Raw genomic sequence first — 53,442 nt, 5'->3', positions numbered from 1 at the left:
TTGAACATCATGAATTATCTCTGTTACTACTTAGAGCAATTTGTCCGTACCGCAGACAAATTTAATAATAGCACAATATTTGTACAGCGCAAGTGTGTTGGTTTTAACAGTATTGGTTTTTTAGCCGCCGCGGAGGGATGGGCCGCTCTCTTTCGACGCCTCCGTTGCTTTTCTTTTGGCCTCAAAAATTGGCTGAAATAAACGAGGTGTTTTGGATGGTAGTCTATCTTCGATTTCAGTTGTAACAGAGCTTCGTTTCGCCGATGTAGTTTGCGTGGATTTGGCCAAAACGTCTTCATCATCAGTTTCCTGGGGACAACCATCAAAAAGAATAGGTTTTCTTATCATAGCAGTGAAATATTCTGCATCCTTGGGTGAGCGACTCACTAACGAAAATGGTTCGTTGTATTCCGTCTCATCATCAACCCATTGATTGTTTTCGTTCATAGTACAAAGCCGTTTATCGCCATGTTTGCCGATTAACCCCAACGCATAACGCAGCAATTGTCCAAAATGAAGCTTTTGTAAGTCGCTCCTTCGAACTAATTGTTCATAATTGTCAAATGCTCGTATTACTTGATCACTATCATAGCACCTCAGCAAATCTAATTTATGCGCCATCGATAAAATATAATAAGAATACAAGGTCTGACGTATTGGCAGACTCTCTCTTGTATTTATTGTGGCGGAGTACTCAGGGTTTCCCATGTACTGAATAATTTCACCCATCCATGTCAATGATGCCGGCGGGCAACTTTCTGGAAATAATGCAGCATAATTTAAGAAGTTAACGCAAGAAATCCTTCTATATTCTTCATATTTCACAGGATCATCTTTAAAAGACACTTCGCTTTCTCGGCCACTCACACTAAATGCGGCAGAAATTTTTATCATTTGCGCCACTTCAGTGTTCCGAATAAACTGGCAATAAATTCGGAACTCCTCATTATCTGCATGCATTGCGAAATAATCGATCACCAAAGGGATATAACTCATTACGCGTTGGGTATGCGCCAAGCCATGGACCGGTCGATGAATCTCTGTTTCATCAAGCATAATGAAGTCTATTTCATCCTTATAGGGCCTGTTTAAATGATTTAAATACGCAAAACGCAGAGCATGCTGTGACCAATATTCATCGTGATCGTAATCAGGACTTGATATGATGCGAGCAACTAGACCTTGTTCTTCTTGTAAATACATCACTTGCAGACCTGCAGGTAAAATGACCTCATTTTCTTCTTCGTTATTTGAAAGTGAGCGTATGCTTGGGTATTGAGGAGAATTTTCATAAAAAATATATAGATTTTCTCCCTCTGAATAAAAAAATTCTGAAACAGGAATATGGCTGGTACTCGTTAGTGATGATAATTTTGTGACACCCATTGTTCGATAGGCGATAACATTCCCTTTTTTATTATCATCTTCATAATGTTCACCGCGATATAACGTAAACTTCTGATCAGTGAAAAGAGGAATTAATTCATAATAGTGATCAATCATCAGCTGATATTCCTTTTCAGAAATAATTTTTTTTAAGCGCCCTTGCCTTAACAGTGCTTCATAAGTCTGATAGTTTATCCTTTGCAAAGGAACATCCAACTGATTAAGCTTTTTAATAATCTTTTTTTCTCTTTTTAATACGCCTTCTTGATGAATAATAACAGGGAGCATATTTAATGCATAAGCCGCTAAAATCCCAACCAAAAAAGAAAGTTTCAGAGTGTCTTTCTCAAGGTTATGAGAGGCGTCTCCTGATAATTCATCACCCCTGAACAATCGATTAATATCAAGATAGTAACCCTCTGAATAAATCCAAATTGCTTTCTTAAAAATTTCAGGCAAGTGTTTTATGGCACCCTCGGGGGTTAAAGTTTCTGGAAGATTGATTTGATTTTTTTTGATTAGGTCATCAAGCAACGCACTTAACTTAACGAGCAAAGGATTAGCTTTTGCAGCAGAAGTCATTAACTGCGTCAAGTTTGCATTTTTCAATAAAAGGCTTAGATTAATTTCCTGTTTAATCTTTGAAGTAGTATCAAGCTCGGAAAGAATATATTCTTTTAATTGTTTATTGTACGTAAACTGAAATAACTGCGGATTTTCTGCAACGGCAACAATCAATTCCTCTAAGCGTCTTGTGGACTGGTTATATATCAATGGTCCGTTAGACATGAAGACCGATTGTTTATAGGTATGGATGCTATTTAGAAACAAAAGTTGGTTTAGGGAAGGGGTCACCTTAAGGCTGAACACTTCTGTAATTAATCGTTGCGTTGTGTGATTACCGAGACTTAATTCCGGGCGCTCACTTAATGCCCTTTGAACCTGCTTAGATAGAAGTTCTGAAAAAGTCGGTATTGAGGTAGAGGAACTTATTGTTACTCCATGTGCTTCAAGAAATTGAATATGGGTGTCTTCATTTAAATCAAAGCCATAGGAAAGGAACACATCAGGGTAATGCATTAAAAAAGCGAATAACTCGGGCGTTTTTTTCGATTGAAATGGAGAAAAGGCAGAGAGCATATCCAAGAATGACTCACGACGATACGCGTGATTGGTATCCAGTTCAAAAGCAACGGCGTATAATGTTTGATTTTCTTCAGAATAAGGAAAGCCTCTTGTGAGCAATTCTTTAAAAATTATTTTGTCATCATAGTTTTTAGTTTCTTCTATCAATACTGAATAAAAAAACGCATGGGTTTCTGGCGTATATTGGAAGCCTGATTCTGCTAAAGAAATAATATAATCCGTATTATCGTTCTGACCCAAAAGCTTATATATAGGCTTTGTTTCCTCTGAGTAAAAACACTGCATTTGATTCATGGCCTTAAGCAATGGCAGACTTTTACTAATCGAGCTAGATGCACCAGAAGAAATCACTGTATAACTAGTTTGAATCAGAACATTATAATATATTGAATGTTGTTCCTCACCATACAAACATCCTAATGCTCTAAGCTGCTTAAATATTGCCGGAGTATTCTCGGCTAAAATAAGTAACTGGGCGTAAAAATTATTTCTATCTGGAATAATTGGACCTATTTCTTTAATAATGCGCCATGATTTACCTAAATCATTAAGTGAAGCCTGGCTTTTCATTGCTGCAAAATATAAAAACTGATGTTCTGGCTGAGTAAAGGAAAACCCATGTTGATGAGCTTGTTTAAATATTTTGGAAAACTTACCTGCCTGCCTATGATGGCGTAAGCCATGAGAATAAAATAATTCATTAGTTGCATTATAAGGCATGATTTTTTTTAATATCCGTATCGTTTCCAAAACATTGAAAGAAGCAGATCCTCTAATATCAAACAGCGTTTTGTAAAAACTATGAGTTTCATCACTGTAAGTGAAACCCTCTTGGGAAAGCACTTCTAGATCCTCTGGAAGAGCAGGATAAAATCCAACGGTTAGGATTAAAAAAATCAACTTCCGACGCTGCTCTAGATTAAGACCCATTCCGTTTATTCGGTTGAATGTGTTATTTAAAATCTGACCCTCTGGCATCGGATGATAAATTGAGGAATAAATGGCTTTGACATATAAAGAATTGTTTAATGTAATGTGAGGAAACCCACACTCATTGAATAATGTAAATAACTCACTTAAGCAGTCAGAAGTATAACGTGTTGGAAATAGAAGTTTAACGATCTGCTCAAAGAACGCTTTTGTTTCTATTGAATAGACTATGCCTGCTTTTTTGAGAATATTAAGATTATGAACGGTTCCTAAATGTAAATGATTTAATAAACCCTGAACATAGAATGATTCAGTCTGTGCATTATAGGGCGCAGTCTCTCGTAAAGCACGTATTAATGACATTGTAGCGGGTAGATCAGGTTTAGTTAAAATAGTTTGAATCACCAGCTGATAAACAGGAAGCATTTCACGGGAAAGAGGGAATAGGTAAAAAAATTCTAATAAAAACGGCTTAAGCTTCCATGCCGCAACTTTAGGTAAAGCAGAATCTATGCCCATACAGAATTTTTGAGCCGACTCAAGATCCCTATAAATAAAATGATAAAGCTCGCTTTCACGAATCTGATTCGGCGATAGAGGCGCTTCAAAAGAGATTCCCAAGCGGGATAATATTTTTAACAAAGGCTCAATTCTTTTTATGTCTAAATTACTATTGATAGCCTGTTCATAAAAAGAAACACTCTCATTAGAATAGGGTACATATTGATTTAGACACGAAAGTAAATTTGACAAGCATTGCGCGTTCATTGAGGACATTAAAGCAGGATCATAGAGAGGTGTGACATTATGCTGCTGCGCGATAATGCTAAATTCCAAGGCGGCTATTATATCTATGATGCTAGAATTCTCATGGAAAGGCACAATTACTCCAAAAAATCTCTGGTCAATATAAAGAATGGGTAACGCTTATTTTTGCGATAAATAATGCGCAACATGGTTAATTTTTGAATTATATCGAATGCGAATATAAATTACCAGCACTGCATAGGCGTTATACCCGTGATCTTTCAAATCAGCTTGTTCTTAACGTTAAACGCCAGCCAGGTCAGGTCAGGTCTTGCCATGTTAATCATTAGTTAATTTTCTTCTTCTATAATAACACTTATAAATGAACGCTTACTGGTTTAACGTTATGAAAAATGGAACGACACCCTTACAATCACCTACTCAATTGTGGTTAGACTCTGAGGAACATACCTATCGACTAGATGGTCAACTCAGGATCTATGGTCATGAAGTGGATGGAACTCAGTGCATACCTAAAGACGGTTGGGAGCCAGAGCAAATTCAATGTATTCCTACTCAAGCTTGTGTTGAACAAGAAACTCACTATATCGACACTCACACTGCTGTCTATCATGCCACTCGTAAGGTTAATTACGCTTTGGATTTATTTTTCCGAGCGTTATCAGAAGAGAACGGTATCGCATGGATCAGAACTTCGAGTTCCTTTCCCAGGAAGCGCACGATTACGGATATCAAAAAAATACAGACCGCAGTCAGCAATTCTTATGATAACTCCCCCTATTTATCCTGGCATCTTCTCTCTTGTAACCCTACGCTTTGGCATAATACCGATTTTTCATCAGAAGAGTCCACGGTGGATTATTTTTTCGGTGATAGTTCTGTTTTGGAATTCGATTTTGACACTCTTTTGTATGATATGTTGGATCAAAAAGAGCTGTTAGTCGGGCAACCTGCGAAAAGAAAAGCATTGTATAAGCAATTTGAAGAAGTTGTAGCTGATCCGCTTTATGGCGAACAAGGAGTAATCTATCAATATGTCATTCCAAATACGTTGGTTAATGATATTGCGTATATTTCCAAAATGAATGGAAAAGTTGATGAACACAATCCTGATGCATTGTCCACATTGACCAGGCTAAAAACAAAAGATGATTTGCCCTTAAATTCTAATACTTTGCAAGTAAGACTCTTGGTTCCAAAATTGTTAGATCCTGAAATTGCTAGTCAATTGATTGTCCATAATCATGTCAACATGACCAGCGAGGTACATGATCAATTTATAAAGTCAATTCAAACCCTTGCAAAATTAACATTAGGCCAGAGCCTAGAAGCTCCGTTAAAAAAAGACATCCAACCAGCACGTGAAGAAGTTACCTCTGATCGTCTAAGCAATGCATTAGGAAGAAACAGTATGTTTTCCTTCAAACCGCGGCAAGAACAATCCTCTGAACCAGAACCGTCTAGTACTGAATTCAATTCAAATGGTTACAAAAAATAGACTTAACAGACAAGATCGTACCATCAAATATACCCGTAATCTTTCAAAATGCGTGTTTTTAGGCGCCTTTATTTTTTGTTCTGCCGCATTTTAAAAGGCGAGTAATGCCTCATTCCCTTGCGAGTTTTTTAAAATGCGGCAGGGCGAAAAAGAAAAAGCATAAATCACGCATTTTGAAAGATTACGGGTATATACTTAATAGCGTAAGTAGCTGTTCATTTTTTGACGCATAACACATTATTGACTCAGAGTATGATTTTTCCCTGATCAGAGTTGATAAAAACTCTTGGGGACAAACAGTGTTGGGAACAAATAGTTGACAAAAAATGCACATTATATACAATATGAGGCCTAAAAGAAGCTTAGAAGGTTTGCGTTATGCTCAGCAGTCAAATAAAATTTCAAGAAAACCCCTCAGAAATGTTGGTCTCCACCAATCCTCAAGCGACTTCGGCTTCAGAAATTAATCATTATGACGTATTAACTCACTCTCTACCAAAAGAGGAACATGATAAAATTATTGAAGAACTGAGCTACGAGAAAATTATTAAACTTGCTGAGCTATTATGCGAGCAACTGTCTCGTAATGAACAGGATGTATTAGATCAAGATAAATCAAGAGATTTATTTTTAGCTGCTTTAAAAAATTTGAAACTTAATAAAATAACAGCGGGACAATTGGCAACATTGCATGTATTAGATTCAGCTATCCATACTTTATATACGAACCCATTAGTATATTTAATCCACAAGTTTGTAGATGCCAACGGCGAAGTAGCTAGAACGACTAACATATTTGCAATAAACAATCCAAGAGGAATGCCTACTTCTGTTAAGAAACTTCGATACAACATGGTGTTACCAGAAGGTGTAACAGTTATTTCTGGCTTGCCAGTTCAAATGCAAAAACCATTAATGCAGCGATTTTTTAATTTCACTGACTCAGAATGGCGTATTTTTTGCCAAGAAATGGATGATGCTCCTGTTTCAGAACAATGGTTTAGCGTTCTAATCGCTCCCGATGAAGGTTGTTATTCCAGTATTATCACAAAGATACAAAAAGCGCTGAAATGCATGCGTGCTTTAGAATGGGTAGTTAATTCGAAAGATGGGTTTCAAACAGAAAACATTATGCTTGTTCCTAGCTTTAGCATGTTTCAGTCAGCACTTAAAGCTAAAGCATGGGCTTTAGGTCGAAAACCAATAAAGTTAATACCTACTTACGGTTATATTGAACCAAAACATTACGCAGACTTAAAAGCTTCTGGAAATATTGCATTTGCGATGTATATGCCAGAAACAGATCCTCTTCAAAGGTATAGAAATGATTCTGGAAGATTTAGGACAACAATTGATGGACACCCTTCAGAAACAGCTTTTGCAGGTGCTATCCATGATGTTTATCATGCGATGAGAGAAATATCAATGTCAGAAAATGTAGCAAGGGCTAGGTGGCGTTTAGTCTCGATTGCTAGAAACCATCCTCATAATCAACTTACCCCCTCTAGTCGACCAGTTGATGATATTTTAGTTGATGGTGAATTGATTTATTCCTTTCCTCCAGCAATTGATACTATGTTTGAACCTGATTTTCGTCCAAATTGTGCAGAATTATTTGGCGACATATTTTATAAAACGACCTTGAAACCTTTTTTGCATGAGGATTTAAAGCGCGCTTTTATAACGGATATGGTAGTCAATGAAGGGCTTTGGCAAAGCCAATTTAATATAGGGCGGCCTGATCTAAGAAAACAAGATCAAGATATCTTCGATGCAATAAAAATTGAGCAAAGTCAATCCAGCAATGTTATTAGCTTTAGTGCCGCACAAGCGATGAGGAAGATAGGCTTTTTAGCACATGATTCTTCAGCAGATTCTAGCTCATCGGTTGCAAATTTTTCACCAAATTCTACTGATGCATCTATCCTGCCTTGAGACATTCACTGCTTTCTTTATTTATAGCTGCCTCATTAAGAATGAAGCGGCTATGACCAATCAGTCAAATTTATAGATAGTTGATAAAAACTTGTCTTCTTTTGTGAAAATATAGTACAGTCGATTGGCAATACAATGACAACACAAGTCTGGAGACTGCATGAAGAAAGAGTTTTTAATCGCGATTGAGTTTTAGGGATCAAGTCTTTTGATAAGGGGGAATAGGGGGCTGGTGCTGCGACTCACAGACATCCAGGGTTTTTTTCAGTTTATTTAATGCCTCGTTGGCTGCCTGGGCAATACTGCGTTCCGTGGGCTTAGCAAAAAAATTCGATCGATAAGGGTTGTTTTTCATTCGCTGGATTAGTTGATTAATGGGTTGCAATAAGCGACGAATAAATTTAATAAAGGGGTTGGCAACCGCGTCTGTTAATTTCTTTAGACTATTTGGGGAAAGGTTGTTATTTATTGTATTTATCGATTGAGTAATAAAAGTGTTGATGTCTGTTTTTAACTGGAGATAAGGGGTTAACTGCTGCCTTAAGCCCGTTTGAATGTCGGAAAATATATAAAGACGTGGATCAGTTGGATTTTTTTTCTGGATAGATTGTTGTTCGACTTCGATTTTTTCAATCATCTTCTTAATTGCCTTAACCGCTTCAGAACCTGATCGCTCTTGAATATCTAGCTTCAGGCTTTCAGCAATCCCCTTCTTCTCTTTAAGAGCAGCAGTTATGCTTTCTAACTCTTCATTAATGCGATTGAATTCATCCAAAGGCTTGAAATTTTTTATAGTCTCAGTATCTATTGCGAGCAACTTATCTTCTATCACCTTAATTTCCTGAACGCTAAATCCATCTACGTCTTTAAGAGTCTTTTCTTCTTTTAACTGAATTATAAGGTTTTGAAGACGTATGATTTCCTTTAACAATACGTCCAATATGGGCTCCATTGCCAACTGTAGATTTTTTTCTTCAGTTTGTAGTCTTGTGATTGTGTTCATTGGCTTATCAATAGGCAATCGATTAATCGTTTCAAACATGGTTGTTATAATTGGTTTAGCTGTTTTTACAGCTGCTTTGAAATCAGGGTGAAGAGAATATTTTGTATGTAAACATTTAATTTGCTCCAAAGCCTGGATTACCTTTATATTGAGCATAGCTTTTGCTTCAGTGGCCTGGATTTTTCTTTTCTCAATAGCTTCTTTTCGTGCAGATGTTAGTGCTTCTAAACTAGTGACTAGTTGGTCTTCTATTGGTTTTAAAGTCTTTATCAGTTGTTGATTGATTGCTATTTGCCTGGCAATTCGTTCGGCTTGCTGTGGGATTAGCCGCAACCCATCGGTTGCGGTTTTTTGCGCGCTTAATAAGGGTGCTATTTTTGCAAATATTGCCTGGTGTTTGGTCAGTAATGGCTTAACAGCAGGGTCACTGTCTATTGGTAACGATTGTATTGAAAGATAGAACGTAGCATTTAAATCACTTATTTTATTATCAAGGTCGGTTTGTATTTTAGGATTATCCCGTTCGTTTTGTCGCTCTAATATTTGACTGGTTGCCTCGCTGATTACCGTTTCAAATGACATTAATTTTTCTAAATAGCCTTTATCGTACTCAATAACCTGCTGAATCATTTGTGGATAAAATTGTTTTTTTTGCAATTCAGCCCCTTTTATATTCAGTAAATCCAGGTGCTCTTGCGTTAATGCGTCCGGTTCAATGCCAGGCTTTAGAGCGCCGATAATGGTAAGCGCCAGAATTATCTGCTTCCGCTGCTTGGTATTTAATTGGTTAAGCGCGGAGCCAGCCCATTGAAACCGGCAGACGATACGCTTGGCATTTAATAATTTTCTTTCCCTTTTTAATTCCTCCAGCGTATTTATGCAGGCAATAATTGAGCTTCTATTTTTCGCAATCAATAGGTCTTGTTTGTCTTCATCAGACAGTGGAGTATGACATGCTTTATCATAAACTAACTTTAATTTGTCTTGTTGCGCCTTTACTTTATTCCTAAGTTGTTCGCTTTGTTTTTCAAGTTCCTCAAGAACCTCATCAAACGTTTTGATCTTAACCATGCGGGCCTTTCTTTTTTTTCGGACCGGGGCCTCTTCGGCGACTTCAGGGATATTGATCATTGCACGTGGCGTCGTGAGTTGCTGGTAAAAGCTATCATGATAACTGTTAAGTAGTGTGGTCATGATATCTATCGGAAGAAAAGCGTTAGGCTTGGATGATTCAAGTGCGGTTCGGTATTCTTTCATATCGATAGCAATCTGTTCAATGAATTTCTTATTCTTAAGATTGGTTATTTGTAAACCGCTATCAAGTTTAGAAATAAGCACAGAAAACATGCGTGATTCAATGGATTTTATTAATTGGCGAGTGTTTTTTCCTTGTTGTTTTATTGCTGTATCATCGAGCGCCAAGCTGTCTAAGTTTGCTTTGAGCCTTTCTATCTTGTTTAAAAATAGAGATGCTTCAGGGCCTGGTTCCATGCGTTGATAATTGCTTACAAGTGCTTCTATATCGTGCAAGTGTTTTTCTATGGTAGCTATATCCATCTTATATTCCACCGGTGTGCGATAGTTTATATCTACATTGTAGTTCTATTATAGAGCATCTCGCTTAAGATAGTATTAATGACGTCAGTGTTCGTGCAACTTATGAAAAAAATAGTCGCATCAAATGGCTGACTTTCAGCATGGAATCTTTTGGAAGCTTCTAGCGATATAATGGGATGGGATAAAAACTTGCTTTTTTTTGTACAAATATAGTACAATAACTTGGCAATACAATGACAACACAAGTCTGGAGACTGCATGAAGAAAGAGTTTTTAATCGCGATTGAGCCCTATCAAAGGAATGGTGAGAGGGTATATCATGATCGGAATGTTTATAAGTTATCCTACGGCAATCAATATCGTTATATTAAATCCTCTGAGCTGTCTTCCTTAAGTGATGCTGTAATAAATTATTTAAAAAATCTATCGATTAATATTACCGAATTTACTCCTAATAAGACGTTTTGCTTTCATTTGGATGATTTCGAACGTGAGCAAATCTCGAACTTATTAGAAGTGGGCCAGAAAAAAAAGATTCAGCTCAGCGATGAGCTGTCCTCATCAATTGAACATAATCATTTAGTCTATGCTTATCGCCCGCTTGATTCATATATTCGATACTGGGAAAATCCAAGCATTGATAGCGCTTCTTTATATGAGGAATTATCACAGGATTTAATTGAAACTCCTTATGCAGATGCACCGCTCGACTATGAGGAACGCCGCGGTCAGATTGCGTTTCATACTAATCATGGTACAACCCATGCTTTACGAAGCAATGTCCTAATATACTATTTTTATGCATTGACGAAACATTTTAATCAACCTCCAAGATCTCAATTAATTGATTTAACTTCTCAAGAATTAAGTGGCTTGGCATTGGCTGCTTTTTTATTTCGCTCAGGCCGTACCAACGAGCTAGGATGGACAGGCGATCCGAGTTATAGCCCAAGATCCGCTGCTATTTTTAGCCAGATCGCCCTCGAACTTGGTTATGAGGAAAATCTCGTAGATACCATCGCAAGAGCGTTCGATTTTCAAACAATTACAGGCGTTACGGAGTTGACTAAGCCGGTTTTTTACACAAAATTGTTTCACTTAGCACATACTTGCGACCTAATTCGATGCTGTTCTTCAAAAGAGTATTGCTTTAATCTAGTTGCCAAAGAGTTGGAATCCTTGTTGCCTGATGCGACTAGGGTTGCTGATCTCACAGAGAATGCCGTTCAGTTTGCAGAATCTTTGTGTCGCCTAACTGGTTCGCGGATTGATTATCAAATGAACTCCACGAAGGCCCCCTACTTTGGTAATCCTTATTTAGCTGTAAAATGTGCTAATCGCCCCGCAGAGACCTACAAGACTCTTCAAGCTACTTTAACTGAACAATTAGAGCAACTCACTAATCAACCTCTTACACCAGAAATAGAAGCCTCTACTAGTATCAGGAGTTTAGCACTTAGCCAGAATTAATTTATACCGTGATCTTGCAACGAATTATTTTTTATCAGGATGTCTCGTCATGGATGCACAAAGGAATTATCAGCAGCCTCTAGCTATTCTGCTCGAAGTTTGTTAATCTTCGCTCTTCGATTATGGTGGTTCTATTGGTCCCCTCGCGACGATAGATCGTGAACCCCGTCAGGCCCGGAAGGGAGCAGCGGTAGCGATTGATTCGGGCGCGAGGCAAGGCTTTTAGAGCCGCCGCCCTAACTAGTGAATGCCCTTATGAGCTATATTGCGTTAGCACGTAAATGGCGACCACGTAAGTTTTGTCAACTGGTTGGCCAAGAGCATGTCAACAAGGCACTGATCAAATCGCTGACTGCACAGCGCGTGCATCACGCATATCTTTTTACAGGAACACGGGGCGTAGGGAAAACGAGCGTTGCCCGTCTGCTTGCAAAATCCTTAAATTGTGAACAAGGCCCTACCGCAGACCCCTGTCTTAGCTGCGATGCCTGTCTTTCAATCGAGCAAGGCCGCTTTATAGACTTAATTGAAATTGATGGCGCATCGAAAACTCGCGTTGAAGATACGCGCGAGGTGCTTGAAAACGTACAATATTCACCAACGAACGGTCGCTATAAAATTTATCTTATTGACGAAGTGCACATGCTCTCCCAGCATAGCTTTAATGCGTTGCTGAAAACCCTAGAAGAGCCGCCTCTGCATGTGAAATTTTTATTAGCCACCACCGATCCTCAAAAGTTACCCATTACGGTTTTATCACGCTGCCTCCAGTTTCACCTTAAACCTATCCAAACTGAATTAATTGCCAAGCAGTTACGATACATATTAAATGAAGAGCAGCTCGCCTTTGATGAAGAAGCCATTGCAATATTGGCCAAAGCCGCACAAGGCAGCATGCGTGATGCATTAAGCCTTTTGGATCAGGTCATCGCCTGCAGCGATAAAGCCATTCAAGCCGATGATGTTAAAAGCATCTTAGGGTATACCCGACAAAACTACGCACTTCCTCTATTACAATCCTTAGCGGGTATGGATTTACCTCAAATTGTCACCATCAGTCAACAAATCTCTACTGAAGGCGGCAATTTTCATTATGTGCTTACCGAAATGATGGAAACGCTGCATCAAATCTCGATGACGCAACAATTGGCAAGCCATCATCCGTTACGTTCACCTAGCCAAGAACTTGTAGCGCTTAGTCAAACCATTTCGGCCGAAGATGCGCATTTGTTTTATCAAATTGCCTTAAAAGGACTCGAGGAAATTCATTTAGCCCCAACCCCCGCCATTGGCTTTGAGATGACTCTATTACGCATGCATGCTTTTCAGCCGGCTGTATCAGAGAAACGCCCCATGTTGGCTCATGAATCCAATCCAACGACCAAGTCCGCACCAGAGCAACCTAAGTCATCGAGTGAAGAATTCGAGCCTAAGCAAAGCAATCGGCTCCATGTCCCATCGAATGAAGAGACAGCATCAATGACCCCAGCTCCAAAGCCAAAGGATCAGGAGCCTAACCTTGTTTCTCATGCTGGTAATACGCCGGTTGCAAACGATCAACCTGTTGACGAGCCCATAAGTTGGTCATTTATCCTTGGTCAGCTGAAACTAACGGGTTTGGCGTTAAGCGCCGCCGAACACGCTGAATTTCTTAAAAAAGATGGTGGTCTTGTGGTGTTTAAAATCGCAAACGGGCATCTTTCTCTGTTTACCCCAACGGTCATCCGCCGAATCGAGAAAGGATTAAGCGAGTATTATAAAGAGCCTGTAAAATTAAAGCTAAACTCGGGCGATAATGTGGCCCAATCCCCTGCCCAGAAGAAAAAAATAGTGCAAGAAGAACAAAGAAATCATGCAGAACAAGCCTTACGCAATGACCCCTTTTTCCAAACCTTGCAGCAAGAATTTTCTGGAGAATTGGTTCAAGATTCTATTTCATCGTTAATAGATGACCTATAATACATAAATACACATCGCGTTCATGGGCATTATTTGGCCATGTAACGTAATGATGATAAGATGCTGAAATGTTTTTGAGTGCGGAAACGATGCATAAACGATTCAAATAAACCATACGAGGATCAACATGGATATTAACCAAAATTTAAACAACCTAATGAAAGAAGCGCAAAAAATGCAACAGCGCATGCAAGAAGCGCAACAACAATTAAGTCAATTAATTGTAACCGGCGAATCCGGTGGCGGAATGGTCAAGATTAAAATGAATGGCCGTCACGAGCCCGTGGAAGTCAAAATTAACCCCTCTATTTTAGAAGAAGTCGAAATGGTTGAAGATTTAGTCTTGGCGGCGTTTAATGATGCGGTTCGAAAAGTTGAAAAAGCCTCTAAGGAAAAAATTAGTCAATTAACGGCTGGGTTAAATATTCCAACAGATTTAATGCAAGGCGACAAAACCGGCGACAAAGAATAAGTGTCTATGGATGCATTATCTCGTCTGATTGAGGCGCTACGGTGCTTGCCGGGCGTCGGTCCAAAATCGGCTCAACGCATGGCATTTCATTTGTTGCAACACCACCGTCAGAAAGGGCGGCATTTGGCGATGTGCTTAGACGATGCTATGCAGAATATTAGAAATTGCATCCGTTGCAACAATTATACGGCTTCTGAGTTCTGCAGCCTTTGCCAGAACCTTAAGCGTGATTCATCAACGTTGTGCATTGTTGAAAGTCCAGCTGATGTCTCAGCCATTGAACAATGCTGTGTCTATAGCGGTTATTATTTTGTGTTGATGAATAAAATATCTCCGTTGGATGGCATTGGTCCGGAAGATATAGGGTTACCCAAGCTTGAGGCCTTAATTGTCAAAGAACCTATAAAAGAGGTGATATTGGCATTAAGCCCTTCGATAGAAGGGCAAACCACCGCCCATTTTATTCAGGAATTGCTTCGTCCTCATGCCGTGAATATCAGTCAGTTGGCCCACGGTATTCCGTCTGGCGGAGAACTTGAGTATTTAGACAGTAATACCATTGGTAGCGCCCTTCGTAACCGCGCGAAGCTAACCTGCCTAACGTGAGAAATACAGTGAATGTTAAACTTAAATTAAGTTTTCTAATTGGCTGTCTCTTAATAAGCCACGCGGCGATTGCTTCATTTAATAAAAATCTTTGGCCAAAATGGGAAATTACAAGCCCCATGTCAAACAACGTGATTTCTCATGAGGAATGGCAAACCTTTCTTAATCAGCATGTAATCACGAATAGCGAGGGTATTAATTTAATTGATTATCCTAATATGAATGAAGAAGATCGAATGCTTTTGAAGCAGTACATTACTCACATGTCTGCAATTAAGATTGGTGATTATAATCGCCAGGAACAACTGGCGTATTGGATTAATTTGTATAATGCCTTAACGGTGCAAACCATTGCCAGCTACTACCCAGTTGAAAGCATCCAGGAAATTAATATTTCTCCTGGACTGTTTAGCATTGGCCCATGGGGAGCCAATCTGATTACTATTGAGGGCATCCAAATGTCCTTAGAAGACATTCATAATCGGATTATTCGCCCCATTTGGAACGATCCACGCACTCATTATGTATTAAATAACGGCAGTATCGGCGCTGCTAACATTAGCAAATACGCCTTTCAAAGCGCAACGCTCGATAAGCAACTCAATCAAGCGGCCATCGAGTACATTAATTCGCTCCGTGGCGTACAAGTCATTGATGGAAAACTCATTGTTTCTAAATTATACGATTGGTTTTCAGAGGATTTTGGAGGCACGGAAAAAGATATTATTAATCACTTAACACAATTTGCCAATCAATCATTGCGCCAGCAATTAAGCAAGATTAAAGAAGTCAACACCTATAACTACAACTGGCATTTAAATACCACCGTAGACTTCTCCGCTTAACGCGCCGTTTAGGAAATGGATTCTAATTGTTTAAACAATTGTTCGATCTGACGATTTGGCTTAATCTCTTCACTGCCATAGAGGGTTATAATTCGCAGCAGCGCTTCGCGATTTCTTCTACCCGGGGTCAGCGGTTTAGAAGGAAGTGCGTCATGCTTAAAAGATTGTGTTTTAATATGACGCTCCTCAAGCACCTCTCTTAAGGCATTCATGACACAACTTATTGCCTCATAAACGCGAAGAACCGCAGCATATTGGCTTGGTTTTAACTCAGGAAGCCATTCAAATTGCCCCCCTTGTTTAACCAAAATTAGAGTCCATATAAAATAATTGCTGTCCTTATTGCTAAAATAACCATATAGATCCAAGCATTCTGTGGTGGACATGCTTTGATACAAATGCACAATGTATTGATATAAAGAATCAATGGGAGGTTGCTCTGAGTACTGTTTAGCCAGTTTAAATTCCAAATTCATAATCGCATCTATTAAACGATTGGGATTGAACCAAAACTTATAAGCACGAAAAATTTCATGCAATTGATTTAAGCTGACTTTGGGATCAATCCTCGTGGCGTTTATCTTCCATGATTTAACCGCATTTAAGATAAGCTCACGACAGTGCTCATCGGCTTTAATTTCAATGCCATGCGGAAGTAAATCATCGTGAACTAGGTAGTCTTGATGACTGGGAAATCCTTTGTGGATCAGAACCTGGGATATGGTGTGATAAAAGGATTCAATAAAATCATATAATAACGTTAATCTTGTTTTCACCGAAACCAATTTTTCAGGATGAATTCCCTGTGGAAATAAATCTTCAGGATGTAACTTATAAAACAAAATGGCATTGATTAAATCAATAAATTCTTGCTTAGCAAACACTTCAGATAACGCTCTTAGTTGACTATCGTTTACAGTGTTTAATTGCCCTAAAAGTTCCGGTCGATTTACCCCGGCTTGTTCATTGGCAAAATGAACTAAGGCCTGCAGCCATTCATCACGTTTTTTGGCTGCTATAACGGGCATCAAGGGAATGTTTGATCTATTGTGAACCGCCGTTGAAGAATGAGAATCTTTTTTTAAAATTAAATCCGAGCAGTGTTGATACTTTTGTTGTAGTTGTGAAGCCAACAATTGTTCTGTAGAAGACTTAATCGGTCCAAAAAAACGGGCGCTGAGTTTTTGAATATCCGCCAAGAGATCCTGCCATGTCATCGGCAACAGGGGATTCTGGACGTTCATATCTCGGCTCGATCCCTCGCTTAACAGCAAAAATTCAGCGTAGTGTTTCGAAAGATGGTCGCAAAGCATTGCAACTTCCCTGCTAGGAGCTTCAGAAGTCAGTAAAAGCCGAAGCTGGCATTCGAGTTGTTTAATATCAAAGCGCTTTTGCGCTTTTTGACGATTTAAATCACTGACAAGCCAATTTAAGTTCAGCGTGTCCATGTCAGCTACTCCCTGTTAACGCAACCTCTAACGGATAGGATATACCTATTTGCTAAGCTCGTCACTTGCGCTAAAATTTAAATAACCCCTGGAGGAAATCATGGCAAGACGTAAAACAACGCCCACGCTGACAAAACCCGCCCCTTATGTGCCTTTTGAAGTCTTTTTGAGTCGGTTGGTCAAAGAACAACGATTAAACCCCGAGTTATTAAGCGAAGCCTTAGGTGTGGAAACGGCAAACCGTATTCTGGATAATGCCAATAATTGGATGGGAAAACCTTCCTTGGGTCGTGGAACAGCGGTGGTTTTGCACGGTCAATTGCATTCTTATGCCGGTGCGATTGATGATGTCAAAGCGAGAATTGCAAAGCATTGGGAAAAAGTACTCGATCATCAGCAACAACATACTCCAAAGCCTACGCCGAAACCAACGCCGAAAGAAAAACATCAGCTCAATCATTGGCCACCAAAGCCTGGCCGTTAGCGACTTTTGCTATTTTTAATCATGCGTACACTTTTAATGGTATTTTCACCAACCTTTAAGATTTCAATTTGATATTGTTCGATCCGCAAGCAACAATCGGCTGGTGGAATATACCCTAAATATTCAATAATGACCCCACTTAATGTGCGAGGGCCTAAGGAAGGGAAGTTCCAACTTTGTAAGCGATTTAAGTTTCGAACCGTAATGCTCGCATCGACAATCACGGAACCATCTTCTTGTAATGTTATATCCTTGCTCAATGCGGCGATATCCGTGGTGAATTCACCCACCACTTCCTCTAAAATGTCTTCCATGGTGGCGAGCCCTTGCAAATCGCCATATTCATCCACAACAAAACAACTGCGCCGCTTCATTTTGCGAAAATTTAAAATTTGGACGTTTAAGGGGGTCGCTTCTGGAATAAAATAAGGGGGTTCAGCAATGTTTAGTAAATTCTCCATGTCCAACTGCTCTTCCAGCATCAAATTGAGCACACTTCGTAAATGCACCAACCCAACTAGGTTATCAATTGTGCCACGATATAAAGGCAGCCGAGTATGTTGAACCGTTTCTAATTGTTCTAGTAACTCATGCCAGGGTTGATCCAAATCAATGCCTACAATTTCTGATTTGGGCACCATAATGTCTTCGACGCGGGCTTGTTCCAGATCAAGCAAACTAATTAACATGCTCTTATGTTCAGTAGGCATAAGTCCACCGGCTTCATGAACGACCGAACGAAGCTCTTCTCCTGAAAGGGCTTCCTTTTGCGCGCGATCAATGGAAATACCACATAAGCGTAAAATTCCATTTGCAATCCAACTGGTTAATCGTACTAAAGGTGAAAATACTTTTTGGAGAATCATTAATGGCAAGGAGCAGGCAAAAGCCACTTGCTGAGGATAAAGCGCAGCCAAGGTTTTAGGCGTCATCTCTGAAATGACTAAGATGATTAATGTCAAAAAAATCGCAGCTATGGCAACCCCAGCATCGCCGTAAAGGCGTTGTGCTATTAGAGTAGCAATCATGGAGGCCACAATATTTGCAACGGTGTTGCCAATCAAAATAACGCTAAGTAAACGATCTGGTCGCGAGAGAAGTTGATTGACTCTAATAGCGCTTTTATTGTTTTGTTTGACTAAATGCCTTAAACGATATCGATTTAAAGACATCATGCCAATCTCAGAGCCTGAGAAAAAACCTGAAATGAAAATTAATGCCAACAAGATTACAAAGAGAGTAATTAAAGAGGTTTGCACTGCATATCCTTTCGTTCATAATTCAAACTAGCTTACCATAGCTTGAAACCTCTGCAAGGGTCGGATTTGGGATCGGGAATCAGACATTCATTTGTTCTGGAAAAGACACCTCCGATTATTGACATCCTCTAAAAAACAATCAAAAATCACCGCTGGAACAAGAAGGGACACTCAAGGAAGACCATGAAACCAACTTCCGGTGCTGGGTTAATTGCATCACTCACACTAGAACATCAGCAATACCCTATTTTATCCTTTTCTGGCAAAGAAGCGATGAATGAGTCCTATTCATTTAAGCTTCGCTTGAACAATGATGCTCTGATGATGGCAGAAGAAGTGCTTGGTCAACGCTGTCAGCTTGAGCTATCGCACCATCAGTTATCCAATCGAGATACGGACTGGCCTACCTCTCGTATCATTCCAGGCATCATCACTCATCATCGAGTGCTTAATCCATACAATAAGAATTCCCTAATGGTTGAATTAGAAATTCATCCTCAACTCGCGTTATTAAACTTATCTGGCCGGCCACGAGTTTATAGAGAATTAACGGCAAAAGAGATTGCCACGCAAATTTTACTGCAACATGGCTATCAAAAATCGCAACTCTTATTTCAAGAAACGCTACAAAGCGATTCCAGAATTTATCCGCACTGGGTTCAAGCCCAAGAAGAAACAGATTTTGCTTTTTTTCATCGCGTTTTAGCGCGAGAAGGAGTGTCTTATTTTTGGTCTAATATCCAAAGTGAACAAGAAACGTTAACGTTTAACGATCGCTGGTATCTTCATCCCTGGAGTCCAGCCTCTTTTATTCTAGCGGAAGAGGATGGATTAACCGCATTAACGATCGATGCTTTAGATCAATTACAACTGTGTCAAACGCCAAGTTCGGCGCGAGTACAATATCGTGATTATGATCGCCAAAACCCAGACCGCGTCTTAAACGCTCAAGCGGGTAATGGCCATGCCAGGGTTAACGTCCTGGGCTTTGGAGCCCAATCATTGGAACATCTGCAACACGCGGCCTTATATCATTTTGAGCGGTTAGTCATGAATGAAACGCTATTTTCGGCCAGAACTCAAAATCCAGGCGTTTTATGCGGGCATGTGTTTTCCATTCATCAGTTACCTGCTTGGATAAAAGAGAGCGGCTTCTTACTGTTAGCGGTTGAGCATGACTTTTCCGATGGGGTATATTCTAATCGACTGCAATTTATCCCTAAACATACTCAGCCTCGTCCGGTTGTCAAAACACAAAATGCCGGCCAAATCATTCATACGGCCGTAATTCACAGCGAGGATGATTTGCCAGGATTGGATAATCTCGGTCAATATCAATACTACACACACATTCACTGCGATGATCCGAATGCAAAACCGATTCAACGCACCATGCGACTATCGCCCTATGGTGGCAGTGGCGTTCACCATCCTATAGGCATGCATTTCCCTTTGCAAAATCAGGCTGAAGTATTAGTCATGTACTTGCACAACGATTTTAATCAACCGATTTTGCAAAATAGTCCATCCAATGGCCTTAATCATGCGCCGGTGACGACTGATAACCAATGGAGTAGTCTAATAAAAACGGCCTGGGGGCAGTACCTGGAGTTTAAAGATCAGATTGGAAAAGAAACTATAACGCTCGCCAACGCATCGAATCGAAACCGCTTAGTGATGATCTCGCCACGCGATGATCATCAACACATCTTGTTAGCCTCTGAACGCGGTTCAATAGCGCTTCAGTCCAAAGCGAATCAGATCCTTCAATCACAGGAAATAACGGCAACTATTGGCCAAAACTTAGACGCGCACGCCAAACAAACGATTGAGTTCGCCGCTAAAGATATCCACTTGCAAGCTGAATCGTATCAACTGAACGCTCAAACCATATCCTTTGAATCCCAGCGCAATCTAGAACTTAGCGCTGAAACGATTCAATTAGACAGCCAAGGCGATATTGTCTTAAATACGAGCGGAAGCCTCTTGCAACTTGAATTACCAAACGGCGATCTTGTTTTAGAAGCCGATGATTTAGAACTAAACGCCAGTGATGCGCTTTATCTAACCACATCGAATACCGGCATACAGCTCTCAAACGCAGGCATTATTATGCATGGCAATGGCATCCAATTTGCAGGGACTCCGATTTTAAGCGCTCCTGTTGCAGATACGTCAACACAAGTTCCTCCCTTAATTACACCCCCCTTTCCGGACTCAATGCCATTATCTCCAGTAAGGCAATTTAAGTTCAATCGAGCGAAAGTCATATACCCACCAAATTGGGAACACGCCTTTTATCGCAGTGATGACATCGCTTACATCGAAGTCAATGTAAAAGGGTTCGTTGGCAATGAGCAGGGAACGGCGACCATCGTGAGCTACCATCATCCCAAATCGCTTAAGACGTTGCCCTTAAATCCAAAGCTTGTTGAACTATCAGGAAAAGAGCTTGATCAACTCCATTTTACCCTCGGAGATAAGGCGTTGTACCTTCACGAAGAGCAATATCTTAAGTCACCCGGAACGGCGGTGTTGCGCATTCCATACCCTTTAAAGTCCCTTTTAGCCAAATCTCAGCATGAGGCAACGGAGCCGTTATATGTCCGTATTGACGTTGGTGATGTGCAAGGGCAATTCTATTCCAACGCGCTGGTGCTTTTAAATCAAGCCACCATGACGATTATTCAAGATAAAGAAAGGCCCTACTTAGAAAAACACGCGATTTTAACCCTAACTCGCAGTTTACCGAGTTGTGTAAGAGCGCATTCGCAATGTCCGCGCTTTGATGAATCACGATTCTATCAAGATCCGACGGTGATCGATCTCCTACCCATCGGTTATCGCAATCAAGTCAGGCTTAAAGAACAAGGGCGCTATCAGGAGCTACTCAGCGAAGAGTTTACCCTGCCCTTACCTCAGCAAACCTTTGAGGTTTCACCCCAGTCAACTACAACGATAACACTGGCAAAGTTAATGCCTCCGATTATCTTTGATTTGCGCCAAGCGGTTCTCGAGGGAGGCAAGGTCTCATTTCGCTCAGAATCACCCCAGGCAAGAATTCAGTTGTCTGAAGATGAAATCAACTACATCAAAGCCAACGGTAACAATTTAACGGTTTTTATTCATGGGTATAATGTGGAGTTTGGCCATTTTCACAAACATGTTGAGCGTATGCATGAATACATGGTTACAACAGGCATGCCGCCTAATTTAGTGGTTCAGCAGCTAAAACAAGAGCTAGAACTTAGTCCGGTGGATGCAACCGTTTATCGCGATAAAGATTTCTTTAAACGCCAATTTCAAGACCAAAATGCACCGTTACTCGAAGAATCCTTAGAGAATGGCAAAGGCGTTTGTGAATGGATCATTCGTTTTGAACATAATTTAAATCGTGCGGCGGGCTTTGATGGGGTTCATTATCAGAAGTTCACTCGTTGCTTGTTCATTGTATGGCCAGGAAAACCAGCATCGTCTTCGGATTACATCAAAGCGGTTTATGAGTCGGTGCGAATGGGGCCTATTGTGGCGAACGTGTTTGAGTCACTTAAAACCAGTATCCCCGCTTTGAAATTACACGTCATCGCCCATTCCCAAGGTAATGGCGTGTTACTACACGCGCTTGAACAATTAGGTGAATCGGGTAAATCATTGGTTGATCACGCGATATTTTGGCAAGCGGCAATCCCAAATGATGCCTTATCCGACCGCGATGTTGGCAATGCCCCCCCAAATCCCGTCTCAATCGCCAAGGCACAGGAAAAAAATCCCTGGTATTGCCCTTATGCACACAAAGGAGCGTCTTTATTCACCGTGCTGCATTCTCAAAATGATAACATCCTTGGTCCGCTATTGCGGCAAGATGATCAGCCAGAAGGCGTCTCTTTAAAAGAAGTATGGGCGCGTAAACCACAGGATGAACTTTTATACGCGCTTCTTATCGAAGCGCTTGGGTTAAAGAGCCTTTATCTTGTGGCCAACTGGTTTGATACTCCAGCGTCTAGGTTGTTTAACCGCGATGTTGCTCGCCAATATTGGAACCGCTGGCGAGCTAAAAACCCAATGTTCAAAATCGAACAAGACGGGCCATGGCTGATGTGTGCGCCAACGTTAGATGAGCAATATGAACTGCTTAAGTCACATCACGCGGATGTGCTGAGTCCCTCCTATCGTCAGCAAGTTAGAGACGGAATCATCAAAGTACACGCACTGCTTAAAGAACGCTTTGACTCGCTTTCCGTTCTTGAAAAAAGCGGGTATGTTCTGACTTCCAAATTACGTTCTTTTGAAGCCATGATGCTGGCATTATACGATATGATTAAACGCTACGATGAACAACGGTATACGGAAGAAGGATTTTTAGATGGCATCACCCGATTTTTGGAAATGCATGTGGAGCGGTTTAAGCATACCTTTACCCTACTTCAAACTGCGCTGTTGTTGACGGGTGTGAGGGCTAGGCCTGCTTTGGGGTATGAGGGGCCGGATCGTAAAAATAAGTTTATTGCTCAATTGCGAAAAGCTGGAAAGTTGAAAAATCAAGATACTACACCATCCATTTGGTGTCATTCCGATATGAAAATCCCTAGTCCCAAAGTTATGACAGAAGTTTATCAGGAATGGATTATTAACTCTGAAAAAGGAATTAAAGCTTTTGGAACCTATCGCCTTAAACCCAAATAGCCGCAAAGCGGTAAAAATTATTGTGGCTTGCATAATCGTACTCATCGTATTTTTTTGGAATTTGTTTTTAGAGCGTAAATCCACCTATAGCGGCCCTACAATGATCTCGGTGTCTTCTGATGGCCGCTATGTGATTTCAGGGCACTACGGCCGTTATTTGATTCTTTGGGACGTGGCAACGCAAACCAAAACCATCCTGAATCGAACGTGCAACATTTATAGCCCGTTTTTTATCCCCGACAGCCACATCTTTTTATGGCAACAGGCGAAGACCAACGAGGTGTTCGTGCAAGATGTACAAGGCCATGTGATTAAATCATTTAACCCAGGGTTCCAAGTGTATGGGCACATAATGAATCATGACTTAACCAATTACATCGCGTCTAAAATCAATTGGGAATTGCACCAGTTTATTAATAATGAAGAAAAAATAATCCGACCTGATCGTGTAAAAGAAACCGCAACGGCGCAACTTCTACGACTAACGTTATCCGATCCTTATTTGTTAAGCTCAGGCAACGGTAACCGTTTCGATACTTATCCAGTAAACGTGGGCTTTATGGAAACGGATGTCGACCATGAAATTCCTAAATCTATCGATCATTCTTTATTGGGAGGGATCGTTTTGTGGGATCTCAATCGTGGCAAGCCAATAAAAAAATTTGTCGGCAACGAAGGAGTTACCTTGTCGGATATAAGCCCAGATACAAAGTATATAGTTGCGGTGGATGAAAGCACTTTTACTAATCTCTGGGATACTAAAAACGGAAAACAATTGTTTGAACTAGAGCAACCCGCTTATCCCGACATAAACTGCGAAGGAAATCAAAAATGCATGCAAGAGGTCGCAGAGCAGATCAAACAAAGCAAACGACTTCCAAAAGACTTTGAGTCTCATCCTTGGGCCAATGGCCCACGTTCTGTGGCTGTGAAGTTCATCGATGAACAAGGGCACTTCATCCGCTTTATTAATTCCGTGAATTATGGAATTTTGTATCACGTGTCCTCGCCAAAGATTCTAGAGTTTCTAGATTTGGGCAAAAACCCGCAACCCCATACCTTTAGTTTGGCTTACAACGCCAACACCATCGCTACCGCCCCCAAAGCCAAGATATTAGTGATGGGGCAAACCACGGTGGGTCGTGGGAAAAACATTGGCCATGGTTCTGGCATCATCGTTTATCGCTTCGATGAAACAACCAAGCAACTCATTCGCCTTTGGGCGCCCGATGGACCAGGCCACCATCGGCGTATTAATAACCCTGAAAATGATTATGAAGGCTAGGGGGCGTATGAATCGCCACATCCCTCAAATCTCCCGCGGCAATTACCGCGGGAGCAGACGTGCACAAAGATATTTCGAAAGGGTTGACTTAATTAAACGTACTGGAGGATGTAGCAACTTCATTTTTGTTAAATGCTGCATCTGAAGCAGTATCTTCAACATAAATCACTTCTTCAGCACGAATCGTGTTTTCAAACGTATCAATCGCTTTCAACGCTTCAGGCTGCTCTGGCTTGAAAAAGGACTGTTTTGTTCCAAACGTTGCAATCCTAAGTAACGCATTACCAATTTGCTTTAAGAAATTTAGAAACAACACACTCAATCTTGGTTCTTGAGCTAAGACATTTTTTTGATTTTCAATAGTACTGTGACAAGCGGCAATCAACTGCTCTTTTTCCATAGTGCTTGTTTTAAATCTTTCTATGTGTTCCGCTAAATTCTGGGTAATCTCCATAACAGCCGGTTGGAATTTAGCATCATACTGACGATTAGCGGATAAGCTATTTAACTCAGCGCTCAATTTGTTAAAAGCCTGACCAATTACATTCACCACTTGCGCTTTTTGCGCTTCTAGCTTTTCTTTTTGTTTTTCATATTTTGGAATATACTCTTTATTGATTTTTTTAAATAAACAACTAGCTTGAGCCTTCAAGACATCAACCCCATAATTACCCCCTTGATATTTTAATTTGCTCAAAATCTCAAGGTATTTCTCTTTAGCAGTTTTTAAAATAGCTATTGCTTGATCATAATTTTTAATTTGACTACATTGTTTAGCGGAACTAATGCTACTCTCCATCGTTCGTATTAGCTCTTTTAATTCTTTTGATTCTTTTGATTTTTCTAATTTTTTATCTAAAGTCTTCATAATTTACCTTATTTGATTCGTGTATAGCGCTCATTCGTACCCACTAAAAGCGCATCATTAAAACACATTGAACCATTGCTTGCAATTGGGTTGTTTTTTTGCGCATATAGGTGCCCCTTGTTCAATTGTGTTTTATCCTACATACTGAGTGGTTCTACAGCGAGTGATATTGAAAAGGAGTGTTTACGATGCGTATTACCTCTAGCATTTTGGCGCTGAGCCTTTTGTCTCTGACTCAAAGCGGTTTTGCTGGCGAAGTGGATTCCGTTCGAGTCATTGTTAAATATAAAAATCCAAAGACCTTAAGGGCACTTACCCAAACTCAATCGGCAACAGCAGCAGAGTTTCCTATTAAAGCGCTTCAACCCATGGCCGGTGGTGCCTATGCGCTCACCTTAGATGCTGAACCTTTAAAAAAGCTGCGTCCTATAAAATCAGAAGACGCTGTGACTTTAGTTCTAAATCGTCTCAAACAAGATCCTAATGTGCTTTATGCTGTGGAAGACCGCAAAGGGTATTTCAAACCGATGCCTGCCTTACCCGAAGAGCCCATCGCACCGCAGTTATCGCATGAGATTCAATGGGATGAATTTGCTCGACCTGGCGGCATCATGCTGGAATCCGCTCCTGGAAAGAACGATGGTGCTTGGAGTTATACGGATGGTTATTCAACCCCTTCAGTGGTTGTGGCTGTATTAGACACCGGGATCGAAGATCACCCAAGTCTAACGGATAACTTATTAAAAACAGCAACAGGCGAAATTTTTGGCTGGAATTTTGCGGGTAATAATGACAATTTATTGGATGAAACCAAGTCCTACCATGGAACACACGTGTCTGGAACCATTGCCGGATATGGCGATATCATTAAAGGCGTTGGCCCCAATTTAAAAATTCTTACCGCCAAAATACCCGATGAATCTGGGATGTTTTATGAAAGCGCCGTCGTGAATGCCATGCGTTGGGCTGTTGGCGATCATATTCCTGGCGTGCCTGATAACCCACATCCGGCCAAGGTATTGAATATGAGTTTTGGGGTCGATGAACGACCTGGCAAAGAAATTGATCATTGCGATGAGGCGTTACAAGAGGCGATTTTTTATGTTCGCCAACAAGGGGCAGTGCTAGTGGCCGCCGCCGGCAACGACGATCGATGGGAGCATTTCAATGCGCCTGCGGTTTGTAACGGCACCATTAAGGTGGCAGCAACTGGCCCACAAGGTTTACGCGCCTATTATTCAAACTATGGTCCCTCGGTAACTTTAGCCGCACCAGGTGGTGATTTAAGCAGCCATCACCCAGAAGATGGAATTCTTTCAACCGTTAAACCTGGCAAGGGGTATAGAGGTTCTGGTTTTGATTTTTACCAAGGCACCAGTATGGCTTCGCCTCATGTTGCGGGGGTAGCTGGATTGATTTATGCCGCCAGCAATGATCGCATTCCTCCCCAACGAGTCGAGCAAATTCTTTATGCAACCACGCATGAATTTGGAGAGTCGAATAATCCTAAACTGTCTTGCGTTGGTGAAATGCCTTGTGGGCATGGGATTCTTGATGCTGAGCATGCAGTAAAAGCGGCTTCCGCACACTTTGATGAGTTATTATCCGCGCCAGGCATTCAAAAAATGGACAGTTTAACCATATCAAGCCCGTGGATTTTAGTGAGTAATATTAAAACCTTAGGCCCAACGTCACCTCAGCCTTACGTAAAACAGGATAAGGATGGGACAATCTATGCTTTTTCTGGATACCAAATGTATCAGCTAGATAAGAACGTTTATAAATATTGTGAAGTCATTGGGTATGACGGCGTTGGATGTTATCGCTAGGGTCTTAATGAATTAAATTATTTTGCTTAGGGGCGTAACGCCCCTAAGCATTATCTCAGTGCATAATATCCTATACTACCAATAGAGTTCTTTCGCCTCATTGAACAGAGTAACGTATCCAATAGCGCAACTTAAAACCAAATCGGATTTCCGAAGACTCTATGGTATACTTCGCACACTATGATTACGCGAAGTATAAGCCGATCCATTTTTTCGTTACTAGCTTACGAGAGAGAATATGTTTGAGAATTTGACAGAACGCTTAACCAGAACGTTTAAAAACCTAAGCGGACAAGGACGTTTAACCGAAGAGAATATGCAGCAAGCGCTTCGTGAGGTTCGCTTGTCTTTAATTGAAGCGGATGTCGCTTTACCGGTGATTAAACAGTTTATTGAAGACGTTAAGCAAAAAGCGTTAGGTCAGGAAGTCATGACCAGCTTAAAGCCCGATCAAGCGCTGGTTAAAATTGTCAACGATGAACTGACCCACATCATGGGAGATACCAAAGCGGAGTTGGATTTTAAAACTCAGCCTCCTGCCGTTTTTTTAATGGCCGGATTACAAGGTTCCGGTAAAACCACAAGTACTGCAAAATTAGCACGCTACCTTAAGGATACGGAAAAGAAAAAAGTCATGATGGTCAGCACAGACGTCTATCGTCCGGCTGCGATTCATCAATTACAATTGCTCGCTCAACAGTTGGATGTGGCCTTTTTCCCGGCACAAACCCATGAAAATCCCGTAGAAATCGCTAAAAAAGCGTTGGAAGCGGCTAAAAAACAATACATCGATGTGCTCTTAATTGATACTGCAGGAAGACTGCATATTGATGATGAGATGATGACTGAAATCAAATCATTACATAAAACGGTCGATCCCGTTGAAACCCTATTCGTCGTGGATAGTATGACCGGGCAAGACGCAGCGATTACAGCCCAAGCGTTCAATGATGCCTTACCCTTAACGGGGGTTATCTTAACTAAAATCGATGGCGATGCTAGAGGTGGTGCTGCTTTATCGGTGCGTTATATCACCGGCCAGCCTATTAAATTTATGGGAAGCGGTGAGAAAATTGATGCCCTGGAGCCGTTTCATCCTGAGCGTGTGGCCTCTCGAATTCTTGGAATGGGAGATATTTTATCGTTAATTGAAGACGTTCAACGCAAAACGGATAAAGCGGCCAGCGAAAAATTAGCGAAAAAAATTAAAAAGGGGAAAGGGTTTGATTTAGAAGATTTTAAAAATCAACTCCTGCAAATGAATAATATGGGCGGGGTAGCAGGCCTCATGAGCAAACTTCCGGGCATGAGCCAATTGCCCCAGCAAGTAGCCGCGCAAGCCAATGAAAAAGCCCTTGCTCAAACAATTGCCATTATTAATTCGATGACGATGAAGGAACGACGGATCCCCAAGCTTATCATTGGTTCGAGAAAAAAACGCATTGCGATGGGATCTGGCACCCAAATTCAAGATGTAAATCGCTTATTAAAACAATTTACTCAAATGCAAAAAATGATGAAAAAATTTACCAAACCTGGTGCCATGAAGCAAATGATGCGTGGGTTAGGAAATATGCCAGGAATGAAAGGAATGTTTCCGGATGAATTTAAATGAGCCGCTGACAGTAAAAAATAACTCGTAGCAAGAAAAAGTAAGATTTACACTTCCAATACCGAGTTAATTTTCGTACAATACACGGCATTTTTACGTAACCACTCTATAAAAGCAGAGGAAAATAATGGTCGTTATACGTTTATCACGAGCAGGGGCTAAGAAGCGCCCTTTTTATCACATCGTTGTTACTGACAGCCGCAGACGTCGTGACAGTAACTACATTGAACGCATTGGTTATTACAACCCAGTGGCTCGCGGAGCTGAAGTTAAGCTTCATCTTGAGCTTGAAAAATTAGACCAGTGGATAAAAAACGGCGCCAAGCTATCTGACCGCGTTAACTCTTTAGTTAAAGAAGCCGCTAAAGAGAATCGTACAGCCGCATAATAAAATGAATCAAGCCAACGATTGGGTGATTGTTGGACGTTTTGGGCGTCCTCACGGGATTAAAGGGTTGATTACGGTCAACTCATTTACTGACCCTCGTGAAAATATATTACGATACACCGAGTGGCATGGATTCATCAATGAGCAATGGCAGCCTTTATCACTCACCCAACTTGAAATGCATAGCAAATACATTTTGGCACGGGTTGAAGGATATACAGAGCGAGAGCAAGTGGCTTCATTAACCAATGTTGATATTGGCGTCAGAGGCGAAGCCTTGCCAAAACTTGGGCCAGGAGAGTACTACTGGCATCAGTTAATTGGACTTAATGTGGTTACTCGTCAAGGCGAGAACCTAGGCCAGGTGACTGAAATGATAGCGACCGGCTCAAATGATGTGTTGGTTGTAGTCGGTCAAAAAAGACACTTGATTCCCTATTTACCGGAACGCGTCATCCTAAATGTGGATGAGGGAAACCGCACCATTACGGTGGATTGGGATGAGGATTTTTAAGCGATGATGCACTTTGGCATCATCAGCGTACTGCCAGACATGTTTTCATGTCTGCGGTATGGAATTACCGGCAGAGCCATTGAGCAAGGCCTGGTTAAAATTGAATGCTGGAATCCAAGAGACCGGGCCAGCAAGCCGTATCGTCAAGTGGATGATAAGCCATACGGTGGTGGTCCTGGAATGGTTATGATGTATGAGCCGTTGGATAAAACCATACGCCATGCTCGTACAATGCTTCCGGAGAATGGTCGGACGATTTACTTAAGTCCGCAGGGGAAGACCATAACGCAGCAAGACTTAAATCAGATTGCTGAGCGCCAAGAGTCTTTACTGTTTATTGCTGGACGTTACGAAGGAATTGATGAGCGCATCATTACTCAACACGTAGACGAAGAGTGGTCGCTCGGAGATTTTGTTTTAAGCGGCGGCGAACTGGCCGCAATGGTATATATCGATGCCATTATCCGCTTGTTACCAGGAAGTCTGGGGCATGATGAGTCAGCAGCACAAGACTCTTTTATGAATGGGCTGTTGGATTATCCGCACTACACAAGGCCCGCCGAGATTCAAGACATGTCTGTGCCGGAGGTCTTATTAAGCGGACACCATCGCGATATTGAGCGCTGGCGACGAAAACAGGCGTTAGGAAAAACATGGCTTAAACGGCCAGATTTGTTAAATAAGTTGCAATTAAGTACGACGGATCAAGCGTTACTTGATGAATTTTTAAGCGAACACGGTGAATTCTGAAGGATTCATTTGAAGCCATAAGTGACACCGATTTTAGGAGTGACCATGACAAATATTATTGATCAACTCAATGCTGAACAGATGCAAGGCAAAGAAATTCCTGAGTTTAACCCAGGCGATACTGTGCTCGTGCAAGTGAAGGTGAAAGAGGGCAGCCGCGAGCGTTTGCAGGCGTTTGAAGGCGTTGTTATCGCTAAGCGCAATCGCGGTTTAAACTCTGCGTTTACCGTTCGTAAAATATCTCACAATGTTGGGGTAGAGCGTGTATTCCAAACTTACAGCCCTGTTGTGGCGAGCATTACGGTGAAGCGCCGTGGAGACGTTCGTCGTGCCAAACTCTATTACTTGCGTAATCTGGAAGGTCGTGCAGCGCGCATTAAAGAAAAGTTAGCCGCTAAAAAAGACAAATGACCACAAAGCTCATCGGGTCTAAGTTTAATACCCCTGTTGGCGTATTGAATGTTATTCACGATGAGCAACATATTCATCAATCTTACTTTTGCGATGCCATTATGTCAGGCAATCCACAGCCTGAAAATGGAGCGTTATTCGCAATACATCAAATCGATGGACTTTCGACAACCTATACCCAACAGATTGTATCGGAGCTTTCGCGCTATTTTAAAAATCCAAACTATCGGTTTCAATTGCGTCTGAAACCTCAAGGAACGAGTTATCAAAAACAGGTATGGAACAGTTTATTAGTCATTCCTTCTGGAAGAACCCTTACCTATGGCGAGTTAGCGCATAAATTGCAAACTAGCCCAAGAGCGATTGGCCAAGCCTGTAAGAAAAACCCTCTAACCTTATTCATTCCTTGTCACCGTGTAATAGGTAAAGCAAATGTTGGCGGCTACATGGGTCGCCAAGAAGCCCTAGCGTATAAGCTCGCGTTATTAAAACATGAAGGGAAACTGTTTTAAGCACATAACATCAGAAAACTTTCCTCGACTTTATGAAACCGTTTACGGATGAACTATACGCAATCCACTTCACAAAAGATAAAACCCTAAAGAATTCACGATTATGGACGACACTTAACACAAATAACAAGAATACTTTGGAGCGGATATGAACATGAAGGGCATTATCCTAGTGCTAGCCTTATTCCCCATAGAAACCGCTTTTGCCAGTTGTGATATTACCCGTTTTCGCTGGGAATGCGATATTCCGGTCCAGGTTAAACCAAAATCTGGGGCGCACTCGCTAGTGTATTGTGGAAATATCCCGCTATATGTAACAAAACCTCAGTATGAACTCATCGCTCGTTATCAACGCGCAAATATTAATATGATTTTGACTGTGAATGGTGAATATATCGATGCGCCCTGCATACCCGCAGGACGCTATGGGCCGCAATACTTTTAAATTACAATTCTAGTGCGCCAAATCTACTCAAAACTAACGCTTCAATTCCTTGGTTTTTGAGAATGCTTTGGGCATTAAAAATGATCTGAGGGGCCTGAAATTGAATGATAGCGTCGGAGAGAGTAAGCTTGCTGGCTTTGCAGCTCACTTCAAGTTGATTCTGTGATTTTAAGGTTAACTGATGTCCTGCTGTAACTGTGCAAGTGTTAGCGCCAAATCTAATTCCGTTAGCTTCGATCGCCATTTCTTGACTAATAAAGGTTAACGACCGCGTGCCACCTAACGCAGCAATGCCTTGAGTGGATTGCGCCAACCAATCCTGACTTGCCTTGCACGAGATCTGTTCTGCATTAAAGAAAAACATCTTAATGGCGGTAAAGCTCATATCGTTATCCGCTTTAAAGTGAGCGACTTCACTGTGCAGGGTTAAATCTGTTCCTGTATGTATGGCCATTGCTTTAGCAGATTTCAAATCCGTTGAGCCAAGACTTTTGGCAAGAATAGATTCGATTTCGCCCTCTTTATTGAAAAACAATCCGTGTTTTTTATTCTCAGTATAAAGTGCGCAATGCTGAGTATATTCTGTATCCACAAACGCGAGGGCCGCGCCTCGGGCGTTATGAATGATGGATTGTTCACGGTTCGCTTGTGTGACCGGAGAAAGTTGTTTCGCATCAGGTAACACGCCCATAATAATGGGCTTATCCAGTTGATTATAAAGATGCGCAAGAACCACCCTCGTTCCGGGCGTCAAAGGAAAATGCATCCCAGAGTTAAATCCCGAAACAGGCTGCAACTGACGAACAGAATGGCTCACCTCTCTTTCCTGTGTAACTTCTAGCAACCGTTTAACACAGTATCGACCTTGCTCATCTAAATAAGGGGTTCGAGCATCGTCTCCATGAATTATGGCAAGCGACAGCGAGGGCGATGCCACCTCCATGTCTGACATCAGCCCTTGAGGCGGCTCCCCGTGAAGCTTATGCTGCCAGGACATCACGGTATCAGGCTCTGGCAAGAGGTATTTGTGTTCCAACGAGATTAGATAAGCGGTTGATTTGGCGGGGTGTGCGACTTCTGTCTTGGTACCATCTAAACTAGCACACACATCCAGAATGCGAAAGGAGCGATTAACGGTTAAATCAGGATGATTTGATAGGGTTAAACAATCACCGGCCTGTAAATTTAGACCAGTTACCTCAATGTTCACCCATTCTCGTTGCCAATCAAGCTGCTGCTGTAATCGTTTTGCATAACCCTCACACGCTTCTTGATTCTCAAACCGCGTAGGATGCACTAAATGAAGCGCTCCAGATCCAGGAATGGAAGTCTGGTTCTGCGTTTGGTGCTTAAACACCGTATCTGGGTTTCCTTCCTGACTGCCCTTAAAACTTATTGTTTCAGGGAGGCTCACTTGCCAATAACGCAGTGAAGTGATGGCATTATGCCGATTCACCAAGCCATTGCCTGGATTAAAGATGAGATCATGATGCTGCTCTTGATAGTTGCTATTGGTAAAATGTAATTTTGCTTCATTTTGTTCATGGCGGTAATAAAAAACAATACCGTGACTCATGCAAACCTGCCGTAAAAAATCATAATCACTCACTTCTCCTTGAGCAAGATATGGCAGTCGCTGTTCAAGTCCTTGTACAGCAAATGTGGCGTTAAGATGATTGGTTTTACAAATGGCTTTTAGAATTTCAACAGGAGTTTGATCGATAAATAACGCATGATGCGCCGATTGACTTAAACGATGAAGCGAACATCCTAATTGCAACTTAAAGCGCGCCTCCCCACGACAAACCACATCTTGCTCTAAGCTTAACAACTCACCATGATAAACCGATGATGAGTCAAGCACATGAGCCGAAGCAAACTGAAAGTGGCGAATATCCAAGGGAGAATGAGTGACGCCAGTTAAGATTAGGGTATATCTAGCATTTAACCCTAAATGTAAGATTTGAATCGTCTGACAAGGCAAAACATGGCCATTGGAGCCGACCACTTTCACTGACGAAGAAGCTTGCTGCATGTTTATTCCATTAATAGAGGACTTTCCTAGAGTATATTATCCCAAATTAATCGGTTAGATCTAGCCAGATTTTAAGATGCCCCCCGTTTGCGAGCAAACGGGCTACTTTGGGCTTGCTATTCAGAGTATTCAGCCGCAAAATGAATGATTTAAAAACGCTATTTTTTGCACTCATAAGAGAATGTTTGCCGATGAATGCTCAACAAGATGTCGCTAACGCCTTGGAAATACGCCAGCTTTATAAAACCTATGCCAATGGCGTAGATGCGTTAAAAGGAATCGATTTAACCGTCAAGGCTGGGGATTTTTTCGCCTTACTAGGTGCAAATGGTGCTGGAAAATCAACGACCATTGGTTTAATTGCCACCTTACTAACAAAAACGGCTGGTACCATTCGGATTAAGGGGTATGATCTCGATGCCCAAACCGTGCAAGCGAAATCTTGTTTAGGCTTAGTGCCTCAGGAATTTAACTTAAATATTTTTGAAACCTGCGAACAAATTCTACTCAATCAAGCCGGTTACTACGGTATTCCAAGGCCCGATGCGAAACCCAGGGCTGAATCGCTTCTTCATCAATTGGGATTATGGGAAAAAAGACGGTCTATAGTTCGTCATTTATCAGGAGGCATGAAACGACGATTAATGATCGCTCGTGCGTTGGTTCATCAACCTAGTGTTTTGATTTTAGATGAGCCAACCGCTGGGGTGGATATTGAAATTCGCCGAAGTATGTGGGACTTTCTCAAGCACACCAATGCTCGTGGCACAACCATTATTTTAACCACGCATTATCTTGAAGAAGCGGAGCAATTGTGTAAAAACATTGCCATTATTGCAAAAGGAGAAATTATCGCCAATACGTCAATGAATGCTCTATTACAAAGCCTCCATCATCAAACCTTCGTGTTGAATACCGTAGAGCCGATAACCCAACTACCTAATCTCGCACCTTTCGACGCACTCAAGCTCGATGACAATTCGTTTGAACTGCGCATCGATAATCGCTATTCCTTAAACGATGTGTTTGCGGTGTTGTCCAAACATAGTCTTAAAATACGCAGCATGCGAAATAAAACCAATCGATTGGAAGAATTATTTTTGGATCTAATCAAACATGAACATCAATAAACAAGTCATAGCGTTATACACCTTGGTAAGACGTGAAACAGTACGCATGTTTCGCATCGCATCACAAGTTTTTTTACCGCCGGTCATCACGACCTTATTGTATTTTTTAATCTTTGGAGAAGTCATCGGTGATCGCATTGGCCCAATTGAAGCGGTTAGTTATTCGCTCTTTATAGCGCCGGGGCTGATTATGATGGCGGTCATTACCAATTCTTACGCCAATGTTTCTAATTCTCTCTTTAGCATTCGATTTCAAAAAAATATTGAAGAGATGCTCATTAGCCCGATGCACTATAGCTTGCTGTTATTTGGATTTACCCTAGGAGGAGTATTGCGTGGGGTTATCGTAGCACTGTTAGTTTATAGTGTTTCATTTTTCTTTGTTGACATTGATTTTTATCATCTTCCTTTAACCTTGCTGGTAGTCGTGTTAGTTTCCTCATTATTTTCTTTAGCTGGTTTCACCAATGCCATGCTAGCACGCAATTTTGATGATGTGGCTATTGTCCCCACATTTTTCCTGGCCCCATTAACTTACCTAGGTGGGGTCTTTTATGGGGTCAGCATGTTGCCTCCCTTTTGGCAGAAGATAACGTATTTAAATCCTATCTTTTACATGGTTAACGCACTACGCACGGTTATGATCGGCACGCAAGAAATTAATCTCTTGATATCGTTAGGCATCATTTTAACTATGATTGTAATGTTGACGTTATTGAACTTAGTGCTGTTGAAAAAAGGGGTAGGTATTCGAGATTAAAACAATAGACAGCAGAATTGAAACAGTCCTAGAAGTCTAGGTGGATGCCTCCGGAATGCTTTTGGCTTCTTAGTCTAGCTAAGCTTGCACACCACATTCTCTGTCTGGCTTCCAAATTGATTGTGTTGGCTGTTCAATTTCTTACTGTCTATCTGATGTTAATGATAGTGGATCTGTGGCTGTGATTCCAGTGAAAACAGCCTACTTTTTGCAAAGTTTGTGTTAAGAACTTAGGGTCTTATATGGACTCGACCGTATTGTCAAAGTCTAATCCTCATTTTCGTCTCGCTTTACGAATTTGCAATAAATTCTAATGCGGCGATTATTTTTTTATAAAACCAATCGCTTTTAAACGCTGATCAAGACTTGGATGGGTTGAAAACGCGTTATTGAAAGACTTTACTGGATCAAGGTTTGAGGGATCAAACAAATACGAGGCTTGCCGAATTTGCTCATGTGGGGTTTGGCCGTACGCCTTTGCATATTCTTCAGCATGATTTTGGTGATCTTCATTAATTTTAATTAATGCTCGAGCCATGGGCTCATTATCACGCATTAATTCAACCGAACCAGAATCCGCCATCAATTCGCGAGTGCGACTTAAAAATAAAGCCAAAACGACGGTAATGAGCGGTAAGATATACCTTAGCGCAATAATCACCATCATTAAGCGATTATCCTGGCGTCTACCATTACGATTAAAAATCACTGAATAAAACAAGACATCGATTACAATTAATAAAATATTACTTAATACAGCCACCATTAAGGTCAATTTAATATCATGATGACGAATGTGGCTTAGTTCATGTGCCATGACTGCTTGCATCTCAGCCCGGTCCAACTTTTCCATAAGCCCACGAGTAATAGCCACCATTGCGGACTTCTCACTATACCCGCTTGCAAAGGCGTTCATATAATTGGCTTCAATCAGATACACTTTAGGCATATACCGAAGTCCCGCAGAAACTTTCATTTCCTCGACCACATTATACAGTTGCTTTTCTTTCAATGTAGTAGCGGTTTCTGGGGTAATTTCGCGCGAATCGGTTCCTAACAACATAATGCGATCATACATGGAATAGGTAATTAAGAGAGACAGGGCGCCGATTCCGGCCATAATAAGCGTGGCGTAAGGAACAAATTGAAATGTAATTAATGCAAAAAAACACTGACTAATCGTGGCTTTAGGATAATAGGATTGCAGAATAAAAATATCTGCAACTAAACCTACCCCAATGTAAATAGCCAAAAACGTCAAAATCACATAACGTGTTTTACGTTCGTTCTTTCGAAGCTGCTCCCGCCAATCCGCCGTGGTCGCATGATAATCCGACAAACCCATTATATAACCTGCTGAGTTATAGTTTTACGGTATAATCTTCTCTAGCCTGAATTTGATCTTCTGGCAACGACCAATAAGTAAAGTCTTTATCCAACTTAGAAGGGAAAATACCGACCACCATGGATTCAAAAAAAGATTTTTTCTTAGCATTGTATCGTTCCAGACTGTCATTATAAGCCTGCTTCGCGTACGACAATTTATTTTCCGTATTGACAATTTCCTCTTGCAGCTGAATCACATTCTGGCTGGCTTTTAGATCTGGATATTGTTCAAAAACCACATTTAAACCAGAAGCGATGCGTGAGATCCCCTCTTCGGCAGCAATCCGTTCTTTTTCATTCCCGGCCTCTTTGGCCGCTTCGGCTTGATTACGTAGTTTGACCACATCTTTTAATGTGGTTTTTTCGTAATCCATGTACTTTTTAACGGATTCAATTAAAGACTGAAACACTTTAAACCGGCGATCCAGCTGAATATCAATCTGGCGTTTGTTGTTGTTAATGGCTTCAATTAAAGAAATCAGTTTGTTATAGACACCAATGATCCAGAAAAATATAAGAACCACAATAACTAACAAAGCGATTAAAAATGTGCTCATGATCTGTTTTCCTTTATAGTTCTATGATTAAGTAATAACCTTAAAGTATTGAAAATGCAAACAAATGAGATTTGTAAATATCTCTTTTCTCAAGAAAGCGGCGAAAGTTATCGTTGCTCATCGCGTTTGCCCAATAAAGGTTTTAAAAACTGGCCTGTGTACGACTGAGTGCAAGACGCTACTTGCTCAGGCGTGCCGGTGGCGATAATTTCCCCCCCTTTATCTCCCCCTTCAGGACCTAAGTCAATAATCCAATCCGCCGTTTTGATCACATCGAGGTTGTGTTCAATAATCAAAATAGTATTCCCCTGATCACGTAACCTAGTTAATACTGTTAACAGTTGTTTTGTGTCATGAAAATGCAATCCAGTGGTGGGCTCATCTAAAATATACAACGTGCTCCCGGTACCGCGTTTGGATAATTCACGGGCGAGTTTGATGCGCTGCGCCTCACCTCCTGATAAGGTGGTGGCACTTTGACCCAATGATATATAAGACAAGCCAACGTCGATTAAAGTTTGGCATTTGCGCGCGACAATTGGGATGGCATCAAAAAACTCGCGCGCCTCTTCAACCGTCATTTGCAACACTTCGTGAATCGTTTTACCTTTATAATGAATGTCCAGCGTTTCACGATTATATCGCTTCCCTTTGCAGACATCACAGGTCACGTAAATATCGGGTAAAAAATGCATTTCTACTTTGATTAATCCATCGCCCTGACACGCCTCGCAACGTCCCCCTCGAACATTAAAACTAAAACGACCCGGTTGATATCCTCGCGCTCTTGCCTCAGGTGTATTGGCAAAGAGCTCACGGATGGGCGTAAAAATTCCTGTGTAAGTGGCGGGATTTGAGCGGGGCGTTCGCCCAATCGGACTTTGATCAATATCAATCACTTTATCGCACAATCCTAACCCGGTGATTTCGCGTACTTCGCCAACGATTTGCATACTGGCGCGATTCAACTGATTCGCGGCTAAAGGATATAAGGTGTCGTTGATGAGACTTGATTTTCCTGAACCAGAGACGCCCGTGATGCATGTCATAACCCCAAGAGGAATAGTGACGTCAATCTGATTCAAATTATTACAAGTCACACCGCTGAGCTGAATCACATGCTCAGGGTCTATCGTGACACGCTGCTCTGGGACTTCAATACGAAGTTTCCCAGATAAATATTGGGCGGTCAGAGAACGCTCCTGATTCAGGATTTCGCTGGGTGTACCAGAAGCCACCACTTCGCCACCATGAACACCAGCTCCGGGACCGATATCCAGAACAAAGTCCGCCGTACGAATAGCATCTTCATCATGCTCCACGACAATAACGGTGTTTCCTAAATCACGAAGTCTCGTTAATGTTTTGAGCAGTCTATCATTGTCGCGTTGATGCAATCCGATGGACGGCTCATCTAAAATATACATCACCCCGACTAACCCTGAACCAATTTGACTGGCCAGTCGAATTCGTTGTGCCTCACCACCAGAAAGCGTGTCGGCACTACGAGCTAAAGTTAAATAATCCAAGCCAACATTAACCAAAAATCCTAATCGCTCAACAATTTCTTTATTGATTTTTTCAGCGATTTCTCCACGGCTGCCTGGAAGGGTTAAGTGTTTAAAAAACTCATACGTTTGTTCAATGGAATAAGCCGTTACTTCCGACAAATTTTTATCCGCAATAAACACATTTCGCGCCTCGATTCTTAAACGTGAGCCATGACAAGATTGACACGGGCGTGAGGATAAATATTTAGCCATCTCTTCGCGAACCATGCTCGAATCTGAATCCCGATACCTTCGTTGCATGTTCGGGATAATGCCTTCAAAAACATGTTTTTTTAGAACAAAGCCACCACGAGGACGTTGATAATTAAATTCGATCACATCCTTACCGCTACCATACAGAACCAAATTGCGAATGGACTCTGGCAAGTCACAAAAAGCGGTATTGACTGAAAAGTCGTAATGTTTGGCCAAGGATTCAAGCATGGTGAAATAATAGGTGGTTCGCTGATCCCAGCCCCTAACCGCCCCCTCTGCGAGGCTTATCGTTTCATCATGAACCACCCGTTGTGGGTCAAAAAACTGATCAACGCCTAAACCATCACAAGATGGGCACGCCCCCATAGGGTTATTGAACGAGAACAATCGCGGTTCAAGCTCGCTTAAACTATACCCACACTCAGAACAGGCAAATTTCGATGAAAACACCAAATCATCAAACGTCCCATCCACCGCGGCCACCACAGCCAGTCCATCGGCAAGGTTTAACGCATTTTCAAACGATTCACTTAAACGCTGTGATAAATCGCGCCTAACTTTAAAGCGGTCAACGACGACTTCAATGGTGTGTTTTTTTCTAAGCTCAAGCTTGGGTGGCTCATCCAGTTCATACAAATCGCCATCAATCCTCGCACGCACATATCCTTTGGCTTGAAGTTGCTGAAATAATTGCACAAACTCCCCTTTCCGTTCACGGACCACCGGGGCTAAAATCATCGCTTTACTTTCTTCGGGCAACGCTAACACCTGATCCACCATTTGGCTGATGGTTTGGGCATTTAAGCTACCACCATGAGTGGGGCAACGCGGGTCGCCAACACGCGCGTACAAAAGACGAAGATAATCATAAATTTCAGTAATGGTTCCAACCGTCGAGCGTGGGTTGTGAGAAGTTGCTTTTTGTTCAATGGAAATCGCCGGCGAAAGTCCCTCAATTGAATCCACATCCGGTTTTTCCATCATGGATAAAAATTGGCGAGCATAAGCGGAAAGCGATTCCACATAGCGTCGCTGACCCTCAGCATATAACGTATCAAACGCCAGGGAAGATTTTCCAGAACCCGAAAGACCCGTGATCACAATCAATTTATCGCGAGGCAAGTCGATCGTTAGATTCTTCAAATTATGCGTTCTTACCCCTTTAATACTAATCATTCTAAATGACTCGTCCTGACTTAAAAAAAAACAGATTATATCTCTGCTATACTAATTAAACAAACAATGAAGCACCCTTTAAACATAATAGTTTATACAATTTAAGGATTAAATGATGAGCCGCAGAACAATTTTAAGTTTGTTTCTCGTTGTTCCTCTGTTATGTTCTTCTCTAAGTTATGCAAATAATCCCGGCGTAACCTCTTGGACGCAGAAAACATTAATCGATACTTTAGCTCTTGATTACACCAACAATGACGCCGTGCATAAGCGCATGCGTCCGAATTATAGCTATAACGCTTGGAATGCTTTAGGCGATTTTTTGCAAAATTACGTTCAAGATGTCAACGCCAATAAACTCGTTTTACACCCTCAAGCGATAGGCCCTGCTAGCATTGTCGATTCAGGAGTGGTCAGTAAAAGTAATTTCTTTGCAGGAATTCCTTATTGGCGAGTCCATCAACTTATCCGTATTCCCGAATTGGATTTAACCATTGACTTCACGGTATTGGTGATTGCAAATGCCGAAGGTCAATTTATTATTCCTACTATAAATATGACCTTGCAATGATATTAGTAGAACCCCTGGTGTGATTTTATTTTGACCTTTTATGCTATAATTTTTACTAATAAATTTAGAGTATAGCAATGCCAACTCAAGCCGATGAGTCTTTGTATAAAAATGCCGTGAAATGGGTTCATGACCATCCCCAAGACACTCGCATTTCAGAGAATATAAAACGAGCTTTTTTACATTTTAATAAATTGCCGCCCAAGAATAAAGTCGAGCTGATAACTGCCTTACTAAAAACCACTGGTTTACCTGAAGAGATTAAACAATCATTGCCTTATCTGTCCTTTGATTTGGATGCGCTACCTGATGATATGCTTTTGGAAATTAAAAACTATTTAAATAAATCAGATATAAGGAGTCTAGAAAGCGTCTCAAAGAGAATGAATACACTGTTCCAACGACCAAAGCGGCTGTTGGATAAATTCCTGCAACGTGTGGCCTATGGCGAGCAGGATAAGGTAGAGGCATTATTTACAGAGGTATATCGAGATAATGAGGGAAAGAAACAAGAGGCCCTCCTGCATCAAGGAAGATTTACCGATTATTCTGGTCGAACCTTCAATTGTTCCGCTTATGAATACGCCTATTGGGCAAAAGATACCTATATGTGTCGCATGCTTGAGCGTTATATGGATGATGCTACCAAAGCTTCCATGCTAGAACGTGTTAATGAAATAGAACACACAGGACTTTCGTATACTCAAGACGGTACTGCCTATTGCACGCCTCATTTTGATTTCACCCCATTGATACAAGCACTTCAATCTTACGTTGATAACTATGAGGAATGGTATGCCGCTAATAATACGGGTGCCATTCGTACGGCTTGGTTAGACGTCGGTAAAGCGCAGCGCAATGTTCCTGCTCACGTAGCTCAAGAATATTGTCGACGAGACCGCTCGTTTGACCCGCGGCCTGAGTTCAACGAAGCAACATTACCGCGAGTGTTAACTTTTTACAGCTGGGTAACTGGGCGTGATCATCATTCTTGGTTTCCTCTAACGGCTTCTAATTCTAGCCTTGGTTTCGATTTTGCATTAATACGCGGCGAGGGCATGCGGGCGCGCTCCGTGGCGCCTACGCACGTTGGAGGCGGGATCGCCATTCCGGATTTAGAAGCCATTATCCGCCTCAATGAAGTAAGAACCATCGAACTCACGCAGTCGCGTGAACATTTAAACCCGCCAGCAATGTCGCATAGCACGGGCGTTTGATTGCAGCTCGGTCAAGTATAGTTGCAGCAATTCTCTTCGCCGCATCTCTACTCGAACGGGCTGCAATCAAACGCTCATACTCTGCGACATTGGCGGCGGGTTTAAATGTTCACGCGACTGCGTGAGTTCGACGGTTCTCACTTCATCGAGGCGGGTTATAGCCGCCAAATCCGACACGGCAAGCGGTAGTTCATACGGCGGCGGTCCGTCCCCGACCTGATACGCCTGCGCACCATCATCCCACTGCCCCGCCCTCCACCCCGACGCGCGTACTACCGCAAAATCGAAACCATGATCAGAATTAGAGGCCGCCAGCGGATACCAGGACTTCCTACTAGCTGTTAGCGGACTCGAGCTACTCCAAAAAGTTAATCTACGAGGCAGGGTGTCTTTAGGGATATCTTCTCTATCCACATTGAACGAGGGCAATGGGTCAAACGCCCGGTCTGGATGGCAGTATTCCTGGGCGACATGAGCAGGCACATCGCGCTGCGCTTTACCTACCTCCATCCAAGCAGCTTTCAATGCAGCCCAGTTCTTTACAACAGACCATGCATCATAGTTATCAACGTAAAATTGAAGGGCTTGTATCAATGGCGTAAAATCAAAATGAGGCGTGCAATAGGCAACACCGTGTTGGGTATACGAAAGTCCTGTGTGTTCTATTTTATTAACACGTGCTAACATTTCTGCTTTGGTCGCATCATCCATATAACGTTCTAGCATCCGACACATATGGGTATCTTTCGCCCAATAGGCGTATTCATAAGCGGAACATTTGAAGGTTCGACCAGAATAATCGGTAAATCTTCCTTGATGCAGTAAGGCTTCTTGTATCTTTTCTACTTTTCCTAAGTATACGACTGTAAACAGCTGCTCCGCCTTATCCTGCTCTCCATAAGCGACTCGTTGCAGGAATTTATCTAATAGGCGTGTTGGTTGGAAAAGAGAATACATTCTTTTTGACACCCTCACTAAATTGTTCATATCGGAGTCATTTTTTAAATGAGACCCAATTTCCAAAAGCAGTTCATCAGGTAGCGCATCGAAGTCAGATAACAACCACTGTTCAATCTCCATGGGTAATCGTGCCGTTTCTAATAGTTTGCTTAACGCAATGAGTAGCTGGACTTTATTCTCTTGTGGCAAGGTATTAAAACTCAAAAAAGCTTGTTTTATCTCTTCTGAAATGCGTGTGTCATGGGGATGTTCATGAATCCATTTCACCGCATTCCTATATAAAAGTTCCTCGGTTTGTGTTGGCATAGCTATAACTCCAACTCTATTTGGGTAAATTATAGCATAAAAGATTAAAATAAAATCACTTCAACCGTTGGAGAAAATAGTTAACTACGACTTTTTTGTAAAAGCGCTATTTTGCGACACCGACTATCTCTGTGAATGGTCTGGCAGTAATTTCATGGTCAATGTTATACTAGAACTCAACTGTAACTTATAGAGCTGAATCATGCGGCAATTTCTATCTTTCGTTCTAGCTTCAATACTTGTCCTTGTGGTATCCCAGGTGCAAGCGGCTGAGCTCAGCAATATAAAACAGCTTGAGCAGGAGATTAGCGATGCGGTCATTACCACGAAAATTACCGCGCAATTTACAAAAAGTAAAAACCTTAATCCATTGAAGCTTTCCGTTTCCACGGATAATGGCGTCGTAACGTTAAGCGGCCATGTAAAAAACAAAAATGCATTTGTTTCGGCTTTGCGCATCGCTAAATCGACGAAAGGCGTCAACAGTGTGGACACGGAAAACTTAGATATCAAGCGCGTCAATACGGCGTTTGCCGATGCATATATTACAGCCAAAGTGGAAACAGCGGTCCTTAAAGCGAAAGTACTGGATGATGAGTCCATTCCCTTAGTTGGCATCAATGCGTCCACTGACAATGGCGTTGTTACCTTAACCGGCACGGTTAAAAGTGATAAATCTATTGCGGCCATTTTAAAACGCGTTAGCGCCATTAAAGGGGTTAAAAAAATTATTTCAAACTTACGGGTTGATGATCCCAATGAGAATAAAGCGTGAAGGCTCTAACACGATTTAAATTGTTCGTGTGGGTTTTTGGACGTTTTAAAGTCCCCATGATAGGGTATACCAGGCCCCGATTAGTTCATTTATCCCATACAGAAATTGTTGTTAAGCTTCCTCTAACCAGGCGAACTAAAAACCATCTTAATTCGATGTACTTCGGCGCGTTGGCTGTTGGCGCTGACATTGCAGGAGGATTGCACGGGTTTTATCATGCGGAATCCGCAAAGGTCAAAGCGTCCCTGGTGTTTAAATCGTTCCAAGCCAATTTTTTAAGTCGCCCGGAATCGGATGTTTATTTTGTTAGTACGATGGGCGACACGGTCAAATCGATGATTGAAGCATCCAAACAATCGGGCGAACGAATCAATAAGCCCATCAAGGTGACGGCCTATACACACTATGATCATCCCGAGCAGGCTCAAGAAGTCGCTCATTTTGTACTTGAACTTTCTTTAAAGGTTATTTAGAAGAAAACACGGGAGTCTATGCCAAGTCTGTCCGTGACAAGAAAACTGTCACCAAGAGACTTACCTAAACCAATTCGGCAATTGACAAACCCTATCAGGCATTCTAACTTAAAATAATGTAAGTGTGGTGCGCCAATTTCTCGTACTAACCGCTATTGCGAATGCTAACTCATGATTAATCTTAAAATTAACACACAACCTGACGATGAAACCTGTGGACCAACCTGCTTACATGCGATTTATCAATATCTGGGCCTAAAAATAAGCCTAGAACAAGTGATTGTCGATGTTGAGCGCTCGTTATCAGGCGGGACACTCGCTCCTTTGCTGGGCAAGCATGCCTTAGCCAAAGGGTTTGAAACCACGATCTACATTAATAATTTAGATATATTTGACCCAACCTGGTTTAAAAATGACGAAGTACCAAGCGATATCCTAATCTCAAAGCTTGATGCGCAAATGAAACATAAGTGGGATAAAGATATTATTCAATCCAGTATTGCGTATCAACAATTTTTGGAAATGGGCGGAACGGTTCGATTCACAACCATTAATGTTAATTTGCTTAAAGACTATTTTTCGCAGAACATCCCCATCTTAACCGGATTGAGCGCAACTTATTTGTATCGCAGTCCACGAGAAATCTATACCACAGACGGCGTGGCGCACTATGATGACGTGCGTGGAACCCCCTGCGGCCATTTTGTTGTGCTTTGTGGATATGATGAGAGCAAGCGCCACATCATTGTGGCCGATCCACATCGAGAAAATCCTCTCTCCCATAATAATTATTACAAAGTCAGTAGTAATCGCCTAATCAATGCGATTATGCTTGGCGTTTTAACCTATGATGCAAATTTACTCATAATCCAACCCAAAGGTGATAAAAATTATGCAGACCGTGTTGGTAACTGATGATCCTCAGAGCTGGGAATTCATGGGGCCATCCACTCCAGTTGTTCATGCTTTTGATTATTTATCCAATGAAGCGTATTACCAAAATAAGTCGATGCGGATTATTAATCTTTGCAAGTCGTATAACTATCAAACGATTGGTTATTATGTATCCTTATTAGCGCATGCGCGTGATCATAAAACCATTCCCTCAGTATTGAATATTCAAGATGTATTAAACACCAGTCTCAGCAAACAAATTTCACAAGAAATTGACGAAGAAATTCAGCATAGCTTGCAAAATATTAAAGCCCAAGAATTTATCTTTAGCCTATATTTTGGGCAAAACATGGCAAAGCGCCACTCAGCCTTAGCCAAAAAGTTACATGGCCTGTTTCCGTTGCCCTTAATTCGATTTGAATTAGAAAAGAAAAAGCACTGGTGCATCAAAAAGGTCACCCCCTTATCCATGGCTGACGTACCACCCAATCATTATGAGTTCATGCGTGAATGCGCAGAAGCCTATTTTGCGAAGAAACGTTTTCATCAATGGCGAAGAAAACAACGTTATCATGATTTGGCAATTCTAGTGGATCCTACCGAGGAAAATGCACCCTCGAATCAAAAAGCAATCGAAGCCTTTGCCAGCATTGGAGAGTCGATGGGGCTCAATATCGATCTAATTGACAAAAATGACAGCAAATCAATTGCCGAATATGACGCGCTCTTCATTCGAGCCACCACCGCAGTTGATCACTATACCTATCGCTTTGCCCGCCGCGCGGCGCAGGAAAATCTGGTGGTCATTGATGACCCACAATCTATTGTCAAATGCACCAACAAAGTTTATCTGGCAGAGCTGATGCGCAGTCATCAAATATTAACCCCTGACACATTATTCATCAGCAAATACGATACCGAACTACCTACAATCAAGTTCCCCTGCGTTTTGAAAAAACCAGACAGCGCGTTCTCTCATGGTGTTATTAAAATTGAAGATGAAAAATCACTGCAAAAATCGCTGGCCCAATTTTTAAAAACCTCCGATCTTATTTTGATCCAACCCTTTATTCCGACCAAATTTGATTGGCGAATCGGCGTCTTGGATAATCAGCCTTTATATGCTTGTCGATACTATATGGCTAAAGATCATTGGCAGATTTATAATTGGAATTCCACCGTTGAAGAAATCGAAGGCGGGTTTGATACCATCCCACTGGACAAAGTTCCTGAAGGGGTAATCAAAACCGCGTTGAAAGCCACCAAATTGATTGGTGACAGCTTATATGGTGTCGATATCAAAAGCGTTAAAGACAAGCACTATGTGATTGAGGTCAATGATAACCCAAACATTGATTTTGGCGTCGAAGATCAAGTCATGGGTGAAGCTTTATATCAAAAGATCATGAGTGTATTTTTACAACGCATCCGCAGGAAACATGGTTATGTCTAGTTATCCTATTTTTTCAGTGTTAGGCATCGAAATTGAATACATGCTTGTCGACCGAGATACCTTGGCCGTTCAGCCCAAAAGTGATGTCATTCTTCATATGCTGGCCGGCGAATTAGTCAATGAAGTGCCTTTAGGCGAGATTGCTGCCAGCAATGAATTGGTAATGCATGTGCTTGAATTAAAAAATCATGGCCCTAAAGCCCCCTCCCAACCCATTGCAAGGCATTTTCAACAAACGATTTTAGAGCTACAGCCCCGTCTTCAAGAATTAAATTTGCAATTTTTGCCCACAGGGGCGCACCCTTGGATGGATCCGTTATTAGAAACCCACCGCTGGCCTCATGGGGATAAAAGCATTTATCAACAATATGATGAGATATTTAATTGCCAAGGTCACGGCTGGGCAAACTTACAAAGCATGCATGTCAACCTGCCATTTTCTAACGATGAAGAATTTGCCGAGTTACACAATGCCGTTCGTCTCTTGTTACCCATAATCCCGGCATTAGCGGCCAGCACCCCTTTTCTGGATGGCAAACCCACAGGGCTGCTTGATTCCAGGCTTGATTTTTATGGCCGTAATCAACGCCGTATTCCTTCCATCAGCGGCGACATCATTCCAGAATTCATAACTTCAAAAGCGCAATATGAAGCGGAAATCTTAAAACCGATGTATGAAGATATCCGATCGTTTGATCCTAAGGGAATTTTACAATACGAATGGTTGAACTCAAGGGGCGCAATTGCTAAATTTGAAAGCATGTGTGTTGAAATTCGCATCATTGACTCCCAGGAATGCGTTGATGCAGATATAGCCATTGCACACGCTATACATGCTATTCTTAAATACTGGCATCAAAATTCAGACCTTTATTTGGAAAAACCATACTCAAGCCAACCCTTAAAATCGGTATATGATGCTGCGCTAAAACATGGGTTATCCGTTCAAGTTGATGACTTACAATTATTAGAACAATGGCAATTGCCTCGTCGAAGGATGAATTTAAGCGAGGTCTGGTCGATGCTCATCGAGCGTGTCAGTACAGAGCTCGACTTAAGCAGTCAACTTGCATTAGAACATATTTTAAGCCATGGTAATCTTAGTGAGCGAATGTTACGCGCCTGTCAAATGAACGTTAATCAAGAAACATTAACACAGGTCTATCGCCAGTTGGGCCATTGCCTAATTGAAAATAAGATGTTCAGCGCCTAGGAAACACTCATAACGATAGAAAGCAGGTAAAATTAAATGAAACCCACTGTTTTGGTCTTAAGCTGTGAGCATGGAGGTCATGAGGTTCCCGAACCTTACCAACATCTTTTTGCAGGTCATGAAGAAATCTTAGAAACGCATCGAGCCTGGGATATAGGCGCTTTAGGGATCGCAAATCATCTTCATTCCGTGTTTGATTGCGACTGTTCCAATACCACCATTACCCGCTTGTTGATTGATTGTAATCGCAGCTTAACTCATCCCAACTGTTTTTCAGAGTTCACTAAGCCCCTGACAAAAGAGCAAAAAAAACAAATTATCGAAACTTATTACCACCCTTATCGCGATCAAGTCACTGGCACCATACAGCGTCATATTGATGATGGTAAACAAGTATTACACTTGTCCATTCACACCTTTACCCCCGAGCTAGCTGGGGTTACCCGCAAGGCTGCCATCGCTTTATTGTATGACTCAAGGCGACATGGAGAAAAAGAAGTGTGCCGCATTTGGCAAAATTTAATGCTCAAGCATGCTCCACCTTATCGCATCCGATTAAATTACCCTTATACTGGCTCAAGTGATGGATTTACAGCGGCGCTGCGCAAAAAACATTCAGAACACGATTATCTAGGAATAGAAGTAGAATGTAATCAGGCACTGGTAGGCGATAAAGATTCTATCCAAGCCCTCTATTCGACGTTAAGCGACAGTTTAGGTCAATTATTGGAGATTATATAACTCTTGTTACAACACCAAATAGGATAACCTCGCTAGCAAGGGCTTTTAACCTGCTAATGCATTTTTAAATAAAATTGTTTGTTTTTAGAACAAAACGACGCTAATCGAGTGTATACTTAATACAGCGCCTAGGTAATTTGATGGAGCGAAGATGTGTAAGTTATCGCAAATGGAAGGAATCGGTGTAAAATTTATCGCATTGCTACATGACGCTGGCATTGAAGACCAAGATCAATTACTTGAAGCCTGCGGCCAACCCAATGAGCGCCAGCAATTGGCTAAAGAAACTGGGATAAACTCCAAACTCATCCTCAAATGGACTCAACAAGCTGATTTATCAAGAATTAATGGCATTGGGGAAGAATATGCCGAGCTTTTGATTCATTGTGGAGTAAGCTCTGTACAAGACTTGGCTTTATATAAGCCTGAAAAATTATTGATGCTCATGCAGGAGCAAAATGAACAGGCGCAATTAGTTCGTGCACTACCCGGTGAGCCTAATGTCGAAAGCTGGATCAAACAAGCTCAATCGCTCCCCGCTAAATTAGAAGCTTAACTTATTTTTTCTGGCAATCGGCGCATAATCCATAAATATTAAGTGCATGATCGGTCATTTTAAATTGAGCACGTTCCGCGATCATGGCTTGTCGTTGTTCAATAATTTCATCGACAAACTCTTCAACGCGCCCACATTTGACGCAAACCAGATGATCATGATGTTCACCTTGACTTAACTCATACACTGAGTAACCGCCTTCAAAATTATGACGATTCACAAGCCCTGCGCTTTCAAATTGACTTAAAACGCGATAGACGGTCGCCAAACCAACATCTTCCCCCATGTCTAACAAGGCTTTGTAGACGTCTTCCGCACTCACATGATGATCGCGATATTGCTCAAGGATTTGCAGTACTTTCAACCGCGGCATTGTAATTTTTAATCCAGCTTCTTTAAGCTGCTGACTTTCTTCCACCGTGCCCCCTCGATAACGCTTAGGATGAATTTCTCAAAATTGCATGGTATTATGGCCGAATTTTACCAAACAGGCAAAAAAATGCGAATAAGAAACATTCTCATCTTACTAACTTCTTTTCTAGTGCTTTCTAGCTGCGCTTCTTATGATTTTCAGCGACGCCCTGTGCAACAAGGAAATCTGCTGCCGGAATCGAAACTAGAACGTTTAAACATTGGTATGAGCAAGCAAGACGCAGCCATCTTAATGGGAACTAGTCTATTAAGTCCTGTTTTTAATAACGACCGCTGGGATTATGCTTATACTTGGCGAAAAGGGAACATCGCAAGCGAAGTTCGCAATGTTAGTTTGTATTTCAAAAATGATAGGTTAGTTCGTATTGAGCATCATCCATAAGTTAAACCAGCTTTTGAATTAACATGGCCATCCCCAAGATAATGCTGGTTAATCCGATAACCATTTTTAAATGATATACATGGCTTATTTTTACCACATAGGTCGCTGGTAAAACGGCAAAACCGCCGCCTATCAACATAGAGATTGCCAACGTCCAATTGATTTGAACGGTTGAAAGCAATAAATAAGTTGAAAAACCAACCAAACTGACCACGCCTTCCGCCAAGGCGGTAATGCTTACCGATTGTTTGTTTAAGATCCCAGATAATATTTGTCCACTGGTTAAAATAGGACCATACCCACCCCCAGACATCCCTTTATTAAAGCCTGCTACGAGACTCACAAAGCCCAGTCTTGACCAGGAAAACCGAATCGGAGCTCTGCGAAGAATGACGACAACTCCAAGAAGAACAATTAATACCGCAATGTATAATTCCAGTAACTTAACCGGCATAAAAACAGCCATTCCAACCCCCACAACAATTCCAAAAAAACCTAACAGAATCGTAGTGCCGACAATTTTAAGAATCAGGGGATCTCTGAAAGAAACGTTTTCAAACCAATGATGAAAAAAAGCAGCCGATAAGCCAAATAAACATGACAAGAGCAAAACAGGGGGAATAATTTCCAAGGGTGGATACCCCAAAAGGATTAATACCGGTGTGATCATTCCAAATCCCATACCGGCATAAATATCTAAAAATTCAAGTAAAAAGCTAATGATGATGATATCAAACGCAAGAAATTCAAGCATTGAAGTTCCATATCGTTATTTTTCCTGAAATGACTCATTAGTCTAGTGCAATTAAAATCATTCACAAGTCCTACGCATGAAAAAATCCTATTCAATACATTGGTTCTCAATTACTGTGATAAGTTACATACTCATTTGTTGAGCACTAGGCTCTGTAACTACTTCATAAACTCCTTGGGCAAATGAAGGGTCGAACAATTGAAGAACAAATTCAATTTCTTCCTTATGTTGCGATTGGTAATCATCTATCAATAACTGCTCAAACTGTGAAATCCTATCCAGTGAGTCTTCCTCGCCCAAGTAAGCTTGGAGAAATAACCCGTGATATAAACACTTATGATTTTGACTGGAAAATTCTAATGTAGGTTCAGGCGCATAATAGTCAGCAATGAGCCAAGCTGCCAAGCCTACTCCCATCGCTAGTGCCGCTAAAGGTAAGAAAACACAAGACGCTAGCGCAAGACCCGCACCAAATCCTGCCATCACATTGATAGCGCCCACATAAGCAAAATAAAGCAGCGGGGATAAGGCACTTAACAACGTAGCCCCAACGGCAGGGGACACTAGACTTATCATTAAGCAAAGCGACGTGAGCGTAATATCTGCAACAATTAATGAATACGTACATAACAGTCAATAAGGAATAAACCCTAAGCCAACTAATAAGGCTCCTATGCCACAATTTAAAACAAGATTTAACGGCTTTTTATAAAGATGGATTAAAGATTGCAACCCCGCGTAGTTGGATTGTCTTTTTTGTTTATGATGTAAAATAACCTTTCGCAATTGATTGGAAAGTGGAAAAAGGCGCTGACGATAGTCACATAATTCCTCGGCGCTAAATGAATCCAAATGGGTAGATAATAACGTTAAGAAACGTTGACGACAGGAAATAATATAAGGCGAAAAATGCTCTGGGTTCTCTTTGGAAATAAGAGAAAGTGCTTCTACATAGGTATTTAATGCTTCTTTAACGTTTTGTTGTTACTCTGCTTTTTTTGCAGAATTCATAAGAAACTTAATCGCATTTTCTCGTGAACGTTCATCCGTTGGAATAGGAACATTGGGTGCAGTAAACCAACTCCAAATCGATACCACTGTCATCTTACCTATCTCCTGAAAGAATTTTGCGGAGTCTACCATACCCCGCAAAGAGCGATCAATTTGCTTTCAATATGAACTTGATTTGCCCGGGAAAGTTCGTAAAAAATGGCCAAATGTTCTATATATTAATTACAGGGATATTAATGATAAGGAAATATCATGGACCTTCTTTTTTTAATCCTATTGATTCTTATTTTAATTGCAGTACTACCCGCATGGCCCTATAGCCGACGATGGGGTTATTATCCTACCGGTGGTATTGGCTTATTACTTTTGATTTTAATCATTTTGATGCTCCTTTGAGCGAAACTAAGAAGTAATTACTGTGCTCATTACTGCCAGTTGAATGAGAATTGCACTGAGTTTATATAGTCGCTGTCGCGTAATGGCTCATCCCATTGTGAGTTTTTTAAAATGCGGCAGGGCGAAAAAGAAAACGCATAAATCACGCATGTTAAACGATCACGGGTATATACCCGTAATCTTTCAAAATGCGTGTTTTTAGGCGCCTTTATTTTTTGTCCTGCCGCATTTTAAAAAGCGAGTAATGGCTCATCCCCTTGCGAGTTTTTTAAAATGCGGCAGGGCGAAAAAGAAAAAGCATAAATCACGCATTTTGAAAGATTACGGGTATATACCCATCGGAAATCAAAATCCGAAAAAAAATATTGAAATCATGGATCTAGTATGATCAAATGCGCACATGAAGAGAAAATTAGAAGCAACTGAGCGCGAAAA

At 41.4% G+C, this 53,442-nt stretch carries 44 protein-coding genes and 2 other RNA genes; 32 read left to right on the top strand and 14 right to left on the bottom strand.

Annotated features, from left to right (window positions below; genetic code table 11):
• Positions 1–120: 120 nt before the first annotated feature.
• Positions 121–4,344 (bottom strand): SidE phosphodiesterase domain-containing protein, encoded by a 4,224-nt coding sequence (locus E1O47_RS09030; RefSeq protein WP_133130932.1) that lies wholly within the window; start codon positions 4,342–4,344, stop codon positions 121–123.
• A gap of 271 nt (positions 4,345–4,615) precedes the next feature.
• On the opposite strand from E1O47_RS09030, the gene E1O47_RS09025 reads away from it, so the two are divergent.
• Both E1O47_RS09025 and E1O47_RS09020 read left to right on the top strand, forming a co-directional pair.
• Positions 4,616–5,728, top strand: a complete 1,113-nt coding sequence (locus E1O47_RS09025) for a hypothetical protein (RefSeq protein WP_133130931.1) — start codon at positions 4,616–4,618, stop codon at positions 5,726–5,728.
• Between the two features lie 378 nt (positions 5,729–6,106).
• Positions 6,107–7,663, top strand: coding sequence for a hypothetical protein (locus tag E1O47_RS09020; RefSeq protein ID WP_133130930.1), 1,557 nt, complete (start codon positions 6,107–6,109; stop codon positions 7,661–7,663).
• Positions 7,664–7,862: 199 nt separating this feature from the next.
• On the opposite strand, the gene E1O47_RS09015 is transcribed toward E1O47_RS09020, so the two are convergent.
• Positions 7,863–10,223: a hypothetical protein gene (locus E1O47_RS09015; protein WP_133130929.1), complete on the bottom strand. Its 2,361-nt coding sequence runs from the start codon at positions 10,221–10,223 to the stop codon at positions 7,863–7,865.
• A 258-nt stretch (positions 10,224–10,481) separates the two neighbouring features.
• Between E1O47_RS09015 and E1O47_RS09010 the strand changes: the two genes are divergently transcribed.
• The 6 genes from E1O47_RS09010 to E1O47_RS08985 all read left to right on the top strand — a co-directional run bounded on the left by E1O47_RS09010 (position 10,482) and on the right by E1O47_RS08985 (position 15,575).
• A complete protein-coding gene (locus tag E1O47_RS09010; RefSeq protein WP_133130928.1) occupies positions 10,482–11,693 on the top strand; it encodes a SidE phosphodiesterase domain-containing protein in 1,212 nt (403 codons plus the stop codon).
• Positions 11,694–11,825: 132 nt separating this feature from the next.
• Positions 11,826–11,921, top strand: an RNA gene (gene ffs / locus E1O47_RS09005) — signal recognition particle sRNA small type.
• Between the two features lie 27 nt (positions 11,922–11,948).
• The gene (gene dnaX, locus E1O47_RS09000) at positions 11,949–13,652 is read left to right on the top strand and encodes a DNA polymerase III subunit gamma/tau (RefSeq protein ID WP_133130927.1); all 1,704 of its coding nucleotides are present in this window, start codon (positions 11,949–11,951) and stop codon (positions 13,650–13,652) included.
• 127 nt (positions 13,653–13,779) lie between these two features.
• A complete protein-coding gene (locus E1O47_RS08995; protein WP_133130926.1) occupies positions 13,780–14,124 on the top strand; it encodes a YbaB/EbfC family nucleoid-associated protein in 345 nt (114 codons plus the stop codon).
• A gap of 6 nt (positions 14,125–14,130) precedes the next feature.
• Positions 14,131–14,730: a recombination mediator RecR gene (gene recR, locus E1O47_RS08990; protein ID WP_133130925.1), complete on the top strand. Its 600-nt coding sequence runs from the start codon at positions 14,131–14,133 to the stop codon at positions 14,728–14,730.
• Positions 14,731–14,738: 8 nt separating this feature from the next.
• Complete coding sequence (locus E1O47_RS08985) at positions 14,739–15,575, top strand: DUF547 domain-containing protein (protein ID WP_242602084.1); 837 nt, start codon at positions 14,739–14,741, stop codon at positions 15,573–15,575.
• Between the two features lie 8 nt (positions 15,576–15,583).
• Here the strand turns inward: E1O47_RS08985 and E1O47_RS08980 are convergent, their stop codons facing one another.
• The gene (locus E1O47_RS08980) at positions 15,584–17,023 is read right to left on the bottom strand and encodes a hypothetical protein (protein ID WP_133130924.1); all 1,440 of its coding nucleotides are present in this window, start codon (positions 17,021–17,023) and stop codon (positions 15,584–15,586) included.
• A gap of 100 nt (positions 17,024–17,123) precedes the next feature.
• Between E1O47_RS08980 and E1O47_RS08975 the strand changes: the two genes are divergently transcribed.
• Positions 17,124–17,507, top strand: a complete 384-nt coding sequence (locus E1O47_RS08975) for a hypothetical protein (protein WP_133130923.1) — start codon at positions 17,124–17,126, stop codon at positions 17,505–17,507.
• Here the strand turns inward: E1O47_RS08975 and E1O47_RS08970 are convergent.
• Positions 17,504–18,766, bottom strand: a complete 1,263-nt coding sequence (locus E1O47_RS08970) for an HlyC/CorC family transporter (protein WP_133130922.1) — start codon at positions 18,764–18,766, stop codon at positions 17,504–17,506. The genes E1O47_RS08975 and E1O47_RS08970 overlap by 4 nt on opposite strands.
• A gap of 183 nt (positions 18,767–18,949) precedes the next feature.
• On the opposite strand from E1O47_RS08970, the gene E1O47_RS08965 reads away from it, so the two are divergent.
• A complete protein-coding gene (locus tag E1O47_RS08965; RefSeq protein ID WP_133130921.1) occupies positions 18,950–23,449 on the top strand; it encodes a contractile injection system protein, VgrG/Pvc8 family in 4,500 nt (1,499 codons plus the stop codon).
• On the top strand, positions 23,421–24,734 hold the full coding sequence (locus tag E1O47_RS08960; protein WP_133130920.1) for a WD40 repeat domain-containing protein: 1,314 nt from the start codon (positions 23,421–23,423) through the stop codon (positions 24,732–24,734). Before E1O47_RS08965 ends, E1O47_RS08960 begins: the two co-directional genes overlap by 29 nt.
• Positions 24,735–24,822: 88 nt before the next feature.
• On the opposite strand, the gene E1O47_RS08955 is transcribed toward E1O47_RS08960, so the two are convergent.
• Positions 24,823–25,602, bottom strand: a complete 780-nt coding sequence (locus E1O47_RS08955; protein WP_133130919.1) for a hypothetical protein — start codon at positions 25,600–25,602, stop codon at positions 24,823–24,825.
• Between the two features lie 188 nt (positions 25,603–25,790).
• On the opposite strand from E1O47_RS08955, the gene E1O47_RS08950 reads away from it, so the two are divergent.
• From E1O47_RS08950 to E1O47_RS08915, 8 genes are all read left to right on the top strand, one after another.
• Positions 25,791–27,431, top strand: coding sequence for a S8 family peptidase (locus tag E1O47_RS08950; RefSeq protein WP_133130918.1), 1,641 nt, complete (start codon positions 25,791–25,793; stop codon positions 27,429–27,431).
• A 238-nt stretch (positions 27,432–27,669) separates the two neighbouring features.
• A complete protein-coding gene (gene ffh / locus E1O47_RS08945) occupies positions 27,670–29,046 on the top strand; it encodes a signal recognition particle protein (protein WP_133130917.1) in 1,377 nt (458 codons plus the stop codon).
• 124 nt (positions 29,047–29,170) lie between these two features.
• Complete coding sequence (gene rpsP / locus E1O47_RS08940) at positions 29,171–29,431, top strand: 30S ribosomal protein S16 (protein WP_133130916.1); 261 nt, start codon at positions 29,171–29,173, stop codon at positions 29,429–29,431.
• Positions 29,432–29,435: 4 nt separating this feature from the next.
• Complete coding sequence (rimM, locus tag E1O47_RS08935; protein WP_133130915.1) at positions 29,436–29,945, top strand: ribosome maturation factor RimM; 510 nt, start codon at positions 29,436–29,438, stop codon at positions 29,943–29,945.
• A 3-nt stretch (positions 29,946–29,948) separates the two neighbouring features.
• A complete protein-coding gene (trmD, locus tag E1O47_RS08930) occupies positions 29,949–30,695 on the top strand; it encodes a tRNA (guanosine(37)-N1)-methyltransferase TrmD (protein WP_133130914.1) in 747 nt (248 codons plus the stop codon).
• A 45-nt stretch (positions 30,696–30,740) separates the two neighbouring features.
• A complete protein-coding gene (rplS, locus tag E1O47_RS08925) occupies positions 30,741–31,106 on the top strand; it encodes a 50S ribosomal protein L19 (protein ID WP_133130913.1) in 366 nt (121 codons plus the stop codon).
• Positions 31,103–31,618: a methylated-DNA--[protein]-cysteine S-methyltransferase gene (locus E1O47_RS08920; RefSeq protein ID WP_133130912.1), complete on the top strand. Its 516-nt coding sequence runs from the start codon at positions 31,103–31,105 to the stop codon at positions 31,616–31,618. The genes rplS and E1O47_RS08920 overlap by 4 nt, the downstream gene beginning before the upstream one ends.
• A gap of 148 nt (positions 31,619–31,766) precedes the next feature.
• Positions 31,767–32,063 carry a hypothetical protein gene (locus E1O47_RS08915; protein WP_133130911.1) on the top strand — a complete coding sequence of 99 codons (297 nt, stop codon included), beginning with the start codon at positions 31,767–31,769 and terminating at the stop codon, positions 32,061–32,063.
• A gap of 1 nt (position 32,064) precedes the next feature.
• On the opposite strand, the gene E1O47_RS08910 is transcribed toward E1O47_RS08915, so the two are convergent.
• Positions 32,065–34,098, bottom strand: a complete 2,034-nt coding sequence (locus E1O47_RS08910) for a contractile injection system protein, VgrG/Pvc8 family (RefSeq protein WP_133130910.1) — start codon at positions 34,096–34,098, stop codon at positions 32,065–32,067.
• A gap of 191 nt (positions 34,099–34,289) precedes the next feature.
• On the opposite strand from E1O47_RS08910, the gene E1O47_RS08905 reads away from it, so the two are divergent.
• Entirely contained in the window at positions 34,290–35,228 is a 939-nt protein-coding gene (locus E1O47_RS08905; RefSeq protein ID WP_133130933.1) for an ABC transporter ATP-binding protein, read from the top strand.
• Entirely contained in the window at positions 35,215–35,988 is a 774-nt protein-coding gene (locus E1O47_RS08900) for an ABC transporter permease (RefSeq protein ID WP_133130909.1), read from the top strand. The genes E1O47_RS08905 and E1O47_RS08900 overlap by 14 nt, the downstream gene beginning before the upstream one ends.
• Here the strand turns inward: E1O47_RS08900 and ssrS are convergent.
• The 4 genes from ssrS to uvrA form a co-directional block, all read right to left on the bottom strand.
• Positions 35,984–36,141: non-coding RNA, 6S RNA (ssrS, locus tag E1O47_RS08895), on the bottom strand. The two genes, E1O47_RS08900 and ssrS, sit on opposite strands and share 5 nt — an antisense overlap.
• A gap of 169 nt (positions 36,142–36,310) precedes the next feature.
• Positions 36,311–37,333 carry a zinc metalloprotease HtpX gene (htpX, locus tag E1O47_RS08890; RefSeq protein WP_133130908.1) on the bottom strand — a complete coding sequence of 341 codons (1,023 nt, stop codon included), beginning with the start codon at positions 37,331–37,333 and terminating at the stop codon, positions 36,311–36,313.
• Positions 37,334–37,349: 16 nt separating this feature from the next.
• Positions 37,350–37,931, bottom strand: coding sequence for a LemA family protein (locus tag E1O47_RS08885; protein ID WP_133130907.1), 582 nt, complete (start codon positions 37,929–37,931; stop codon positions 37,350–37,352).
• Between the two features lie 107 nt (positions 37,932–38,038).
• Positions 38,039–40,873, bottom strand: a complete 2,835-nt coding sequence (gene uvrA, locus E1O47_RS08880) for an excinuclease ABC subunit UvrA (protein ID WP_133130906.1) — start codon at positions 40,871–40,873, stop codon at positions 38,039–38,041.
• A 115-nt stretch (positions 40,874–40,988) separates the two neighbouring features.
• Between uvrA and E1O47_RS08875 the strand changes: the two genes are divergently transcribed.
• Together E1O47_RS08875 and E1O47_RS08870 are read left to right on the top strand one after the other, a co-directional pair.
• A complete protein-coding gene (locus tag E1O47_RS08875; RefSeq protein WP_133130905.1) occupies positions 40,989–41,444 on the top strand; it encodes a hypothetical protein in 456 nt (151 codons plus the stop codon).
• A 77-nt stretch (positions 41,445–41,521) separates the two neighbouring features.
• Positions 41,522–42,661, top strand: a complete 1,140-nt coding sequence (locus E1O47_RS08870) for an F-box protein (RefSeq protein WP_133130904.1) — start codon at positions 41,522–41,524, stop codon at positions 42,659–42,661.
• Between the two features lie 66 nt (positions 42,662–42,727).
• Here E1O47_RS08870 and E1O47_RS08865 read toward each other — a convergent pair whose 3' ends face one another.
• On the bottom strand, positions 42,728–43,927 hold the full coding sequence (locus E1O47_RS08865) for an F-box-like domain-containing protein (RefSeq protein WP_133130903.1): 1,200 nt from the start codon (positions 43,925–43,927) through the stop codon (positions 42,728–42,730).
• 202 nt (positions 43,928–44,129) lie between these two features.
• Between E1O47_RS08865 and E1O47_RS08860 the strand changes: the two genes are divergently transcribed.
• The 7 genes from E1O47_RS08860 to E1O47_RS08830 all read left to right on the top strand — a co-directional run bounded on the left by E1O47_RS08860 (position 44,130) and on the right by E1O47_RS08830 (position 50,032).
• On the top strand, positions 44,130–44,702 hold the full coding sequence (locus E1O47_RS08860) for a BON domain-containing protein (protein WP_133130902.1): 573 nt from the start codon (positions 44,130–44,132) through the stop codon (positions 44,700–44,702).
• The gene (locus E1O47_RS08855) at positions 44,699–45,175 is read left to right on the top strand and encodes a DUF4442 domain-containing protein (RefSeq protein ID WP_133130901.1); all 477 of its coding nucleotides are present in this window, start codon (positions 44,699–44,701) and stop codon (positions 45,173–45,175) included. Before E1O47_RS08860 ends, E1O47_RS08855 begins: the two co-directional genes overlap by 4 nt.
• 171 nt (positions 45,176–45,346) lie before the next feature.
• Positions 45,347–46,090 (top strand): C39 family peptidase, encoded by a 744-nt coding sequence (locus tag E1O47_RS08850; RefSeq protein ID WP_133130900.1) that lies wholly within the window; start codon positions 45,347–45,349, stop codon positions 46,088–46,090.
• Positions 46,068–47,522, top strand: a complete 1,455-nt coding sequence (locus E1O47_RS08845) for a RimK family protein (protein ID WP_133130899.1) — start codon at positions 46,068–46,070, stop codon at positions 47,520–47,522. The genes E1O47_RS08850 and E1O47_RS08845 overlap by 23 nt, the downstream gene beginning before the upstream one ends.
• Entirely contained in the window at positions 47,515–48,735 is a 1,221-nt protein-coding gene (locus tag E1O47_RS08840; RefSeq protein ID WP_165475087.1) for a carboxylate-amine ligase, read from the top strand. Before E1O47_RS08845 ends, E1O47_RS08840 begins: the two co-directional genes overlap by 8 nt.
• A gap of 36 nt (positions 48,736–48,771) precedes the next feature.
• A complete protein-coding gene (locus tag E1O47_RS08835; protein ID WP_133130897.1) occupies positions 48,772–49,476 on the top strand; it encodes an N-formylglutamate amidohydrolase in 705 nt (234 codons plus the stop codon).
• A gap of 151 nt (positions 49,477–49,627) precedes the next feature.
• Entirely contained in the window at positions 49,628–50,032 is a 405-nt protein-coding gene (locus E1O47_RS08830; protein ID WP_133130896.1) for a DUF4332 domain-containing protein, read from the top strand.
• Between the two features lies 1 nt (position 50,033).
• Here E1O47_RS08830 and fur read toward each other — a convergent pair whose 3' ends face one another.
• Complete coding sequence (gene fur, locus E1O47_RS08825; protein ID WP_133130895.1) at positions 50,034–50,450, bottom strand: ferric iron uptake transcriptional regulator; 417 nt, start codon at positions 50,448–50,450, stop codon at positions 50,034–50,036.
• A gap of 51 nt (positions 50,451–50,501) precedes the next feature.
• Here fur and E1O47_RS08820 point away from each other — a divergent pair, with 51 nt between their 5' ends.
• The gene (locus tag E1O47_RS08820) at positions 50,502–50,846 is read left to right on the top strand and encodes an outer membrane protein assembly factor BamE (protein WP_133130894.1); all 345 of its coding nucleotides are present in this window, start codon (positions 50,502–50,504) and stop codon (positions 50,844–50,846) included.
• A gap of 1 nt (position 50,847) precedes the next feature.
• On the opposite strand, the gene E1O47_RS08815 is transcribed toward E1O47_RS08820, so the two are convergent.
• Complete coding sequence (locus E1O47_RS08815) at positions 50,848–51,600, bottom strand: sulfite exporter TauE/SafE family protein (protein ID WP_133130893.1); 753 nt, start codon at positions 51,598–51,600, stop codon at positions 50,848–50,850.
• Positions 51,601–51,723: 123 nt separating this feature from the next.
• Positions 51,724–52,164, bottom strand: a complete 441-nt coding sequence (locus tag E1O47_RS08810; protein ID WP_133130892.1) for a hypothetical protein — start codon at positions 52,162–52,164, stop codon at positions 51,724–51,726.
• Between the two features lie 699 nt (positions 52,165–52,863).
• Here E1O47_RS08810 and E1O47_RS08805 point away from each other — a divergent pair.
• Entirely contained in the window at positions 52,864–53,007 is a 144-nt protein-coding gene (locus E1O47_RS08805) for a DUF3309 family protein (protein WP_133130891.1), read from the top strand.
• Positions 53,008–53,442: the final 435 nt, after the last annotated feature.

The organism is Legionella yabuuchiae, assembly GCF_900640115.1.
Taxonomy (GTDB): domain Bacteria; phylum Pseudomonadota; class Gammaproteobacteria; order Legionellales; family Legionellaceae; genus Legionella_A; species Legionella_A yabuuchiae.
This window is presented reverse-complemented; position numbering and strand designations above follow the sequence as displayed.

Coding starts and splice junctions, on each gene's coding strand:
- E1O47_RS09025 (WP_133130931.1), top strand. CDS start 4,616: ATGAAAAATGGAACGACACCCTTACAATCACCTACTCAATTGTGGTTA.
- E1O47_RS09020 (WP_133130930.1), top strand. CDS start 6,107: ATGCTCAGCAGTCAAATAAAATTTCAAGAAAACCCCTCAGAAATGTTG.
- E1O47_RS09015 (WP_133130929.1), bottom strand. CDS start 10,223: ATGGATATAGCTACCATAGAAAAACACTTGCACGATATAGAAGCACTT.
- E1O47_RS09010 (WP_133130928.1), top strand. CDS start 10,482: ATGAAGAAAGAGTTTTTAATCGCGATTGAGCCCTATCAAAGGAATGGT.
- dnaX (WP_133130927.1), top strand. CDS start 11,949: ATGAGCTATATTGCGTTAGCACGTAAATGGCGACCACGTAAGTTTTGT.
- E1O47_RS08995 (WP_133130926.1), top strand. CDS start 13,780: ATGGATATTAACCAAAATTTAAACAACCTAATGAAAGAAGCGCAAAAA.
- recR (WP_133130925.1), top strand. CDS start 14,131: ATGGATGCATTATCTCGTCTGATTGAGGCGCTACGGTGCTTGCCGGGC.
- E1O47_RS08980 (WP_133130924.1), bottom strand. CDS start 17,023: ATGGACACGCTGAACTTAAATTGGCTTGTCAGTGATTTAAATCGTCAA.
- E1O47_RS08975 (WP_133130923.1), top strand. CDS start 17,124: ATGGCAAGACGTAAAACAACGCCCACGCTGACAAAACCCGCCCCTTAT.
- E1O47_RS08965 (WP_133130921.1), top strand. CDS start 18,950: ATGAAACCAACTTCCGGTGCTGGGTTAATTGCATCACTCACACTAGAA.
- E1O47_RS08955 (WP_133130919.1), bottom strand. CDS start 25,602: ATGAAGACTTTAGATAAAAAATTAGAAAAATCAAAAGAATCAAAAGAA.
- E1O47_RS08950 (WP_133130918.1), top strand. CDS start 25,791: ATGCGTATTACCTCTAGCATTTTGGCGCTGAGCCTTTTGTCTCTGACT.
- ffh (WP_133130917.1), top strand. CDS start 27,670: ATGTTTGAGAATTTGACAGAACGCTTAACCAGAACGTTTAAAAACCTA.
- rpsP (WP_133130916.1), top strand. CDS start 29,171: ATGGTCGTTATACGTTTATCACGAGCAGGGGCTAAGAAGCGCCCTTTT.
- rimM (WP_133130915.1), top strand. CDS start 29,436: ATGAATCAAGCCAACGATTGGGTGATTGTTGGACGTTTTGGGCGTCCT.
- trmD (WP_133130914.1), top strand. CDS start 29,949: ATGATGCACTTTGGCATCATCAGCGTACTGCCAGACATGTTTTCATGT.
- rplS (WP_133130913.1), top strand. CDS start 30,741: ATGACAAATATTATTGATCAACTCAATGCTGAACAGATGCAAGGCAAA.
- E1O47_RS08920 (WP_133130912.1), top strand. CDS start 31,103: ATGACCACAAAGCTCATCGGGTCTAAGTTTAATACCCCTGTTGGCGTA.
- E1O47_RS08915 (WP_133130911.1), top strand. CDS start 31,767: ATGAACATGAAGGGCATTATCCTAGTGCTAGCCTTATTCCCCATAGAA.
- E1O47_RS08910 (WP_133130910.1), bottom strand. CDS start 34,098: ATGCAGCAAGCTTCTTCGTCAGTGAAAGTGGTCGGCTCCAATGGCCAT.
- E1O47_RS08905 (WP_133130933.1), top strand. CDS start 34,290: ATGAATGCTCAACAAGATGTCGCTAACGCCTTGGAAATACGCCAGCTT.
- E1O47_RS08900 (WP_133130909.1), top strand. CDS start 35,215: ATGAACATCAATAAACAAGTCATAGCGTTATACACCTTGGTAAGACGT.
- htpX (WP_133130908.1), bottom strand. CDS start 37,333: ATGGGTTTGTCGGATTATCATGCGACCACGGCGGATTGGCGGGAGCAG.
- E1O47_RS08885 (WP_133130907.1), bottom strand. CDS start 37,931: ATGAGCACATTTTTAATCGCTTTGTTAGTTATTGTGGTTCTTATATTT.
- uvrA (WP_133130906.1), bottom strand. CDS start 40,873: ATGATTAGTATTAAAGGGGTAAGAACGCATAATTTGAAGAATCTAACG.
- E1O47_RS08875 (WP_133130905.1), top strand. CDS start 40,989: ATGAGCCGCAGAACAATTTTAAGTTTGTTTCTCGTTGTTCCTCTGTTA.
- E1O47_RS08870 (WP_133130904.1), top strand. CDS start 41,522: ATGCCAACTCAAGCCGATGAGTCTTTGTATAAAAATGCCGTGAAATGG.
- E1O47_RS08865 (WP_133130903.1), bottom strand. CDS start 43,927: ATGCCAACACAAACCGAGGAACTTTTATATAGGAATGCGGTGAAATGG.
- E1O47_RS08860 (WP_133130902.1), top strand. CDS start 44,130: ATGCGGCAATTTCTATCTTTCGTTCTAGCTTCAATACTTGTCCTTGTG.
- E1O47_RS08850 (WP_133130900.1), top strand. CDS start 45,347: ATGATTAATCTTAAAATTAACACACAACCTGACGATGAAACCTGTGGA.
- E1O47_RS08845 (WP_133130899.1), top strand. CDS start 46,068: ATGCAGACCGTGTTGGTAACTGATGATCCTCAGAGCTGGGAATTCATG.
- E1O47_RS08840 (WP_165475087.1), top strand. CDS start 47,515: ATGTCTAGTTATCCTATTTTTTCAGTGTTAGGCATCGAAATTGAATAC.
- E1O47_RS08835 (WP_133130897.1), top strand. CDS start 48,772: ATGAAACCCACTGTTTTGGTCTTAAGCTGTGAGCATGGAGGTCATGAG.
- E1O47_RS08830 (WP_133130896.1), top strand. CDS start 49,628: ATGTGTAAGTTATCGCAAATGGAAGGAATCGGTGTAAAATTTATCGCA.
- E1O47_RS08820 (WP_133130894.1), top strand. CDS start 50,502: ATGGCCGAATTTTACCAAACAGGCAAAAAAATGCGAATAAGAAACATT.
- E1O47_RS08815 (WP_133130893.1), bottom strand. CDS start 51,600: ATGCTTGAATTTCTTGCGTTTGATATCATCATCATTAGCTTTTTACTT.
- E1O47_RS08805 (WP_133130891.1), top strand. CDS start 52,864: ATGGACCTTCTTTTTTTAATCCTATTGATTCTTATTTTAATTGCAGTA.